Source organism: Paenibacillus sp. FSL R10-2736 (assembly GCF_038000245.1).
GTDB classification, from domain to species: domain Bacteria; phylum Bacillota; class Bacilli; order Paenibacillales; family Paenibacillaceae; genus Paenibacillus_AQ; species Paenibacillus_AQ phytohabitans.
This window is the reverse complement of record NZ_JBBOBN010000002.1, coordinates 343,259-400,929: the sequence shown is the minus strand read 5'-3', so window position 1 is coordinate 400,929 and position 57,671 is coordinate 343,259. Positions and strand designations below refer to the sequence as shown.

55 protein-coding genes (2 of these 55 running past the window's edge) are annotated in these 57,671 nt (G+C 48.7%); 42 read left to right on the top strand and 13 right to left on the bottom strand.

The window, feature by feature from the left end; all coding sequences use genetic code 11:
• The 9 genes from NSQ73_RS29830 to NSQ73_RS29790 form a co-directional block, all read left to right on the top strand.
• On the top strand, positions 1–383 hold the end of the coding sequence (locus tag NSQ73_RS29830; RefSeq protein ID WP_340989847.1) for an FtsX-like permease family protein. The gene continues 2,209 nt to the left of window position 1, outside the view; 383 of the gene's 2,592 nt are visible here — the last part of the coding sequence; its start codon lies off the left edge, out of view; its stop codon occupies positions 381–383.
• Positions 384–434: 51 nt separating this feature from the next.
• Positions 435–1,355, top strand: coding sequence for a helix-turn-helix transcriptional regulator (locus tag NSQ73_RS29825; protein ID WP_340989845.1), 921 nt, complete (start codon positions 435–437; stop codon positions 1,353–1,355).
• Between the two features lie 94 nt (positions 1,356–1,449).
• Entirely contained in the window at positions 1,450–2,304 is an 855-nt protein-coding gene (locus tag NSQ73_RS29820; protein ID WP_340989844.1) for a DUF2785 domain-containing protein, read from the top strand.
• A gap of 39 nt (positions 2,305–2,343) precedes the next feature.
• Complete coding sequence (locus NSQ73_RS29815) at positions 2,344–3,012, top strand: cyanophycinase (protein WP_340989843.1); 669 nt, start codon at positions 2,344–2,346, stop codon at positions 3,010–3,012.
• Positions 3,013–3,333: 321 nt separating this feature from the next.
• Entirely contained in the window at positions 3,334–8,883 is a 5,550-nt protein-coding gene (locus tag NSQ73_RS29810) for an InlB B-repeat-containing protein (protein ID WP_340989841.1), read from the top strand.
• A 407-nt stretch (positions 8,884–9,290) separates the two neighbouring features.
• On the top strand, positions 9,291–9,857 hold the full coding sequence (locus tag NSQ73_RS29805; protein ID WP_336103696.1) for a TetR/AcrR family transcriptional regulator: 567 nt from the start codon (positions 9,291–9,293) through the stop codon (positions 9,855–9,857).
• A gap of 119 nt (positions 9,858–9,976) precedes the next feature.
• Positions 9,977–11,098 carry an ABC transporter permease gene (locus NSQ73_RS29800; RefSeq protein WP_340989839.1) on the top strand — a complete coding sequence of 374 codons (1,122 nt, stop codon included), beginning with the start codon at positions 9,977–9,979 and terminating at the stop codon, positions 11,096–11,098.
• Entirely contained in the window at positions 11,098–11,775 is a 678-nt protein-coding gene (locus NSQ73_RS29795) for an ABC transporter ATP-binding protein (RefSeq protein ID WP_340989837.1), read from the top strand. Before NSQ73_RS29800 ends, NSQ73_RS29795 begins: the two co-directional genes overlap by 1 nt.
• Positions 11,776–11,888: 113 nt before the next feature.
• Positions 11,889–12,341 carry a VOC family protein gene (locus NSQ73_RS29790; protein ID WP_042140549.1) on the top strand — a complete coding sequence of 151 codons (453 nt, stop codon included), beginning with the start codon at positions 11,889–11,891 and terminating at the stop codon, positions 12,339–12,341.
• A 108-nt stretch (positions 12,342–12,449) separates the two neighbouring features.
• Here NSQ73_RS29790 and NSQ73_RS29785 read toward each other — a convergent pair whose 3' ends face one another.
• Positions 12,450–14,159: an ABC1 kinase family protein gene (locus tag NSQ73_RS29785; RefSeq protein WP_340989836.1), complete on the bottom strand. Its 1,710-nt coding sequence runs from the start codon at positions 14,157–14,159 to the stop codon at positions 12,450–12,452.
• Positions 14,156–14,506, bottom strand: a complete 351-nt coding sequence (locus tag NSQ73_RS29780; protein WP_076243708.1) for an AbrB/MazE/SpoVT family DNA-binding domain-containing protein — start codon at positions 14,504–14,506, stop codon at positions 14,156–14,158. Before NSQ73_RS29780 ends, NSQ73_RS29785 begins: the two co-directional genes overlap by 4 nt.
• A 292-nt stretch (positions 14,507–14,798) precedes the next feature.
• On the opposite strand from NSQ73_RS29780, the gene NSQ73_RS29775 reads away from it, so the two are divergent.
• Both NSQ73_RS29775 and NSQ73_RS29770 read left to right on the top strand, forming a co-directional pair.
• Entirely contained in the window at positions 14,799–15,968 is a 1,170-nt protein-coding gene (locus NSQ73_RS29775) for a discoidin domain-containing protein (protein WP_340989835.1), read from the top strand.
• A gap of 146 nt (positions 15,969–16,114) precedes the next feature.
• Entirely contained in the window at positions 16,115–19,018 is a 2,904-nt protein-coding gene (locus NSQ73_RS29770) for an S-layer homology domain-containing protein (RefSeq protein WP_340989834.1), read from the top strand.
• A 71-nt stretch (positions 19,019–19,089) separates the two neighbouring features.
• On the opposite strand, the gene NSQ73_RS29765 is transcribed toward NSQ73_RS29770, so the two are convergent.
• Positions 19,090–19,866: an isocitrate lyase/PEP mutase family protein gene (locus NSQ73_RS29765; protein ID WP_340989833.1), complete on the bottom strand. Its 777-nt coding sequence runs from the start codon at positions 19,864–19,866 to the stop codon at positions 19,090–19,092.
• On the bottom strand, positions 19,850–20,920 hold the full coding sequence (locus NSQ73_RS29760) for a bifunctional transcriptional activator/DNA repair enzyme AdaA (RefSeq protein ID WP_340989831.1): 1,071 nt from the start codon (positions 20,918–20,920) through the stop codon (positions 19,850–19,852). The genes NSQ73_RS29765 and NSQ73_RS29760 overlap by 17 nt, the downstream gene beginning before the upstream one ends.
• A gap of 210 nt (positions 20,921–21,130) precedes the next feature.
• Between NSQ73_RS29760 and NSQ73_RS29755 the strand changes: the two genes are divergently transcribed.
• From NSQ73_RS29755 to NSQ73_RS29725, 7 genes are all read left to right on the top strand, one after another.
• Entirely contained in the window at positions 21,131–21,415 is a 285-nt protein-coding gene (locus NSQ73_RS29755; protein ID WP_340989829.1) for a hypothetical protein, read from the top strand.
• 67 nt (positions 21,416–21,482) lie between these two features.
• On the top strand, positions 21,483–21,947 hold the full coding sequence (locus tag NSQ73_RS29750; RefSeq protein ID WP_340989827.1) for a hypothetical protein: 465 nt from the start codon (positions 21,483–21,485) through the stop codon (positions 21,945–21,947).
• A gap of 187 nt (positions 21,948–22,134) precedes the next feature.
• Positions 22,135–23,658: a malate dehydrogenase (quinone) gene (gene mqo, locus NSQ73_RS29745; protein ID WP_340989825.1), complete on the top strand. Its 1,524-nt coding sequence runs from the start codon at positions 22,135–22,137 to the stop codon at positions 23,656–23,658.
• Positions 23,659–23,804: 146 nt separating this feature from the next.
• Entirely contained in the window at positions 23,805–25,061 is a 1,257-nt protein-coding gene (locus NSQ73_RS29740; protein WP_340989824.1) for an acyltransferase family protein, read from the top strand.
• A 104-nt stretch (positions 25,062–25,165) separates the two neighbouring features.
• On the top strand, positions 25,166–26,020 hold the full coding sequence (locus tag NSQ73_RS29735; protein WP_340989822.1) for an ABC transporter ATP-binding protein: 855 nt from the start codon (positions 25,166–25,168) through the stop codon (positions 26,018–26,020).
• Positions 26,013–26,669, top strand: coding sequence for an ABC-2 transporter permease (locus NSQ73_RS29730; protein ID WP_042140540.1), 657 nt, complete (start codon positions 26,013–26,015; stop codon positions 26,667–26,669). Before NSQ73_RS29735 ends, NSQ73_RS29730 begins: the two co-directional genes overlap by 8 nt.
• Complete coding sequence (locus NSQ73_RS29725) at positions 26,666–27,031, top strand: GntR family transcriptional regulator (protein ID WP_042140539.1); 366 nt, start codon at positions 26,666–26,668, stop codon at positions 27,029–27,031. Before NSQ73_RS29730 ends, NSQ73_RS29725 begins: the two co-directional genes overlap by 4 nt.
• Before the next feature lie 124 nt (positions 27,032–27,155).
• Here NSQ73_RS29725 and NSQ73_RS29720 read toward each other — a convergent pair whose 3' ends face one another.
• Positions 27,156–27,785, bottom strand: a complete 630-nt coding sequence (locus NSQ73_RS29720) for a pentapeptide repeat-containing protein (protein WP_340989821.1) — start codon at positions 27,783–27,785, stop codon at positions 27,156–27,158.
• A gap of 152 nt (positions 27,786–27,937) precedes the next feature.
• Between NSQ73_RS29720 and NSQ73_RS29715 the strand changes: the two genes are divergently transcribed.
• The 13 genes from NSQ73_RS29715 to NSQ73_RS29655 all read left to right on the top strand — a co-directional run bounded on the left by NSQ73_RS29715 (position 27,938) and on the right by NSQ73_RS29655 (position 38,010).
• The gene (locus tag NSQ73_RS29715; RefSeq protein WP_042140537.1) at positions 27,938–28,381 is read left to right on the top strand and encodes an SMI1/KNR4 family protein; all 444 of its coding nucleotides are present in this window, start codon (positions 27,938–27,940) and stop codon (positions 28,379–28,381) included.
• Positions 28,371–29,579, top strand: coding sequence for a hypothetical protein (locus NSQ73_RS29710; protein WP_340989819.1), 1,209 nt, complete (start codon positions 28,371–28,373; stop codon positions 29,577–29,579). Before NSQ73_RS29715 ends, NSQ73_RS29710 begins: the two co-directional genes overlap by 11 nt.
• Positions 29,580–29,610: 31 nt before the next feature.
• Entirely contained in the window at positions 29,611–30,183 is a 573-nt protein-coding gene (locus NSQ73_RS29705) for a hypothetical protein (RefSeq protein WP_340989817.1), read from the top strand.
• 68 nt (positions 30,184–30,251) lie between these two features.
• Positions 30,252–31,262, top strand: coding sequence for a hypothetical protein (locus tag NSQ73_RS29700; RefSeq protein ID WP_340989816.1), 1,011 nt, complete (start codon positions 30,252–30,254; stop codon positions 31,260–31,262).
• 14 nt (positions 31,263–31,276) lie between these two features.
• Positions 31,277–32,023 carry a hypothetical protein gene (locus tag NSQ73_RS29695; RefSeq protein ID WP_340989814.1) on the top strand — a complete coding sequence of 249 codons (747 nt, stop codon included), beginning with the start codon at positions 31,277–31,279 and terminating at the stop codon, positions 32,021–32,023.
• Positions 32,024–32,065: 42 nt separating this feature from the next.
• The gene (locus NSQ73_RS29690; protein ID WP_340989811.1) at positions 32,066–32,626 is read left to right on the top strand and encodes a DUF4303 domain-containing protein; all 561 of its coding nucleotides are present in this window, start codon (positions 32,066–32,068) and stop codon (positions 32,624–32,626) included.
• A gap of 49 nt (positions 32,627–32,675) precedes the next feature.
• Entirely contained in the window at positions 32,676–33,653 is a 978-nt protein-coding gene (locus tag NSQ73_RS29685; RefSeq protein WP_340989810.1) for a sigma-70 family RNA polymerase sigma factor, read from the top strand.
• A 76-nt stretch (positions 33,654–33,729) separates the two neighbouring features.
• Entirely contained in the window at positions 33,730–34,152 is a 423-nt protein-coding gene (locus NSQ73_RS29680; protein ID WP_340989809.1) for a VOC family protein, read from the top strand.
• Positions 34,153–34,329: 177 nt separating this feature from the next.
• Positions 34,330–34,728: a collagen-like protein gene (locus tag NSQ73_RS29675; protein WP_340989807.1), complete on the top strand. Its 399-nt coding sequence runs from the start codon at positions 34,330–34,332 to the stop codon at positions 34,726–34,728.
• A gap of 103 nt (positions 34,729–34,831) precedes the next feature.
• Entirely contained in the window at positions 34,832–35,767 is a 936-nt protein-coding gene (locus tag NSQ73_RS29670) for a LytTR family transcriptional regulator DNA-binding domain-containing protein (protein WP_340989806.1), read from the top strand.
• Between the two features lie 104 nt (positions 35,768–35,871).
• The gene (locus tag NSQ73_RS29665; RefSeq protein ID WP_340990710.1) at positions 35,872–36,717 is read left to right on the top strand and encodes an ABC transporter ATP-binding protein; all 846 of its coding nucleotides are present in this window, start codon (positions 35,872–35,874) and stop codon (positions 36,715–36,717) included.
• The gene (locus tag NSQ73_RS29660) at positions 36,714–37,424 is read left to right on the top strand and encodes an ABC transporter permease (RefSeq protein WP_340989805.1); all 711 of its coding nucleotides are present in this window, start codon (positions 36,714–36,716) and stop codon (positions 37,422–37,424) included. Before NSQ73_RS29665 ends, NSQ73_RS29660 begins: the two co-directional genes overlap by 4 nt.
• A gap of 205 nt (positions 37,425–37,629) precedes the next feature.
• Positions 37,630–38,010 carry a hypothetical protein gene (locus NSQ73_RS29655; RefSeq protein ID WP_340989803.1) on the top strand — a complete coding sequence of 127 codons (381 nt, stop codon included), beginning with the start codon at positions 37,630–37,632 and terminating at the stop codon, positions 38,008–38,010.
• A 76-nt stretch (positions 38,011–38,086) separates the two neighbouring features.
• Here the strand turns inward: NSQ73_RS29655 and NSQ73_RS29650 are convergent, their stop codons facing one another.
• Complete coding sequence (locus NSQ73_RS29650; protein ID WP_340989801.1) at positions 38,087–38,632, bottom strand: MerR family transcriptional regulator; 546 nt, start codon at positions 38,630–38,632, stop codon at positions 38,087–38,089.
• Positions 38,633–38,960: 328 nt separating this feature from the next.
• Here NSQ73_RS29650 and NSQ73_RS29645 point away from each other — a divergent pair, with 328 nt between their 5' ends.
• The 3 genes from NSQ73_RS29645 to NSQ73_RS29635 all read left to right on the top strand — a co-directional run bounded on the left by NSQ73_RS29645 (position 38,961) and on the right by NSQ73_RS29635 (position 44,243).
• Positions 38,961–42,569 carry a family 16 glycoside hydrolase gene (locus NSQ73_RS29645; protein WP_340989800.1) on the top strand — a complete coding sequence of 1,203 codons (3,609 nt, stop codon included), beginning with the start codon at positions 38,961–38,963 and terminating at the stop codon, positions 42,567–42,569.
• A 175-nt stretch (positions 42,570–42,744) separates the two neighbouring features.
• Complete coding sequence (locus NSQ73_RS29640; protein WP_340989799.1) at positions 42,745–43,302, top strand: RNA polymerase sigma factor; 558 nt, start codon at positions 42,745–42,747, stop codon at positions 43,300–43,302.
• On the top strand, positions 43,299–44,243 hold the full coding sequence (locus tag NSQ73_RS29635; protein WP_340989798.1) for a hypothetical protein: 945 nt from the start codon (positions 43,299–43,301) through the stop codon (positions 44,241–44,243). The genes NSQ73_RS29640 and NSQ73_RS29635 overlap by 4 nt, the downstream gene beginning before the upstream one ends.
• Positions 44,244–44,306: 63 nt before the next feature.
• On the opposite strand, the gene NSQ73_RS29630 is transcribed toward NSQ73_RS29635, so the two are convergent.
• Positions 44,307–45,461 (bottom strand): MFS transporter, encoded by a 1,155-nt coding sequence (locus NSQ73_RS29630; RefSeq protein WP_340990709.1) that lies wholly within the window; start codon positions 45,459–45,461, stop codon positions 44,307–44,309.
• A 230-nt stretch (positions 45,462–45,691) separates the two neighbouring features.
• Here NSQ73_RS29630 and NSQ73_RS29625 point away from each other — a divergent pair, with 230 nt between their 5' ends.
• Both NSQ73_RS29625 and NSQ73_RS29620 read left to right on the top strand, forming a co-directional pair.
• Positions 45,692–46,273 carry a TetR/AcrR family transcriptional regulator gene (locus tag NSQ73_RS29625; RefSeq protein ID WP_340989796.1) on the top strand — a complete coding sequence of 194 codons (582 nt, stop codon included), beginning with the start codon at positions 45,692–45,694 and terminating at the stop codon, positions 46,271–46,273.
• 41 nt (positions 46,274–46,314) lie between these two features.
• A complete protein-coding gene (locus NSQ73_RS29620) occupies positions 46,315–47,322 on the top strand; it encodes a phosphotransferase (protein ID WP_340989795.1) in 1,008 nt (335 codons plus the stop codon).
• Positions 47,323–47,454: 132 nt separating this feature from the next.
• On the opposite strand, the gene NSQ73_RS29615 is transcribed toward NSQ73_RS29620, so the two are convergent.
• Entirely contained in the window at positions 47,455–48,102 is a 648-nt protein-coding gene (locus NSQ73_RS29615; RefSeq protein WP_340989794.1) for a glycosyltransferase, read from the bottom strand.
• A 154-nt stretch (positions 48,103–48,256) separates the two neighbouring features.
• Here NSQ73_RS29615 and NSQ73_RS29610 point away from each other — a divergent pair, with 154 nt between their 5' ends.
• Positions 48,257–48,763 carry a hypothetical protein gene (locus NSQ73_RS29610; RefSeq protein WP_340989792.1) on the top strand — a complete coding sequence of 169 codons (507 nt, stop codon included), beginning with the start codon at positions 48,257–48,259 and terminating at the stop codon, positions 48,761–48,763.
• Between the two features lie 55 nt (positions 48,764–48,818).
• Here the strand turns inward: NSQ73_RS29610 and NSQ73_RS29605 are convergent, their stop codons facing one another.
• Positions 48,819–49,283, bottom strand: a complete 465-nt coding sequence (locus NSQ73_RS29605; RefSeq protein ID WP_340989791.1) for a VOC family protein — start codon at positions 49,281–49,283, stop codon at positions 48,819–48,821.
• 163 nt (positions 49,284–49,446) lie between these two features.
• Here NSQ73_RS29605 and NSQ73_RS29600 point away from each other — a divergent pair, with 163 nt between their 5' ends.
• The 4 genes from NSQ73_RS29600 (at position 49,447) to NSQ73_RS29585 (ending at position 52,685) form a co-directional block, all read left to right on the top strand.
• Positions 49,447–49,869 carry an Lrp/AsnC family transcriptional regulator gene (locus NSQ73_RS29600; RefSeq protein WP_039296084.1) on the top strand — a complete coding sequence of 141 codons (423 nt, stop codon included), beginning with the start codon at positions 49,447–49,449 and terminating at the stop codon, positions 49,867–49,869.
• 210 nt (positions 49,870–50,079) lie between these two features.
• Positions 50,080–50,757, top strand: coding sequence for a nicotinamide riboside transporter PnuC (gene pnuC / locus NSQ73_RS29595; RefSeq protein ID WP_340989790.1), 678 nt, complete (start codon positions 50,080–50,082; stop codon positions 50,755–50,757).
• A complete protein-coding gene (locus tag NSQ73_RS29590; protein WP_340989788.1) occupies positions 50,754–51,767 on the top strand; it encodes an AAA family ATPase in 1,014 nt (337 codons plus the stop codon). The genes pnuC and NSQ73_RS29590 overlap by 4 nt, the downstream gene beginning before the upstream one ends.
• A gap of 27 nt (positions 51,768–51,794) precedes the next feature.
• Positions 51,795–52,685, top strand: a complete 891-nt coding sequence (locus NSQ73_RS29585) for an NUDIX hydrolase (protein ID WP_340989787.1) — start codon at positions 51,795–51,797, stop codon at positions 52,683–52,685.
• A 64-nt stretch (positions 52,686–52,749) separates the two neighbouring features.
• Here the strand turns inward: NSQ73_RS29585 and NSQ73_RS29580 are convergent, their stop codons facing one another.
• Entirely contained in the window at positions 52,750–54,225 is a 1,476-nt protein-coding gene (locus NSQ73_RS29580; protein WP_340989785.1) for a DHA2 family efflux MFS transporter permease subunit, read from the bottom strand.
• A 165-nt stretch (positions 54,226–54,390) separates the two neighbouring features.
• On the opposite strand from NSQ73_RS29580, the gene NSQ73_RS29575 reads away from it, so the two are divergent.
• A complete protein-coding gene (locus tag NSQ73_RS29575; RefSeq protein ID WP_340989783.1) occupies positions 54,391–54,945 on the top strand; it encodes a TetR/AcrR family transcriptional regulator in 555 nt (184 codons plus the stop codon).
• A 50-nt stretch (positions 54,946–54,995) separates the two neighbouring features.
• Here NSQ73_RS29575 and NSQ73_RS29570 read toward each other — a convergent pair whose 3' ends face one another.
• The 3 genes in view from NSQ73_RS29570 to NSQ73_RS29560 are tightly spaced (at most 29 nt apart) and all read right to left on the bottom strand, a layout consistent with a single transcriptional unit that may run on beyond the window.
• Entirely contained in the window at positions 54,996–56,393 is a 1,398-nt protein-coding gene (locus NSQ73_RS29570) for a HAMP domain-containing sensor histidine kinase (RefSeq protein ID WP_340989781.1), read from the bottom strand.
• Positions 56,381–57,043 carry a response regulator transcription factor gene (locus NSQ73_RS29565; protein ID WP_340989780.1) on the bottom strand — a complete coding sequence of 221 codons (663 nt, stop codon included), beginning with the start codon at positions 57,041–57,043 and terminating at the stop codon, positions 56,381–56,383. The genes NSQ73_RS29570 and NSQ73_RS29565 overlap by 13 nt, the downstream gene beginning before the upstream one ends.
• A 29-nt stretch (positions 57,044–57,072) precedes the next feature.
• On the bottom strand, positions 57,073–57,671 hold the 3' portion of the coding sequence (locus NSQ73_RS29560) for a lantibiotic immunity ABC transporter MutG family permease subunit (RefSeq protein ID WP_340989779.1). The gene runs 160 nt beyond the window's last position; only the last 599 of its 759 coding nucleotides appear in the window; its start codon lies off the right edge, out of view; it ends in the stop codon at positions 57,073–57,075.

Here is a 57,671-nt window from a genome sequence, read left to right as displayed (position 1 = left end):
GTTTCATCGTATTAATCTCTGCGATTTCCGTTGCGAACATCTTTAATACGATCTCAACAGGGCTGGCTCTTCGCAAACGGGAATTTGCAATGCTGAAATCCGTAGGCGCGACGCCAAAGGGATTTGCAAAAATGCTGAACTATGAGAGTGTTTTTTATGGGGTCAAGTCGCTCTTGTATGGGCTTCCTGTCAGTTTCGCCGTGATGGTTCTGATCTATAAAGCATTTGCGAACAAATTCAGCTATGGGTTCACCCTGCCCTGGATGAGCATTCTGTCTGTCATTGTGTGTGTATTTGTCATTGTCAGCTCTGCGGTTGTTTATTCCGGAGCTAAAGTAAAAAAGGAGAATATTATTGATGCATTAAAGCAAGAGAATATATGATTCACTTACTTCACCCAGAGGAGGAGACGTCACCCGACGTCACACACAATCATGCGAGTCGACCGATTGCTCTCCATGCTGCTGATCATCTCCGGTAAAGGCACAGTAACGGGCAAGGAGCTTGCCGAGCATTTCGAGGTATCCTTACGGACGATCTACCGGGATATCGAAAAAATAAGCGAAGCCGGCATACCGGTTGCCTCGTCCAGCGGTAAGGGCGGAGGATACTATATTATGGACAGCTATAATATAAGCGGCCTCTTTTTAAACCGGGATGAAGCTCATACGTTTGTAGCTGTAATGAAGAATTTACACAGCTTGTTTGGTAGGAACGAAGCTTTTAATGACATCATGCTAAAGGTTGAGCATACCTATAAGCGGGAGCCCGAGAAGCACAAGCTGACTCTGGATATGTCCCATTTCAGCATGGAGCAGGAAATTAAAGAATACATTGGGATCATAAGCAAGGCCATCACGGATAACAGACTGCTGGTGTTCGACTATATCAACAGGGATATGGAATATCTGGAGCGAACGGTAGAGCCAAGCTGGATTGACTTTCGCCACGGAGATTGGTATGTGATAGGTTTTTGCCGGGTCAGAGAGGACTACCGCAGATTCAAGCTCGTGCGGATTAAGCAACTCAGACAGGGGCCACCTTTTGCAAAAAGAGAGCTGCCGGAAGACCAAATCGCCGAGGTTATTAAGCAAAGCTATTCGCAGCGGGACATACAGGTTGTGCTCAGATTCACTCCGCGAATTGGCGCGCAGCTTCCCGAGTATTTTGAAAAAGAGAAGATTAGCCGGCGTGAAGACGGCTTCTATCTCGTGACGGATACTTATCCTTATGAGGAGGGTCTGCTGAAATTCATTCTAAGCTTCGGCAAGGAGTGCGAGCTGCTGGAGCCTCGTGAATTACGGGCGGAGCTGCAGCAATATATGCAGAATATGCTTCTATCCTACAATGACTGACGCCCTGGTGTCAGTCATTGTGTTCTATAGTAGGGATATCGGCGGAAAGAATACATAACGCCCGCTATAACTTCTCTAGGAGGCAAGCGACTAAATGCACGAGGACACACGAATAGAACTGATACGGAAGCTGCAAAGATTGGAGGAGGAACGCTATATCCTGCGTGAGGGAGAAAGGTTACAAGACTTTACCTGTCTGATGCTGCGGCATATTGGCGATCCGGAGTCTGAGCTGCGTGAGCATATCTATTCCACTTTTCATATATGGCTGAAGCGCGATAATAAGTTCTCATATGCGGAAATGCAGCATCTTTTGGCTGTCCTGATGGATGACCGGCATTTGTTCTATCGGATTGGAAGCGAGGATGACCATAGTGTACTCACCAGGGCGTTTGCGGTTCTGCCTATCGTTCTTATTGTACAGCGGCACAGGAATAATTCATTCTTGACTCCAAATGAGTTCCAGCATCTACAGCATTCGCTGCTTCGCTACTACCAGGAGGAGAAGGACCTGCGCGGTTATCTGGCAGTCGAAGGCTGGGCGCATGCCGCGGCTCACGGGGCAGATGCCCTCGAGGAACTGATCCGCTGTCCGGAAAGCGATAATGCAGTGCAGCGCGAGGTGCTGGAGGCGATTACAGGGATGCTGCATAACGGTGTCCGGATTTTTGACGAGGAGGAAGACGAGCGCATGGCCAGCATTGTGGACACGATGATTAGCGAAGCACTGCTTCCGCAGCAGGAGATTGCCGACTGGATTCATAGCTTGTCGCAATGTACGGAATGGCCGGATACGCGCGCACAGAGAGTCGCCAGAGTAAACGGGAAAAATTTTGTGCGCAGCCTGTATTTCAGAACAAGGGTCCGGAATGACGGAAATAATCTTATTCTTAACGGCGCCATGCTGACCGCTGAAGCTAAATTAAACTGCTTTAATGAGGCTAATTAAGAAGTGCGCTAGAAATAATACATATGGAGGTAATTAAGTTTGAGTACTCACTACTATTTCAGTTGGTTTAATCATTTTTTTCCAGAGAAGCTGGTCCATTGTTTGCAGGAGGATATACAAGACAGACAATCGCTTGTTATGATTAGCGCTGACCCGTCTGGTTACACAGATGAGCCAATTAACTTTGATGAACTCTCTGAATGGACATGGCTGAATCAGGCTAACATTATTTTTGATGAATATCATTTCATTGATTACCGCATGCAGAAGGAGGATGCCCAGAGGTTCATTCAGAACGCTTCCGTCATTTTTTTATGCGGCGGGTATCCTGTTTTGCAGAGCGATTTTTTGGCGGATTATGAATTATCGGATGTTATTAAGAACAGCAATGCCGTTATACTGGGTGCCAGCGCCGGTGCGCTGAACATGTCTGCTCAATGGTTAAGCTTGAATGACACTGGTCATGAAGTTGAACCGAGTACTATTTATGAGGGTATGGGCTTTGATCATTTTGCCTATGAATCCCATTCTAAGCGGGGCTACGCCACGTTTGTTCAAGGCTACCTGTTCCCCTTGTCTGAAGAGATTGATGTTTATGCGGCAGAACAGGAGAGCGCTATACGTGTAAAGGACGGCAAAATAGAAACAATGGGTCCTTTATATTTAATTTCCCGCTCAAAGATTCAGAAATTGGTTGAGACGCTCTAATTAGGGAGAGAGGCTACCGAAATGAAACGCTCAAATAATAATTAGTCACCTCTCAATATGGACCTGTATCCAGAGTATCCCGGTAAGCGGCGAAGAGATAAACTCTCTTCTGCCGCTATTTTTTTAGATGAACATCATTTTCGCTCTATTTCTACTTCCCATTATTTAAGCTAAAGTTAAAGTTTTCTTTAAGTTTCAGATGAGGGTTAAGTTGCTATGCTAACATAAATGAAGATAACAATTGGATGCACAAGAGGCTGGACACTGTTAGGGTGTCAGTCGTTTTTTTTCATGTAATTCATTTATTGGGGGGAATAGTCTTTGTACAAACGGATTATTAGTTTAATGTTTGCAGTGTTATTGTTGGTCTCCCTAGTATCGCCAGGCTTGACATTGGCGCAAACGGGCAGCTCTAGTGATCTGAATGGTTTCAGCGGGTCAAGTAGTTTTAGTGATTCCAGCAATCCTAGTAAATCTAGAACAGAATCGTTGGAATTACCTCCATCCAATGAGCTATCAAGTGGCTGGAGTAATATCGCGCAAAATATCAATCCGGTTGCCGATGCACCGAATTTGACGAATGGGAATACAGCAAGTTCTTTCAATGATGTGAAGCAAGGCAATTGGTTCTTCGAAGCAGCAAATTATGTGTATCAGAATGGCCTATTCCAAGGTACAGGGGAGCACACTTTCTCACCACAAGGCACGATGACACGTGCAATGTTCGTTACTGTTCTTGGACGTGCAGCAGGAATTGATTCTTCCAAATACACCTCAGCCTCTTCATTCACGGATGTGTCCGCGGGTTCTTATTATGCACCTTACGTAGAATGGGCAAATGAGAACGGTATTGTAACAGGGATGGGCAATCGAAAGTTTGCACCAAACAATACGGTGACCAAAGAGCAAATGGCTACTATTATGGTTAGATATTTCGAGGAATTTAACATCGACTATCAAACAGGAAATCCTATTATTACAGAGCCAAACGATATTGGTAATGTTTCAAGCTGGGCAAAGGATGCTGTATTAGCATTATGGAGAGCTGGTCTAATCAATGGCGACCGAAGCGGTAATTTCAATCCAGCCTCCAATGCAACTCGTGCTGAAGCGGCTTCGTTTGTCATGCGCAGTAATGAGGTGATTAAGAAAAACACTTCACCGGCATCCACAGCGATCCCAACATCCACATCGACACCAACACCGACATCAACACCGACATTAACATCAACATCTGCATCTACATCAACATCCACACCGGTATCTACGCCAACTCCAACTCCATCTCCATCTCCAACATCAACTAGCGGAACCTTCACCATTACATTTAATACAAATGGCGGAACCGCTATAGCGAATAGGTACGTTGTTGCAGGTCATTCACTAGGCGAATTACCAACTACGCAAAAAGAAAATTACACGTTCCTAGGCTGGTATACGGATAGTGAGTTTACTACGGAGGTTTCTTCAGATGCAATTGTAACCAGCGACATGACACTATATGCCAAATTCGAAAGATTATCGGATCAAGCACTCGAAGTTCAAAGTATACCTGTGATTAGTAAGCTGGATCAACCAAGCACATTTTCAATTAAAGTCGTTGATAGCTCTGGAGAATTAACAGAATCTATGATTAAGAATGCGATTAGGTTTAGTGCATCTACGCATCTTGATTTTGTAAAGTATTCAGGTATTTCCATAACTAAGGTGGATAATGAATACATTATTACTGCCAATAACAAGAGTAAGCAATTTCCTGAGGGAGGTACATTCAAGCTCGTATTGACTGAAGATGCTTTAGTATTCAAAGAAGGCGATACGGAATATGATTCATCCACAAGGGAAGTTGATTTTACGACAGCTAAGGCTGAAGTCAACAATCTTAAATTCAATCCAAACCTGAAGTTTATAAGTGCAGCTGAAGTGTCTTTGATGAGTCAAGATGGTCAGCAGGCTAAGTTTATTGCGAACCCGTTATATACGTATGAGATCAATAAGGGAACTACGGAAACAACCGTAAACGACTTTCGGGATGGCTACTTCATTCATGAGGGTGGCGGGATCGAAGTAGGAGATACCGTTGCCATTTATGACGGTGCTAATCCAAGTGAGCATAATGGAAGCGCGCCGTTAGAGGATGAAGGAAACATTTCTTACGTCCAAATTTTTTCAATCAAAAATGGCAATGAGTATCATTACGGCGCGCCAGATGTAGCGGATATTATTTTTGTACCGGATGTTTTACCCGTAAATGCTGCTGAGGATACGGATGGTGATCCGAACAATAATTCAATCACGATATCTGAATCAACGATGGATTTCTCGGATGCCAAGTATGCGGGCTTTAATTTCAAAGAAGATCTTACCGTCGAGCCAGGAGATTTCATTGCATTCTATACAGGGGAATTGAGTGAGGCCTCTCAGCTTCTCAACTATGCACAGATCAGAGCAGTTAATCTTGCTAATAATACGTATACGATTACTTATGAGGCTATTAGCGAAGAAGCAATGCGCAGCTCATTCGATTATTATAAAAAAGATCAAAAAGTAGAGAATGAAAAGCTGCTTAGTGATGATAGCATTGCCCAACTGGAAGCAGAGATGACTAGTGAAGCAATGGATAGCGGATTTGCACAGCGCGCTTCAGGCTATCTTGCGTCAATGGCACTGCAAACAGACAGCTTTAAGGAGCTTAATGTAGATAACCAGTTCAGTGACAGCGATATTCAGTATCTCAGTGAAAATGCAGCTGCAGGTACTAGCTTGATGAAGATAGCCGGCTCAAAGGTGGAAGTATCTGTTGAACAAGTAAAGGTAGATATTTCACCGAACCTAAACCACTTCGAAGGAAAAACAGGTATCCGCGCCGCTTTACAAATTGAAGCAGAGGTAACCATCGAGGTTAGTGCAAATCACGAAATTAAAATTAAATTAACAGGGACATTTGAGCAAGAATTTTCAGTTAACCTTAGTGCTGGTGGGAATATTTACTGGGAAGAATTCTGGTTTTTCTCAATACCCGTCGATTATTCAGTATATGCCAATCTTGATGTATATACGTATACGGCCGTAAGATTCGATGCCAATCTCGGTCTATTCGAGAAAGAGGAAGATATTGATTGGAATAGTGATGATGTTATTAACGTCGCCAGACAAATTAAGAAGGTTATGGAAGAGTCTGAAAAGTACACAGATAATGAAATTGATGAGATCTCAGACAGCTTGCCGGATCTATATGCAGATTTCCTGGACAATGAAGATATTGATTGGGTTGATATCGTTACACAAGAAATATTTAGGACCCAAGTGCGAGTCGTTAATGGTATTTTTGAGATTGTATTTAAGGCAGAGTTCGTAGTTAGTGCAAAGGTTAATATCTCGGTTGGAATTATATATACGTATGAAAATGGTCAACGCTATGGTTTCAATATGCGCATCATTGCAGCTGAGGTTAGTAACTCTCAAACTACGCTTGTACCTGAAAAGTATAAATTTACCTTCTATGCGATGGGTGAATTAGGGTTAAGAGCCGGGATTCGTCTTACGGTAGAGGTCGGTGCCTTATCCACGGAGCTTAATAGTATAGGGGTGCAAGCAGAGCTAGGAGGGTATATAAAATTATGGGGCTTCTTCTATTATCATTATGAGAGGACTGAAGGGAAACCTGCGATTTCTAGTATGAAAGGGGCTTATCATGCAGAGATCGGGCTGTATTTAGAAATAAAAATTATTGCGCAGGCGTTTAAGGGAACCTTCTCAGTCGTACCTTACTCGACGACCTATGAGAAGCCTCTATTTGAAATGGGTACACGTAGCGCGATCCTGGATTTCTCTTACGAACAGGATGATGTTGAACCGATAGAGATGCATGGTGAGTTTGGGAAGACGTCTTATCAATTACCACTTGAATACTTTATGATGGATAAGATGGATTTACACGATGGTGAACTGACTTCTTCTCCACAAGATGTTTCTTACTTTAGAATCAGTTTCTCGAATAGGGACAACTTCAGGTATGATCCTCGCAACCGTACTATCACACCTGATCGTGATGATGAAACCGGATATGATACAGAATTATATATCACTTATGACGGGCCAAGCGCATCATTAGGTTCTGATCCTCTGACTCGTACCTATACAGTCTCATATGATAATCTTAAAGACAGCTATACGATGACATTAAAGGAACTTGATGAAAAATTACCAATTTCTGATATGAGAATTATGCGGCAAATTAGTGGTAAATATTTGTCGGCGATTCCTCAGATCCCGGATCCTACCAAGCTAGGGTATACATTCATAGGCTGGTATAATGAGAGCCTGGGAACGATAGGTTGGAAGGTTCCGCTTCCAACTGTAATGGATGCCAAAGATCTTAATTTCTATGCTGCATTTCAACCTGCTACGGATACGCCGTATCTGGTAGAAACCTATACTGAAAATTCATATGATGATGGCTACACATTAGTTGATACAGAAAAATTAAGAGGAAAAACGAATGCTGTACCTTCAGTAGGTCCGAAAGACATCCCAGGATTCATTACGCCTCAAAAGACTCAAGTGGTTATTAAGGCAGACGGATCAACTGTAATCAAGTACTCATATAAACGCGAAATGATCGAGCTAACCTTCCAGCTTGACTATTCGAAGGCAACAGATGATGTACCAATTGCCGCAACGCAATATATTGAATATATGAAGTATGGGGCCAGTTTGGATGTTCCGAGCTATGTGACGAATATTAAAGGTCTTACTTTCCTTGGATGGGAATCAATGGATAATATTGTTCCGGCTACACCGAAAACCTACACGGCCTATTTCGATTTGAAGAAGGATATGAGGGTACTTGTAGAATATTATTCAAGAGACAGCTACGAAGGAGAATTCTCGAAAGTGGGCAGTGAAATTTATCTGGCAACTGCATACAAAGTGTTCAATGCACGTACCCAAGCGGCAGGCTATTATAACAGTCCCAATGAGTACGAGTTAGCAGATGATTGGGGTCTTCCAACAGATTATACAATTGTAGTAGATCCGGAACTTCCTAAAAATGAGCTTGTAGTGAGGCAATATCTACAGCGTAAATATGAGCTAACGTTTGATTCGAATGAAGGAACTTTTGCTGATGGTGTTTCTGGAAAAAGCTATTTAAGTGCAGGAATGCCTTATCAAATACCATCTGACCCAACGCGTGAAGGTTATACATTTACAGGCTGGTCACCAGCAATTCCGTCAGAGAATCGTGAAATGCCAGCGGAAAATCTGACCTACACTGCACAGTGGACGGAGGCTGCAGAACGTAAAAAGTATACGGTGGAGCATTATCAAAGAGGTACGGGTATTGATGCTCCATTTGAATTAGTGGATACAGAAGAGCTAGAAGGAATAGTAGGGGACACGGTAACTGCAACCCATAAAACCTACTCTGGGTTCTATGCTCTAGAAGGAACAGGTACCGATTATGCAACCATAAGCAGTGGAGTGGTTGATGAAGATGGCAGTACGACGCTCCAGCTATATTATGATAGAAATGTATATAAAGTGAAATTTATCTACATTGATCCATTTACACAAGAAGAAAAGCTAATCAATGAGGAAACCTATCGTTTCGGCGTACAATTCACGATTCCAAGTAAATCTGTCTGGGGATTAGGAGTGACTGGAATTGGATGGAAGGCGTTAGACGGGGCACCGGAAATTGATGAGTATGCTATGAACTTAGTACCGGCACAAAATGTGACTTATGAGCTTATCTTGCCTGACGAAGGAAGCGGAGAAGGTGGAGAGGGTGAAAATCCGGGATTTCCAGGTTTTCCGGGATTTCCGGGAAGTCAATTCCCAGGCCTTACGGGTTTTATAAAGTTCTAATGTAGTTGTTATCATTTAGTTGGTTCTTATGAAAAGGTTCATCGCGGCTGACTGCTGCGATGAACCTTTTTTGCTGACTGTTCTATCACATAGATCACTTAATTTGCCGTCTTATTGATGAAGTCAATCTCATTTCTGATCCCTTATGGGCGTATTGGTGCATGTGAAGAATAATACGATAAACAACCGTAGCTGCTCGCTTGGGAACGGGAAATAGGGGTTGTGTGGAAAACCAACGAATGCAATTGGAACCCCGCCTTCCACACTTGCCGTTTACACTCAAGTTCTATTTATAATCGGATCATCTCCACCTTGTGGAGAGCAGTGGTCTTGTTTTTGGGAAATGCTTATAAACATATGCTAAACTGATAATAAATAAAATCAGAGATAGGACAGGAAGAGATTCAATGGGAAGAAAACAGTCTTTCACGGAGACAGAGCTGCTGGATATGACAAAAAAATTAGTGCTTGAGCATGGGTATGACGGTTTTCACCTCAAGCTGCTCTCCCAGCATCTGTCAGGAGCCCGAAGCACGATTTATCAATATTACTCCAATAAGGAAGAGATTGTGGCTGCTTGTATGAAGCGCGTAATGGCAACGGTATTAGAGAATGCATTAGCCATTGATGAGGCTGATCCTATGGACGCCCTCGAACAGCTGCTTCTCGTTTATGTAGAAGAGTCTGCACTACATCAGCTTTTAGGAAATGCCAGTAAAATTAATACTGCTAATTCATCTGCAGCCGCCAGAGATCTTGAATTTATTGAGGAAGCACATATGACCCTGAAAGTTCAATTATCACGCTTATTTGAACGCGCACAACAGAATAATGACCTGAGGAAGGATATCCCACTTCCTGTACTTATTGGTGTATTCTTTAACTTAATTGATACACCTAATATGCTGGAAATCCCAGTACCCGCTTGGGGAAAGCTGTTGTTTCAGATGTGGACCGGAGGAGCCAAGAGCTAACCTCAGTCTTGGATTTAATTTGACACGGGTGTCATTTATGCTGTTTAATTAATGTTGTGGCGTGAGGGTAGGTCGAAATTGACACATGTGTCAAAAAAGGGCGAGGAGTTGGAAAAGGAATGTTTTTAGCTATGAAAGAATTGATGCACAGCAAAATGAGATTTTTGATGATCATCATTATTTTTGTACTGCTAGCCTGGCTGGTATTTATCTTATCCGGGTTAGGGAATGGCCTGTCTACGTTAGCTGCGTCAACCTTTAAGACGATGAAGGCGGATTATGTCATTTTTGAAGAAGGATCGCAGTCCTCCATGAGCAAGTCACTACTGTCTGATCAATTACTGGCGGAGGTGGAGCTACTACCCAATGTTAGTGCTGCCGCACCTATGGGAAGTACGATGGCAACGGCGTTGAAGGAACCAAGCATCAAGAGTGAAGATAAGCTGGATATCGCAATTATAGGAATCAACCCGGGAAGCTTCTTGGAACCGGCTGTCGTGGAAGGGGAAGGCCTATCTTCTGATAACCCTACCGGTGTTGTAGTGAACTCGACCATGAAGGATGAGGGCTATAACATTGGTGACACTTTTCAATTAGATGGCACGATGGAATCACTGACGATTATAGGCTTTGCCGAGAACCAGACCTATAACCACGTTGCATCCGTATTCACTCCGATGGCGGAATGGCGGAAGATTACCTTCGCGGCTCCGGGTTCGGATAAAGGAGTTGCAGGGCCCGTTAATGCGATTATGTTACAAGGCAAAGATATCGATCCTGATGTAATGAATAGCAAGCTGACCAATACGGACACGGTTACCCGGGCGGCCGCAGTTCAAGGAATGCCAGGGTACAAGGAAGAGAACGGTACTATCTTAATGATGCTGGCATTTCTGCTCGCAATCGCCGCATTCGTGCTTGGGGTATTCTTTTATGTAATGACGATGCAGAAAACTAACCAGTTCGGCATTATGAAGGCTATAGGTGCCAGTAACAGGTTCTTGAGCAAAGCCATTGTCTCGCAAGTGTTCGTGCTGTCGCTGACTAGTATTGTAGTCGGAGTCTTACTGACTTATGGAACAGCAGCCATTATGCCGAAGGGTATGCCATTTAAGCTGGAACCTGGTCTTGTCGTCTCGTATTCTGTTATCTTGCTTATTATCGCTATGTTAAGTTCGCTGGTATCAGTACGAAAGATTACAAAAATTGATCCGCTCAAGGCGCTCGGGAGGGTTGAATAATGAATAAGGGATTACAAATGAGTGATGTTACCAAGTATTATGCCGAAGGAAGCAATCGGATCGCGGCACTCGACCATGTGTCCATTTCAGTGGAGCCGGGGGAGTTTGTTGCTGTAGTTGGACCGTCGGGTTCAGGTAAAAGTACCTTTTTGTCTATTGCTGGAGCACTGCTCAAAGCTTCAGAAGGAGAAGCAAAGCTGAATGGACATCCTATTTCTAGGCTTACTGCACAAGAACTGGCGAATATAAGACTACAAGAAATCGGATTCATTATGCAATCATCGAATTTGGTTCCTTATCTAAATGTTCTTGATCAATTGCTGATCATAAAAAAGATGTCGGGAAAGGTTAAAAGAGAGGACAAGGAGTTCGCCACTAAACTGCTGGCAGAGCTGGGTCTGGGCTCGAAATTAAATAGCTTTCCGGAAGAGCTCTCAGGCGGGGAGAAGCAGCGGACAGCGATTGCCCGTGCCCTAATTAATAATCCCAGCATCATCTTGGCGGATGAGCCGACAGCAAGTCTGGATACCAGACGTGCACATGAAGTGGTCAGTCTAATCGCGCAAGAAGTGAATTCGGGACAGAAAGCGGCGATTATGGTTACTCATGATGAGCGTATGCTTGAATATTGCGACAAGGTCTACCGGATGGAGGATGGAAAATTGTCTTTGCAGTAATGCATATCCGGCAATCCTGCTACTACTATTTGTTGAGAAATCAGTAATTATTAAATAGAATAAATTATTAAGAGGATCGGCTAATAAATTTGTACACATAAGGAGATGAAACTATGGCAGAAAATAAATTACTAAGAATGGACAACGTCGGTATCGTTGTCGAGTCTTTGGACGACGCAATTTCTTTTTTCGAGGAGATTGGCCTGAAGCTCGAAGGGCGAGCCACCGTCGAAGGTGAATGGGCAGGCCGCGTAACCGGACTGGGTTCTCAATACGTAGAGATTGCTATGATGGTTACCCCGGATGGCCACAGCCGAATTGAACTTTCGCGATTTATCAACCCGCCTGCTATATCAGATCACCGGACTGCTCCTGTAAATGCTCTCGGTTATCTACGTGTCATGTTCACCGTTGAAGATATTGACGAAATGGTATCCAGACTCACTAAGTATGGTGCTCAGCTCGTTGGCGAGGTGGTTCAGTACGAGGACTCGTATAAGCTCTGCTACATTCGTGGAACCGAAGGAATTCTGGTCGGTTTGGCGGAACAACTAAGTAATAAATAAAGATAAGAGCGGAGCATAAGCTAACAGTTTTATGCCCCGCTCTTATTTACGTTCACTCGTTTTCATGCGCCAGATATTCTTCGCTCAAGAAAAATAACCCCCGTTTTGCTAGTGCTTAGACTTCGGCGTTTCCAATCTGCTACGCTCACGCATGGCGTTCATCTGCCTGGCGTGTCTTTCGGCACGGCGGCGTCCTCTTGTTTTGAGTTGGCTAAGCATAATGAGTAGCCCCAAAACCCCCAACCCATAAGAAACAAGATGACTCACTTCATTCCACAGGTTTGCAGCAGTCAGAAGGGATACCGCCCCGATGATTGTTGCAATAATCCGCTGTGTATTTTTATTTTGCGTATCGATCAATTTTTGCTCGAAGGAGCTCGACAGCTTTACCCGTAAATTTCCGCTATCCATTTTATCTACCGCAGATATGAACTTCTTGGTCGTAGGAAGGATTCCTTTGAGAATGCTCTTGCCTTCATCTACAACGTTAGAGAAGACATTTCCCCGCAGATCCCTGCGCACAACCTCTTCGACATAAGGCTTAACGGTCCCAATCAAATCAAGTCCGGGGTCCAGTCCGGTACAAAGTCCATACACCGTGCCTATGGCTTTTCCCAAAAATGTTGTGTTTGCCGGTAACTGAAAAGGCTGAGAATAGAGGAAATCACGTAACTCTTCAGCATTGTCGCCTGATGTCACGAAGCTAAGGTCAAACGTATCCCCGTTGATTTGTTCAAATAGTAACGTAAGGTTCCTTGCGAATACCTCTAAATCTACATTCCGTCTTAAAAATCTCAAACGGGTGAGGGCGTCGATTGCGCCGTGAGCATCTTTTAAATACACCGCCATCAGAAGTGCTACCATTTGCGTCTTCATATCCTCGGCAATTCGTCCGACCATTCCATAATCAATTAAGGCTATGGTGCCGTCAGGCTGGACGAGAACATTGCCCGGGTGCGGGTCTGCGTGAAAGAAGCCTTCTAATAGAATCTGCTCTACGAAAATTTCTATCAGCGATGTCGCTAATTGGGTCCGGTCCAAACCCCAGGCATCCAGCTGGGCAAAATCATTGATTTTTACACCCTCCAAAAACTCCATGGTTAGAACTTTCGAAGTGGTATAGGACCAATGAATGCCTGGAACCACGATATCATCCCGATGGATAAACTGCAGCTGGAATTCTTCTGCATTTCGCCCCTCTTGCTCATAATCGAGCTCGTCCATAACGGTGTCGTGAAACTCATCATACACCGCATCCAGGTCCATGAAGTCTGCAATCTTCGTCTGGCGTTTCAATAACGAAATAGCAACCTGTATGGATCTCCAATCAATGGCGATAATGTCCTCGACCCCGGGACGCATCACTTTCACTGCGACTTCTTCACCTGTTCGTAAGGTCGCCCGATGTACCTGTCCTAAGGAAGCCGCTGCGATAGGAATTGTATTAAACTCAGCAAAAATCTCACTAATAGATACTCCGAGTTCGGTCTCTACCTTGTGCTTAATCTCGGAATAATCTACGAATTCTACGGAATCCTGCAGCTTGGACAATTCATCAATAACTTCCTTCGGCAAAATATCCACCTGCGCACTAACATGCTGCCCAAGCTTGATGATTAAGCCACCCATGTCCATGGCGGTCTTCGTAAAATACGCTGCCTGTTTTCGATATAAGGCTTTTGTTTTCGCCTCTAAGCGCCGTCCCGGAATAAAATACTTTTGCTTGCCCAGCCACCAGAAATCCCAGGCGAACTTAAAAATCATCCGCATGGTTCTTCTGAACCGGAGATCCTTCATCAATTTAAAGAATTCGCTCATTCTTTTTCATCTACCTCAGGTTTTTTTTCAGCGGCTGCCGGCTCCTGATCATCATCTTCATCTTCTGGGATCGTAGTGCTTTTATCAAAAATCGCTTGGGCCATGCTTTCAAACTTTTTCGAAGCGCTCATGAAGAAATCGGCAAATTTGTTGAACATTTCGGCTTTGACCAGAATGACAGCGCCCTTGCGCTTATTTCCGAAAACGATGAATTTCTCACCTGGCTTGATATCAAGCTCTTCCCTTGCTTCTCTAGGAATAACAACTTGTCCCCGCTCGCCCATTGAGGTTGTTCCCAGCACTTTGCCATGCCCGAATCCGTGACTATTTTCTTTTTTTTGCTGCATCCTAATCTCTCCTTAGATGATGAATCTGCACCAGTATGATGTTTCATACTAATCATATCATCAATGAGTGGTGTTTGCTAAAGTCTACAATCCGCTATTTGTCTGAAATTTGTCTAAAAATACTGTTCTAGCTCGGCGATAAACAAGCATTCTTCCGCGTTACTGTGAATACCCTTATGAATGGTGCAAAAATCCGTAATCATTAAGGTAGGAGAAAGGGGCTCGAATGATGGATGGCTCAGGAATTAGTGAGAGAAAGAAAAGGATTACGGCGAAGATAAGAGGTTACTTGATGGTGATAGCTATCATCGTTTCGTTAATGACGTTAGGGGCGCCTGCAATTGCCGGAGGCGACCAAGGGGGCAACCCCACCCAGCTGGTCGTGACTTATGAGACGAACGGAGGCTCCACGATTGCCCCGCAACTTGTGTCGGCGTCCTTAGGTAAAGTGGTGTTTCAGTATACTCCGGTGAAGGAGTGCTACAGCTTCGCAGGCTGGTACTACGACAGTGCGCTGACGCAAGCCTATAGTGGATCAGATCTAATCACCAGAAATCTAACGCTGTATGCAAAATGGGCGGCTACGGGAGAAAATATGCTGTGCAGTGCGGCTACATTGACTCCGAATTTGGCATTGAACAGACCCGCGACGGTTGACAGTACGTGCAACGCCTCGCAGACTGCGGCCAAAGCCGTGGAAGGCAGCGTCATCAATGATAGCAAATGGTGCTCCAAGTCCGGCAACCGCTGGCTGCAGATCGATCTTGGCTCCGTGAAGCAAGTGAACCAATTCGTCATCAAGCATGCAGCAGAAGGCGGGGAGACCCCTTCCTATAACACGAAAGCTTACAATATTCAGGTCAGCACCGATGGTACGAACTGGAGTACAGTAGTCAAAGTGACCAATAATATGAAAAGCGTGACAGTAGATAATATCGCTTCAGTATCAGCAAGATATATCAAGTTAAACGTTACAACGCCTACGCAAACCACGAACCCTGCGGCAAGAATCTATGAGTTTGAGGTATACGGGCCTCCAAATATGGCATTAAATAAACCCGCGACGGTTGACAGTACGTGCAATGCCTCGCAAACTGCGGACAAAGCTGTGGAAGGCAGCGTCATCAATGACAGCAAATGGTGCTCCAAGTCCGGCAACCGCTGGCTGCAGATCGATCTCGGCTCCGTGAAGCAAGTCAATCAATTTGTCATCAAGCATGCATCGGAAGGCGGAGAGACCGCCTCCTATAATACGAAGGCCTACAATATTCAGGTCAGCACCGATGGTACGAACTGGAGCACGGTGGTCAACGTAACCAATAATACGCTAGGTATCACGGTAGACAATATAACCGTAGTATCGGCCCGGTATATTAAGCTGAACGTAACGGCGCCTACACAAACCACGAACCCTGCGGCCAGAATCTTTGAGGTTGAGGTATACGGACCGGGTTCTATTTGACTGTAGGAGGCGGAAAAATATTGTCAATTGCCCTGGACCTATTGTAGAATCAAGAAGTTGTCGAATTATGGTTTAAAATACCATCATTGGGACTCGGTAGAGCGACGACGCTTCTGATTTTTTAGAGAGAGAAGGGGGAAGAAACAATGTTATTCCAAGCAACACGCCGTAAACTCAGTCTGGTGATTGTGTTTGCCCTGTTACTAAGCACCCTTACGCCACATATGGTGTTTGGGCAGGCCGCTCAGTTCAAAGACATTGCAGGCTCTTATGCGCAAAAGGAAATTCAATCATTAACTGAAGCAGGAATCATCTCCGGGTATGAAGATAACTCTTTTAAACCAACAAAGGCGATGTCGCGCGCCGAACTGGCGAAGATCATAGTCCTATCTTTGGGTCTAGAAGTAAACGGCAATCAAGCCGCACCGTTTAAAGATGTTGCCGCGAACAGCTGGTATCGCGGTTATGTAGGGGCATTGGTAAAGGCGGGCATTACGGAGGGGACATCGGCGACCACCTTCAGTCCGAATTCTAATGTTACCCGTGAAGAGCTGGTCGTATTTTTCATCCGGGCTTTCGAATTGGATGAAACGGCGAAGAAGCTTCCGGTGGATAACAAGCTGTCAGATATCGCAGAAGTATCCGAATGGGCAAAAGCACAAGTATCCCTTGCCTTCAAAAATGGATTCATCAATGGTGTCCAAGGCAGTGACGGCACGCTGAAATTCAAACCGAAAGAGCGTGCGGAGCGCCAGGCTCTGGCTCGTCTGGCTTATGAGTTCACAACCAATAAGTCAGTATATGTCGACAAATCCAAACAGCTTCTTGCTGAAGAGACGAATAAGGGTAAGAATCCTGAGGTTACCCCTACTGTCACCCCGGTACCAACTGACCGTGGAACCTCTGTGTCAGCACCGGCGGGAGCTCCAGGACCCGGAACGCCAGCGTCAGCAACACCAGCACCGGGAACGCCTGAACCGGCAACACCAGCCCCGGTGAAACCGACACCAACGCCGACACCTACACCTCCTATACCGGCAACCCCGGCACCGGTATCAGCACCAGCTCTTCAGGTTGTGGTGAAGGGAGAGAATACAGATGCTATTTATGTGGAAGAGCAAACCGAAGTTATATTCCGCTCATCGATTAATGCAGCAGAAACGGTAAGTGCTAGTGTTTATCAAGTAGATGACAGCGGCAAAGTGATTTCACAAATCATCTCGCTGTACGATGACGGTTTGGAAGTCCATGGAGACAGTCTTGCGGCAGACGGGCTCTACAGTGGCAAAGCTGTATTGACTGAAAGTACAGAAGGTTACATAAATCTGCAGGCGTTTGCAGGAGATGTGCCAAGCAGCGCGGTCTTCAAATTATCTGTAATGAAGCATCTTACGGATGAACAGCTTGCACAAACAGAAATCATTGAAAATAATACACAGAGTAAGGTTGATCAACTCGCTGCTTCATATGGTGATTTGCAAAAAGCAAAAGAAGAAACGGTGGCTTGGCTTCAAACGCAAGACGAAGTAGAACATGCCGGGCTTTCGGGTGACGGAGGAAGCATCTGGTATTTGCTGGACAATGGGATTCTAGGGGGAATATCTGCAGCGCCCGAGAATACCAAAGGGCTAAGCAGCACCTTAGAAAAGGCTGCGTCCAGTACAGCATTGGCGGCTGAGGCGCTGACGCAAAACGTGGAACAAACCGTGAGTACCATTGGAAGCCAGCGGGTTGCAGTAGTTTCTCCGTTTTTCGGCACACTTCCGTCCTCGACCGTGTATGACGCTGTATATCATAGCTTCGACCAGTCCAGTTACCCTTTCCTGGTGGAAAGAGTAAAGGACACCGCAGCGGGTGTTAACTTCTTTAAAGGGCTGAATCAATATGGCGTTGTGGTCTTGGATACCCATGGAGATACTTACTATGATGAAATAGTGCTCCAAAAGCTCCATAATAAATACGGCATTGATTTCAAATATGCAGGACCGCAGGTCATGTTCCTGACAGGGGAAAAGGCAACGACAGAGAACAAAAAGACATATGAGCTGGACTTGAAAAAGGGAAGACTGGCTATTATATCCGGTTATTATGCTATTACGCCTTCTTTTATTACACGGTACAACGATATGCTTCCTGATACCATTGTATATAATGGCAGCTGCCGCAGTGCTTACAACGATTCAATGGCAGACGCCTTTATCAACAATGGTGCTGCAACTTATTATGGATATACCGATTATGTAAAGCTTGCTTATGATCAAGCTATTGCTCAATCTGTATTCACCGCTTTAATCGATGAGAACATGACCACCGCAAAAGCCTTTGAGGCAGCAGTGGATGCCCATGGAGCAAACGATGGACTGGCAGCATTCGCCATGAAAGGCAGCAGCATTGGCGCTAAGACCGAAGGGGTCATCAACGGAACCTTTGAGAACGGAAGCTGGACCGGCTGGAATGGAAACGGCGATGTCCGGGTAATCTCCAAGCTGGGGCCGCTTAAGCCGACAGAGGGGAACTACATGGCTATTATCAGCACAGGCCTTGGGTTTGAAAACAATGATCAAGGAGGATATGACTACAATTCGGATAGTTATATCGAGCAAAGTTTCATTGTTCCGGCGGGAGCAACAACCCTATCGTTCGATTACAACTTCATTTCTGAGGAGCCTAAGGAGTACGTTGGAAGCAAATACAATGACACTTTCAGAGCAACGGTAACTTCCAGTGTATACATCAACACGGCTTCCCTCATTACCTCTCACTTGAATGGCGGGAATACAGTAACCTCTAGTGTCTATGGCAGTGAGTCCGTTATTGTCGGCACTGAGTCCATTAATGAATCCACGGCCTATTGGATTGATGAGAACCAAGTAGCCATTGATTTCTACGGTGGGGATCATACAGCATACATGACGAATTGGAAGCATGTACAATTTGATGTAAGCCAATTTGCCGGCAAGGGCTCCATCGTCCTTCGGTTCCACGTTTGGGATCAAGGTGACAGTGTCTACGATACGGCAGTGCTAATCGATAATGTAATATTAAAATAATCAAAAAACGGCTGGCTCAGGGAAACCTGACCAGCCGTTTTTTTTTGGAATCTCCTAGGTTAGGATGATGACTATTCCTGTAAATCCAGGGCTCTCACAGTAGCTTGTTTTAAGGCATCCATCAAAATCAAATAGGGACGCGGACCGTAGCTGATGCGGGCAACGCCTAACGATGCCAGTTTCTGGAGAGGGGGTGAATCCGGGGAGATCATAACGTTAACAGGTAGTGAAGACTCCTGGCATAATTTCTCGATCAGCATTTCATTACACAAGCCCGGCACGAAGATTCCGTGAGCGCCGGCTTCGGCATAGGCGTGTGCCCTTTGAAGGGTAGCTTCCAGGTGAGTCTCATCATGCTCGTGGGCGGCGGTCTGTAAGAAGATATCGGTACGAGCATTAATAAAAAGAGGAATCGATGCCTCCTCAGCGGCTTCCCGCACAGCTGCGATACGCAAGACTTGCTCCTCTATGGAGTGTAGTCCCGGTTCATGGATCTTCTGATCTTCAAGATTGACGCCTACGGCTCCGCACCCGATGATTCTCAGCACATTGTTCTTGATAATCTCCGGAGAAGGTCCATAACCGCCTTCTATATCAATGGTAATGGGCAGATCTACACTATTGCTAATCCGCTGAAGATTGGATAGAACGAGCTCGAAAGGAAGCTTCTCCCCATCATCGTATCCATGCGCTGCAGCTACAGACCAACTGCCGGTAGCAATAACCTGGCCCCCCGCTCCTTGAATAATTTGTGCGCTTCCGGCATCCCAGGCATTGACGAGGACTAGCGGGCTGCCGCTTCTGTGCAATTCGTGAAGCTTCCGTGCCTGTTCAAGTTGACTTTTCATTGTATTGACCTCCGATTTTCTCATGATTTAGCAGCCATTCTTTGCGTGCGACTCCGCCGCCATACCCGCCGAGTTCACCGCTGGTGTTAATTACGCGATGACAGGGAATGACGATGGCTATTTGATTGGCTCCATTCGCTTGTGCTACCGCACGATAGGCGGCTGGCTTGCCAAGCGCCAGTGCGATATCTGCGTAAGAACGGGTTTCGCCCGGTGGAATTTTCTTTAGCTGTTCCCACACGCTCTTCTGAAAAGGCGATCCCACCAGATGAAGAGGCGTCTTAAATTCGGTTAACGTTCCCTCAAAAAATTGACTCAGCTCTCTCTCCATAGACTGAATGGGGGGTGTCTGTCCGGGTATAATCGCCGCCATTAATCTTGTCCTTAACCGTTCAACCTCGCGTTCCAGACCCCGGCGGTCTACGAACTCCAGGAGATACAGCCCACTGTCGTCCGCTACTGCCATCATGGGGCCGAGCGGCGTGTCCAGCCACGATGCTCTAAGAATAAGGCTATCCTCTAACCGCGTAGGCGCTGCACCCATAATGCGGGAGAAGGCGTCCCGGAATCCGCTGCTGGAATCATAGCCGGAGGCTAATTGTGTATCGATAATCTTCCCTCCCGACCGGATGCTCTTCAAAGCGAGTCCCATTCGACGGGACCTGGCGTACTCAACGAAGGTCATGCCAAAGCGCTTTTTAAATTGACGGCGGGCAGTGGATTCATCAATGGATAGCTCTTTGAAGTCTTGTCCCTTCCAGCGCTTCTCCGGACTCTGCTCAACGGCCTCGACAAGCAGCCGGACGATATCAGAGACATGATTGGGATGCGACAAGGGACGGCAGCGCTGACAGGGGCGGAAGGAAGCCAGCAGTGCCTGCTGCGCGGTCTCGTAGAACTCACAGTTATCGTACTTTGGTTTCCTGGCGGGACAAGTCGGACGGCAAAATACGCCGGTGGAGGTGACGCCGACATAGAAGACACCTTCGTAGTCAGATTTTTTCTCGAGCAGAGCTTGATAATATTCGGCTTTACGTTCCTCATTATGGATCATGATCACACCTACATATTTAAGGATGAGATTAGTATACCCCTTGCTAACGGTAGCCGTAGCCGAAAATCAGGCACTTATTTTGTATTCGAATGAGGACACTGGCTTGTGCGTTTTGCTGCAGCGTTAGTGTCTCTCTTATTTTATGATTAATGGTAATGATTTGAAATTGGTATTTATGAAAGTCATAACCATGAAAGGTTGATCCTACTTATGAATGACAACAACATCACCCGCTTAGCCCAAACGACAATAAGGCTTGCACGCCCTTTGCTACTTGGCCTAATCATTGCCATGGTGGCCAGCAGCCTTGCAGCCTGCAGCAGCAACTCCTCTGTAAGTGAGACAGCGAGCATGTCTGCGCAGCCAACCCAGGAAACGCCTGTGGTGACGCAAGCCTCCGGCAGCATCTATCTGTACGGTGAAGCACATGGAATGCCAAGATTATGGACAAGGAGTATGAATTGTGGTCTGAACATTATCATAACGAGGGCATGAGACACTTGTTTGTCGAGCAGTCCTATATTTTATCCGTGAATATGAAAAGCTGGGCAGTGAGAGCGTCATGGGCATTTACGGCTCAGCACATACCAATCTTGATGGAATGGACTATAGTACCCAATCCATCCCTTGTATGGCCAATCAGCTACAGAAGCACTATGGCGGCAACCTTCATTCCGAGGACCTCAGCTGGATTGCTAAAGATATTGAACCTACCAGAGTAGAATCCATCACCTTACAGGGCAAGAAGTATACGGCATCGTATTTTGGAAAGGAGGACTTGAGCGGGTTCAAGGATTACGCCTATCGGGAGTTTTGGCGGTTGGAGGATGCGTATGGAGATGTCAAAGACCTGCCACTGGAGGAAAATGTCCTTCCTTACGATCAATACCCGATGCTGATTGAGAAAGGCCAGGTCTTTGTAATCAGCTACACCAGAACAGACGGTTCAGTGGAGACTGAATACCATCTGTCTAACGGCAAGATTTGGGAAGGCATGCATTCAACACAACAATTCATTGCAGACTGAGCGGTTTTCATAGCTTTTCCATAAACATTGTTTTCATAAAATATTAGATAAATCTTAAAATTTATATTCAATAGTGATACACTAAGATCAGAATTGATCCCAAGCAGGTGTGTGGCCAAGTTATGCGTGCCAGAGCAGGAGTGCCTGCATCCTTCCTGCAAATCGTAGGGTAGAAGGACGGTAGAATATGAGCAACCAACAGACCAAAACAGACGTGATTTTAATTGGTGCCGGAATCATGAGTGCAACACTGGGTTCACTGCTTAAGGAATTAGTGCCTGATTGGAGAATCACTGTGTTTGAGCGGCGTGCAGGTGCCGGGGAGGAGAGCTCCAATGAATGGAACAATGCGGGAACGGGGCATTCTTCATTGTGCGAGCTTAACTACACCACGGAGCAGCCGGATGGATCTATCGACATTAGCAAGGCTATCAAGGTGAATGAGGAGTTTCAGTTCTCGAAGCAATTCTGGTCTTATCTGGTGAACAGCAGACGCATACAAGATCCGCAGGAATTTATCGTACCCGTACCACATATGAGCTTTGTCGAAGGACAGACAGACGTAACCTTTTTACAAAAAAGATTTGAAGCGCTTTCAGGACACCCGCTGTTTCAAGGCATGGAATTCTCCGCTGATCCGGCGCAGCTGATGAAATGGATTCCGCTTATGATGAAGAACCGGACACTCGGCCAGCCGGTGGCGGCAACCCGGATGGAGTCGGGAACGGATGTTAACTTCGGCGCGCTGACACGCATCCTGTTCGGCCACTTGCAGAGCAACAACGTCGATATCCGGTTCAACCATCAGGTTGAGGATCTTAAGCGCACGAAGGACGGCTCTTGGGAGCTTAAGGTGCGGAATGCCGGCAACGGCGCTGCTGAGCGGCATACGGCGAAATTCGTCTTCATCGGGGGCGGGGGAGGAAGCCTGCATCTGCTGCAGAAATCCGGTATCCCGGAAGGCAGAGGGATTGGCGGATTCCCGGTAAGCGGACTGTTTATGGTGTGCCGGAAGCCGGAGGTTGTGGCGCAGCATCATGCCAAGGTATATGGTAAAGCAGCGGTTGGTGCGCCCCCAATGTCTGTTCCGCATCTGGATACAAGGGTGATCGACAAGCAAGAATCGTTGTTCTTCGGACCGTTTGCCGGCTTCTCGCCCAAGTTTCTGAAGTACGGCTCGATGTTTGATCTGGTCACCTCCGTTAAGCCGGGCAATCTCGTCACAATGCTGGCGGCAGGCGCCAAGAATATGCAATTGACCAAATATTTGATCGGGCAAGTCATGCTGTCGAAAGAGCAGCGGATGGAAGCCTTGCGGGAATTTGTCCCGAACGCCAAAAGCGGGGATTGGGATCTGGTCGTGGCAGGCCAGCGTGTGCAGATTATTAAAGATACGGCTGCCGGCAAAGGTACGCTTCAATTCGGTACGGAAGTAATCAGCAGCGCCGATGGCTCGATAGCCGCTTTGCTGGGCGCTTCTCCTGGGGCCTCTACCGCCGTTTCTGTCATGCTGGAGGTCATCAGCAAATGCTTCCCGCAGCATATTGAGGCCTGGGAGCCGAAGATCAAACGAATGATCCCTTCCTACGGCCTGTCTCTGCAGGGCAACACAGAGCTCTTGAACAAAATCAATACTTTAGCAGCAGAGTCGCTAGGGCTGACGAATGGACCAGGGGAGCCTGTGCAGCAGATTAAGGTAAAGCATTCATAGGAGCAGGTGAGAACTTTCCCGGTGCGGAAGGTTCTTTTTTTGTGCGCGGAATTATTCCCTCGAAGCGTTGAAGGGTTTTTCTATTATTTATGGAAATATGTGAGTGCCTGGAATCAAGTTATTGAGGGAAAGAGGGAATGTAGCTGATGTCCAAGATTCAGTTAGGCCGTACCCGGTTAGCAGGAGCGGATGGCATTCGTGCGATCGCCTGCCTGTCCGTCATCCTGCATCATCTGTCACAAAAGCTGGCGATGCCCGCACAAAAGCCCTGGCTTCAAGAAGTGCAGTCGGTGCTCTTGCTTGGGAACAGCGGGGTCAGCTTATTTTTCCTGTTAAGCGGATTTTTGCTGTCGTTCCCCTTTTGGAGCGCTTACCTGGAAAATAAGCCGTATCCGTCCATCCGGACGTATGCCGTACGCCGCGCTGCAAGAATTATACCCGGCTTCTATGTATCATTCCTGGTTTGTCTGTTGCTCGTATGGAGGCTGGACATTCCTACGGAGTACCTGTGGCGGAGAGTCATAACGGGGTTCACATTTACGTCAGGCTTCCACTATACAACCTTTTTCCCGTCCGACTTGAATGGGCCGTTCTGGTCGATCAGCTTCGAGGTGTTTAGCTACTTGCTTATGCCTGTGTTTATGGCTGTATTGTTTGTGCTCGGCAAGCGGCGTTCGTTCGGAAAAGCGATCTTGTTCTGGGTAGCCGCGTTTGGGTTGGTGCTTGCCATAAACTCCCTCGTCCATCAGTGGTTTACGCCAAGCGGGCAGGGCCGGGGATGGGATTATGGCCAGATTGGCGGTGCGAAATACTGGATGCCGAATTACAATCCGGTTGGATTCTTCGGCCACTTCGCTATCGGCATCCTGGCTGCTGGTATAACGACCGCGTTCATGCAGCTTGGTGCTAAGGTGGAGCGGCTACGCAAGCTTGGGGTGTTCGATGCAGCCGGAGCCGCCGCTTTGGGTCTTGCCGGTCTGCTGATCTGGCGTATGCGCCACCAGGGCGAATTTGAATTCAGCCTCCAGCACCAGCCCTATTACTTCCCGGCTTATGCCATTTTGTTCGGAATCGTACTGCTGTCAGCACCGTTCAGCGTGATCGTAGGGCGTTTGCTGGATAACCGCTTTTTCCGGTTTACCGCGCAGATTTCGTTCGGCCTGTATATTTGGCATTACTTGTTCATCACGCTAATCGAGAAGTATGGCATAGCCGATTATCACTATTCCGGGATTAGGGATGTATGGCGCTGGCTCGGCATCAGTGTACCCGTCCTCGTCATCTCGTATGCGGCGGCGGCAGTCTCTTATTATGTCATAGAGCGGCCGTTCATCCATTGGTCGAAAGGCAAGCCGTTCTTCCGGCGCAAACGCAAGGATGCACCATCGGTTAGTGCCGCATAAGTCAGCGCTCATGCTGTACTGCTTGTGGTACCCGTTGACTTTTGCCAAGGACTCGTGATACATTGTGTATATACGGAATACACAATTTATTGAGGAGGTAGGGTATGCTGGCATTAGATATTCGCAATTTAAATAAAAAATATCCGCACTTTCAGATCAAGGATGTATCTTTTCAATTGGAGAAGGGCTACATTATGGGGTTCATCGGGGCCAATGGCGCCGGTAAAACGACCACGATCAAATCGATCTTGAACATGGTTCATGTCGATAGCGGCGAGATATACATTCTTGGCAAGAACATCGCTGATCACGAGATTGAATTGAAGCAGGAGATCGGATGCGCATTCGGTGATATCGATTTCTATACACGCAGCAAGATCAAGACGCTGACCGATATTACCAAGAAGTTCTATAAGAATTGGAATGATGAAACGTACTACAATTATCTCAAGCGGTTCAAGCTGGATGAGAACAAAAAAATAGCGGAGCTGTCCCGGGGAATGAAGGTAAAGTACAGCTTGGCCCTTGCTTTATCGCATGGCGCAAAGCTGCTCATCCTGGATGAGCCGACCAGCGGACTCGATCCGGTCTCCAGAGACGATCTGCTCGATATCTTTCAGGAGCTCATCATCGGCGGCGAGATCAGCATTCTTTTCTCTACTCATATAACCTCTGACTTAGAACGATGTGCGGATTATATAACCTTCATTGAACAAGGACAAATTATTGCCAGCTCCGAGAAAAATGAATTAAAGGAGTCTTACCGTTTGCTTAGCGGCAGCGAAGCCCAATTAAGCGAAGTGAAGGAGCAGTTGATTTCCTACAAAATCAACTCGTTCGGCTTTACCGGATTGATTCATACCAAAGACATTGATCCATCCTCCAGCCTGAGGGCAACCACGCCGAGTCTTGATGAAATCATGATCTACTTTGCGAAAAAGGAGAATGTATATGTATAATTTGGTGATGAAGGATTTGAAATTAGGCGTAAACCCGTGGTTCTTCGTATTACCCTTAATTATGGGGGGATTGATGCTTATTCCCGGTTGGGTCTACTTTATCGTCCCGCTGTATTTCTGCTTCATAACGATACCGAACATGTTTGGCGGATTCAAAAGCCAGAATGATCTGATGTTCAGCACGATGATGCCCGTGACCAAAACAGACATCGTGAGTTCCCGGATAATCGTTGTCGTCATTCTTGAACTCATGCATCTTCTCGCTGCCATGGTCTTCAGTATATTTACGTTTCGCTTGTACCCTCATCTGACTTATATTTTCTATCCGCCGCATATGGGTTTTTGGGGTTTGTGTTTCATCATGCTGGCAATCTTCAACATCCTATTTATATCCATGTATTACAAGACAGCGTATAAGTATGGCGCGGCAACGACCGCATCCACCACGGCTGCTATACTATTTGCCGGATTGGCCCAATGGGCCGGAATCCAAAGTCCCTGGGTAAATGACATTTTCTATGGCTCAGGGACGGATAACACGGCGCTGCAGCTTTCCATTCTGATCGCAGGTATTATCATTTTCATTGCATTCACGCTGATTGCCTATAAGATAGCGGTAAAGAGATTTCTGAAAGTGGAGATATTATGAATGTAACAATTTCGAACACATCGGAGAAACCGATTTATCAGCAGCTGTACGAACAGATTAGCGCACAAATTCTGAAGGGAGAGCTGGAAAGCGGCTATTGTCTGCCGCCCATCCGGCAGGCAGCCCTGGAGCTGCATGTTAGTGTGATCACCGTTAAGAAAGCCTGGGAAGAGCTTGAGCGAAGCAGTCTGATCAATACGGTAACAGGTAAAGGATGTTTTGTAGCCGAATTCTCGCAGGAGGAGATGCTGCGGATACGCAACGAAATGATCCTGAAGCAAATGGAGAGCGACACCTCCTACTACAAGTCCTTTGGCCTCACCCTGGATGAAGTGATGGGGCTGCTGAAGAAGATTTATTGACAGCTAAAGCCGGTATAAGCAAACGCACAAGCCATTCGCTTGTGCGTTTTGCTGTAGGCGGGCTTGGCTGTAGCGCTTAATCTATGATTAAGGGTAGCAGGCTGCTCATTGCTTCAAGCAGACATCATTCATGGATTTTGACATTTTCCAGTATCGTATTTCCCCAAACAGGGAGCAGGCCTGCCTCTCCCGTAAAGCGGCTTCCGGCTACCGAGCCGTCCTGAAAGAAAGCTCCATCAAAGCTGCATTCCTCGAACCGGCAATACAACAATAAGGCACCGCGAAAATTAGCGTTGGCAAAACGGCAGCGTGTAAAGGATACATCGTTCGCTATCACTTTACTTAAGTTGCAGCCTGTAAAATCGCAATTGTTAAACTCCTTGCTGATCCTGGCATTATTCAGCTTGGCTCCCCGGAAAGAACAGTGGCTGAAGGTATGAGTCACATATCTGCTATCCAGTTTAACCCCGTCAAAGCAACAATTTGTAAAGGTTGAGGTGTTCAAGCTTGCAGAATCATCGAAACGTGCATAAGACAGATCGGCATCCTGTACTGTAAGGTATTGTATGGTCTCAGTCAGGGTAACTCCCCGGTAATCCTCAAGCCCAGCCTCATTTTGTCCATAGGGGGAGGATGGAAAAGAGCGGTCTTTTTGATGCAGATTAGGTTTGCCTGTAACAGCGGAGAGCAACCGGTTCACTTCATTAAGCTGGTCATCGTTCCATCTTGCAATGAGTGATTTCTTGTTCAACATAGATCCTCCTCTGATGCATAGCTCTTATGACGATTATATGTAATAATGCCGCCTTTGCCAAAAAAAGGTGAAAAGAGCTCCATACAGTTTATATAATTAGTATGACTGTAGCCAGAGGCGCAGGATTACCTGTGGCTGGAAGGAGATTATCTATGAAGGATGCGTTAATGAAGCGATTGGAAGTTTTTCTCCACCGGGAGGATAACAGATCATTACTAGGTATTCCGGCGAGCCCAGAGGAAATCGTTAAAGCACAGCAGCAGCTGAATGTAAGCTTTCATGAGGACTACATAGACTTTATCAAAATGTTTGGGGGAGCATATGCAGGTCTTGCAATACATGCATTTTCGAATGGCTCTAGCCTCGGGAACGAAACAGTTGTTGATTTGACGCTGGGGTTCCGGGAGCAATTTAAGAACCATCCTTTTGCAGAGCTTCTAGCAACCTGTTATGTTATTTCCATGGATGGCTCCGGCGATCCGATACTCATTGACCCGGCAGGACAGGTTACTATCTGTTATCACGATAGCGGGGAGAGCAAGCTATTAGCAGACTCTTTCGAGGAATTGATCGAGGATAATTTCTATGAATGGTGATAACCAAGCTCGTCCTCCTGCCGGTTCGGTTAGAGAAGGTGGCAGTTATCCCATCGACCTGACAGGCCCGCGCAGTCACACTCTCGCTATTCAGCCTGGTGTGGGCAGTCTTTCCATCGGACCTGCGGAATTGGGGAAGAAGGCCGAACTTCATGTTGAGCCTGACGCGCAGATCGATTGGACCGTATTCGATGCCTTCGCCACGCCGGCCGGCTCGCCCTGGCCGCGATTTCTACACTATACAGGAGATAATACGGGCTTCTTTGACTGGGCGCAGGAACGTCCCGTTGAAGAGCTGACATGGACACCCATCCTGTCTGCAGACATGGCAGCAGACGCCAGCAAATCCTCTATTCACGGCTTGCATATCGTGCTGAAACCGTCCGGGGGGCACCTGACCCTGCGGCTTCCGGAGCGTGATTTCCGCCTGAGTGTGTCCGGTAATCTATCACACTTGTCGGCTACGGGCGTTGTGCCATCTTCTCTGACACTGGCGCCACGCACTAGCAGGCGCAAGAATGATGCTCCATTCTTGCTGCCCGGCCTGGGTGAATTGCACCAAGTGACAAGCCTGACGCTACAGAATGCGCCGCTGGGACAGCCCATCTCGCTGGAGTGTCTGGACCGGTTCCCCAATCTTGACTCACTGAGTTTGTGGGGGGACTTCTGCGGCCTGGACCTGTTGGCCCGTCATGTCCGGTTAAGAAATCTGGAGCTGCGTTTCATGCCGGATTTGGGGGATTTGCCGCCCTTGAGTGCCTGGCCGCAGCTTAGCAGGTTTATCGCCTACAATGTGGAAGAGATTACGGGTAAGCGCCTCAAGCAGCAAATGAAAGCACGCGCTAACACCCGCCCGTGGACCGAGCATGCTTCGGTGAGCCAATTGCGAAAGCCGGAGTGGTGGACGGCCGAGTATGGCCGCCCGTTCTCATCCTGGCCTAAACGTCTGGCCAAGCTGGCTAACGAAGCTTACAGCACTGCCCAGACAGCGTTGGCGAAGGCCCGCAGCTTCCACGATGCAGAGGCTGCCATTACTGCTTTTACCGTACGCTTCAATACCCTCAAGGGCATCGAAACCACAGAACGCGAAGACCTTAGCGAAGCGGTATGGCAACTCAGCCAGTCTGAACATCTAATTGGCCAGCCTGTAACAGAGGAGATGGCCCAGCGCTGGTTCGATGCAGCGCGCGATTACTGAAGAATGAGGAAATGAAGGAGGGGTTCACCCCGTGGGGAGATCATTTGCAAATTTGCATATCAAGTCGAACAATCTTGAGAAGACTGTCGAGGCTTTAAGGGAGCTAAGCGAAGGGCATGCTTCAGTGTTAGGCAAGTCAAAGGACGGGGCTCCAGAGAGCAAAGTTGTCATGTACGTAAGCAAAAGCAATGAGAACTGGATCAGCGTGCTCCATGACTATTTTGTATGGGGTACGGTCAAGGAGATCGGCAGAACGCTGTCCCTGCTTACCCAAGAGCCAGTGATGACTGCCGGATATATAAATGAGGAGATATTCGAGTTGTCGTTGTTCGAGAATGGAGACATTCAGGCTGAAAGAATCTTTTGTGAGCAGTGGACGAGGGATGAATATGAACAACTCCAGGAAGAGCGCATCGATGATGACTACTTGCAGCGGGCGCTGGATATCCGCCATGAGGATTTTGAAGGCTTTATTGGGATTACAAGCCCGGAACAAGCTGTAGATAAGCTGTCAGAGCTTGTAGGCATGTCTTTGTGGTGCGATTGGGAGTGGGTCCCGTACGAAGAAACGCTCGGAGAACGCTTTAAGAAATATGAATTTTGATGGAGTGACGGTGAATCAGAAATGGACAAATGAAGGCATAGCGGATTATATAAATAGGAGGATCATGTGTGCGGAAAATATGGAAAAAACGGATTCTGATCAATAATCCGGCTACGCTGGACCGGATACAGATGGAGCAGGATTTGCGCAGTGGCAACCAGGTCATTGTACAGTTCTCACACCCCGAGTTCTATGGCACTATATTGGAAGAAGTGGATGAGCTTTGTGCGCGCTGGGATGAGAATTTCGGAGTTCGCTTCTATGCCCACTATTCACTGTCTTTTGATTGTCATACGCTCTTGCGGGTCCCTAATGTCAAAATGCTGCACCTCGATAGCCTCACTCAGGCCCATCACACCGATGCCTTGGACCACTTGGAACACCTGCGCAGTCTAAGTATAGGCATATACGAGCTGGAGAACCCGGAAATTCTGGGGCTTGATACGTTGCGCACTCTGAATAAATTAACCATTATGTCAGATAAAAAAACGCTCAACCTCCAGCATTTCAAAGAGTACTCCGATCTGGAGGAGCTTCATGTAGGGGGCAAGGTTAAAAACCTTGAGGCTATAGGTGATCTGGAGGACTTGAATTATCTCGCGCTGCATTCAGTCAGCAAGCAGCCCTTGCATTTCGTTAACCGGCTGAGGAAGCTGGAGCATCTGCGCATTCTGCTTGGAGGCCGGGAGAATATTCAGGAAATCGAAGAGAATACCATCGGGAACCTGGAGATCACCCGGGTCCGGGGATTTCATGATCTGACTAATATTGCAGCCTTTCAAGGGCTGGAGAGACTTGTGATTGAGGATCAAATTCAGCTGCAGACAATCAGCTTTGACCGGCAAATGAATGAACTGGAGGAGCTGTCGATCAGGAATTGTAAAGGCTTAACCCGTCTGACGGGAATGGACCAGCTGCCTTCGCTGCACACCCTTCGCATTCTCGGAACAGCGATCGATTATGATTCCTTTATCCATCAGAAACTTCCGGGTTCATTATCCTCTGTAGAGTTTGCAACGTTCAAAAGTAAAGCAGACCGGGAAATACAGCAATCCTTAGCGGCACTGGGTTATCAATAAAGGGGGAAGTATTTATGTACATCGTATCCCGGCCTAAACCGCTGTCTGAGGGCCAGAACCAGGTGCTTGCGAAGGAAGCTGCTACTGTGTATCCACCAGCCTACCTTCGGTTCTTGCAGCGATTCGGTGAAGGGACTTATAGAGGGTGGATGAATGTCCAGTTTCCGGATGCGGAGGTGCTTAAGCCTTTTGCGGAGTACGGGTTATGGGAGCATGACGATGACAGTCCTATTACTGAAGAGCAGATTGGCGAGTGTATTGTTATAGGCACAACGGTGGATGGTGATTTTCTGGCCGTGCATCCCCGGATGGATGGTCTGCTCTGGCTGCCCCGGCATGCGGAGCGCGTAGAGGCGATTTCCCTGCAGGCACGGGGGCCGGAAGATGAAGCGATGTACGTCTTGGTGCTGGACGAAATATATCGTCAGGTGTATGGGAGGAGCCAGGAGGAGCCCGTCTATTATGAACCGTGGACGGGTACCCGGAGCCATCACTTTCTGCGTTTACCGCAAGGGCAGGGACTGCTTACGCTGCCCGGACTGGCCGAATTATGCCAAAAGGAATTTCCGCCGGATTTGTCCATTGAGAATGCCTATGCCTGCTTCCTGTTCTACCGGCAGCTGGGCGGCTATGTACGATTAAATTATGCCTATCAGCAAGAGGTGGCCGTCTTCTATGAACAGGATGCAGAGCAAACGTTTGCCGTTATGGAGCAGTGGCTCTTGTCGAATGGGTGCGAAGCGGTTTCAGATAATAACTGATCATCTGGGTGCTGCCCGGCTAACGGAAAGGAGAGTCATGTCATGAAGCCGATGCAAGAAATGGAGTCGCTGGCGTTAGCGATTACCGATGCTGCCAGAACGTCTTTTCGGACTCTTTTTGAAAATGGTGAACGTTACTATTACTGTACGCTATATACTACCGGCGAGGGACATGCGCCAAGCCTCTCCGCCTGGTCATGGGAGGCTTTGGAGCGGGAAGCAGCCAGACAAGGAGAAGAAAGCGGCGCGCCGGAAGCAACGATTGCGGAGCTCATCAAATGGTCCTACGCCGATTCACCCTATTGTAGCTACGGGGATGAGAACTTTGGCGGCGTCAAACAATTGTTTATGGAGCGCCCTTCCATCTGGGAGCTTGAAGAGGACGAAGGTAACCGCGAGTTTGATATGAGGCTGAAGGCGATGGAGCTGGCTATGAAAATGCTCGATGATCAAGGTGTGTTTATCTTGAATCAACCGCGGGAGTCCATATGCATCCTTGTCGAGGTCATGCCGCCGGATAAGATCAATACTGAAATCGCCCTGCGCTTGAACCATGCGGATTCTCCGGCTATACAAGCCTGGCTGGCGGAAGCCGCCGAGTAGCACCATCCGCTTCCGGCAACTCTAGCCGATCCCAAAGGAGGAACATGATATGAGCCAAAAGCATGGAATAGACATGCTTGAGGAGCTGCGCTCCGAACTAACCGGATATTGTTACCGGATGATGGGGTCCATCTTTGAAGCGGAGGATGCAGTGCAGGATACCTTGCTCCGCGCCTGGCAGAGCTGGGACCAGATCCGGCAGGATTCTTCGCGTAAGTCCTGGGTGTACCGGATTGCCACTAATGTTTGCTTGGACAGGCTGAGGAATGCCAAGCGGCGGGCACTTCCGATGGATCTCTCTGAACCCGCGGCTATTATTAGGGAGCCCAGTGACAGCTTGCCCCGGAATTCCTGGATATGGCCGGCCCCCGATAACGCTACCGACCCGGCCAACATCGTGGTCAGCAGGGAAACCGTCCGGTTATCCTTTATTGCGATCCTGCAAATACTGCCGCCCCGGCAACGCGCTGTACTGATTCTGCTTGATGTCTTCCGGTGGTCGGCTAACGAGGCAGCACATGCGATGGGAATGACCACAGTAGCCGTCAACAGTGCAGTGCAACGGGCCCGGTCGGGTATCGCCCGGTCCAATCTCCGGTCCGAGGAGTTACAAGGGGGAGATGCCCAGGCAGATCAACAAGTGCTTGCAAGTTATATGGAAGCCTTCGAACAGTATGATATTGATGCATTGTTGGCCTTATTCCACGAGAACGGCAGCTTGTCGATGCCGCCATTTACGATGTGGGTTCGCGGCACCTCTAATTTGTCGTCATTCTACACTATTACACGCAGCCATTGTTTGGGCTCCAGATTGCTGCCGGTCCGGGCTAACGGGGATTGCCCCGCTTTTGCCCAGTATGTACCCGCCGGACCGGATGGAAGGCTGGTTCCGTGGAGCATTCATATTCCGGAGCTGAAACAGGGGAAGATCGCTCATATCCATCATTTCATTGATCCTGAGTTATTTGTGCGATTTGGATTACCGGCAGATTTGGACGCGAGGCAGAATTTTTCAATCGGCCGATGAGTTTGCGGCGGCCGGATCGTCTATACTAATGAATCACAAATGCGGGTTCAATCCAAACTCAAGGAGGAATAATCTTATGACGGTAAAACTTACCCCTTACATTACTTTGGAGGGCCGGGTAAAGGAAGCCATTCAGTTCTATGAACAAGCCATCGGCGCACAAGTCCTCTCTATGATGACTTATGGTGACATGCCGGACATACCCGGCACGTTCACAGACGATCTGAGGAGTCTTGTAGCACACGCCAAGCTCAAGGTTGGAGGTACGGAGCTTATGTTATCTGATACTCCAGGCGGTTCACCTGTCGAAACCGGGAAACGGGTTACTATCTGCGTTACAACGAATGATGTAGAAGAATCCAAGCGGATCTATGAAGCCTTGCGGCAGGAGGGTCAGGTCAATATGCCGTTTAAAGAAGAACCCTTCAGCCCGGGATTTGGTGATGTAACGGACAAATTCGGCGTGACCTTTCAAATATATACGGAGCTTGAAGATTAAATTACGGATAATGAGCTGCACCCGATGAGGGTGCGGCTCTTTTTTGATAGTTGTGGGATTATTCTGTGTGAAGTCTGAATTTACGTCAGGCGCATGTACACTGGGCATCCGCCCAAGCGCCTTCTCCGCGAATGCATATGATGATTATGCCTACTCACTTGAAAGGAGCGATCACATATGGGATTTTTTCCAACACCGGGAACCGGCGGCGGATTTCCGGGGATTCCAGGAGGACCAGGAGGACCAGGAGGACCTGGGTTTCCAGGTGGAGGTCCCGGCGGATTTCCGGGGACTCCGGGACCTCCGGGAGGCGGACCGGGAGGCGTTCAGGCGCCGACGTCCCCTCCGCCGCAATTCGTGCCGCAAATGCCGGTTACCACATTCGCCATCGACCCCGGAGGAATTAGACGCTGCCTGTTCCGCAACACATACATTTGGCTGAACAATGGCGAGCAATTCTGGTTCTTCCCGATATTCGTCGGACGCAGTTCAATTGCAGGGTTCCGATGGACCGGTTTCTTCTGGACGTACTTCGGCATTGATCTGAACCGGGTCAGCTCGTTCACCTGCTTCTAATAAGGCAGACAGCGGAAGAGAACAGCATAAGGGCTGTTCTCTTTGTTGCGGTACTTATATAATTGGCATATATATCTATAGCAGCATTGACCAGGAGGACGGTATGCAATTTCAACCCATGTATGAAGGCGGGGAATTATTCCTGCCGGAGATCGAATTCAATATGACACCGGGCCAGCCGGTTGGCATTATAACGGACTTGAAGCGGAAGCAGCTTGTAATGAATCAATTAGCGGAGCATGCCGGGTTTTATTTATTTCGGGTGCAGCAAGGCGAGTACATGCGTTTAACGGTAGAGGAGCTAATCACATTTTTAATTCATGTGTCGGAGAGGCAGGAGCATGCCGCTTCGCTCATGGAGTATTTTGCATTAAAAGAAGAACGGAAGGTAAAGATCAAGGATCTAAGCTCATCCAAAAGGATGTATGTGACCTTGCTGCGTGTCTTTTTTGCACATCAGCCTGCACTTGTCTTGGAGGAACCGTACTTTTATCTGGAAGAGCAGGACCGCCGTCAATTCAAACGGGTTCTGGATGACCTATCGGCAGACAAGCAGATTATAATCCTAACTTCGAATTTAGAGGATGCTCTGATTTCCTGTGATGTCATTTACCGGTTGAATGAGTCCGGATTCCATCCGCTCGATATCCGGGACTCCGAAGAGGACAAGGAGGATGTACATAAACAGGACGAGCCTAATATCACCTTGCAGAAGATCTCTACCAAACGCAATGACAAGGTGATTTTATTTAATCCGCCTGAAATTGATTTTATAGAAAGTGTAGAGGGTTCGATTCTTGTTCATGTGGGCGGGGAGAATTACGATTGTGCGCTGACGCTGACCGAGCTGGAGCAGAGGTTATTGAATTTCGGGTTCTTCAGGTGTCACCGCTCCTACATCGTTAATCTGCAAAAGGTAAGAGAGATTATTACCTGGACGAAGAATAGCTACAGCCTGCGGTTAAACACAAGCCAGGATGCCGTAGTTCCGTTATCCCGCTCGAAATTGCAGGAATTAAAGGCACTGCTGAACATTTAAATGGTACCATTCAGCCGGTTACAGCTACATTTCGGCGGGTTTTGATGGCAGGAAGCGTGCATTCTTTATATATTTATGCCATCAACACTAAGGATGTGGAGTTCATGGAGGTTATCCAGGTAGAACGTGTCCGCAAGAGCTTTGGACCAAAGGATGCGTTAGCAGATGTATCTTTTTCTATTCCTAAGGGAGAAATTTTTGGGTTTCTCGGTCCGAGTGGCGCAGGCAAAACAACATTAATCAAGATTCTCACGGCACAGCTAAATCCGACAAGCGGACAGGCAAGTGTATTTAACCAGCCTGCGGAGAAGATGCGGCAGTCTGCCCAGAAGATGCGCTTCGGCATTCTGACGGATAACAGCGGCCTCTATGAGCGGTTGTCGGTTGAGGAGAATCTGGAGCTGTACCGTAAGTTATATGATCTTCCCAAAGCTGCAGTCGATAAGGTGCTGCAGTTTGTGAACTTAAGCGGGGAGCGCAAAAAGAAAGTCAATCTTTTATCGAAAGGGATGCGTCAGCGTGTTACGCTGGCCTGCGCGATTATCCATGAGCCGGAATTATTATTCTTAGATGAGCCTACTTCGGCGTTGGACCCGGTGAACTCCGCACATATTTATAAAGGCTTGCGCTACCTGAATGAGAAAGGGACAACGATTTTTCTGACTACGCATGATATGGCGGAAGCAGAATTGATGTGCAACCGTGTAGCCATTCTGTATCAGGGACAAATTCAGGTCATCGGCTCACCAAAGGAGCTTAAACGGCAGCACCGGAAGAATGCAGTTAGTGTTGACTTAACCAACGGGGAAGCCTATGAGCTTCCAATCGGTGAGGAGACGGCGGATCAAATCGCGGATTGGATGAAGCGGGGGCTCATTGACCGGATCGAGACGAAAGAGCCCAGTCTCGGTGATATTTTTATTAAAATGACAGGAAGTGAGCTGCTATGAGTATCTCATTGAAACGGGCCCGGGCGATATTTGTGAAGGATTACAAAGAGTTCTCGCGCAATTACGCGATCTCGATTATTCTGGTATTTCCTATACTCTTCGCATTTCTTTTTCGAAGTGCAGGCTCAGCCTTACCTGGAGCGATCGGTTTTCTTCTGAATACATCGTTAGTGATCCTGACGAGTATGGCACAAGCCTGCTTGATCGCAGAGGAGAAGGAGCGTAACACTTTAAGGTCATTAATGCTGACTCCGGCCACGGCCATGGATGTTCTGATCGGTAAAAGCAGCCTGGTCTTTGTCATGTCCGCTGTTGTTCTGACTATTTCAACGTATATATTGGGCTATGAGCCGGCTAATATAGGAACGTTTACGGCAGCAATCATTCTGTCAATTATTCTATACACGGCAGCCGGTACAATCTGCGGTTTATTCTCCAAGACGGTGCTTGAAGCCTCATTATCTATACTCCCGGTGGCGTTCATATTCACCGGTGCACCCTGGGGAGCAGTACTGGCCAAGGATTACCCGGTCTTCAAGGTGCTGGATTACATGCCAAGCAGCCAGCTTGTGCATTTGCTGGGTCTAAGCGATACAGGATATACAACGGGAGATGTCTTGAAACCCCTTCTCATTATTTTGGCATGGACGGTTGTATTAACGGTTGTGTCGGTTGTTCTGTATGTGCGGCGGTTGAAGGACGAATAAGGGACTGGACGGAAGGGACTTTAGCCAGCCTCCGGTGGGTCTTTGGTAGGTCCGAAACAAGCGGCCGGCTGAGACTATACGACGATTATTGTCCAGTTGCGGTTCTGATGTTGTCATAACGGGGCACGCGGGGTAATAAAGATGATTAGAACTTACGAATTTGGCTGAATTTGGAGTAGGGGCCAAGGAAACGGAGGGAAAGATCATGGCGGCACAGACAGTATCAGGCATCAGCTCCATACAGCCCATTGCGGCCTATGGCGGTACACAGAGTGATGTCAGTTCCCTGGAGAAGCAGCGCAACCAGCTGATGATGGAACTGGATAAAGTGAATGCGGCACAGGGAAGTCAGATGCAGACTCCGTACCGGCGGGAGCAGCTGCAGCGGCAAATCCGGCTGCTGGAGTCCCAGCTCGTACTGAAGAGCGGAAGCAGCACCCCTGCCAATTTCGTACCGGCATCTCCGCTTAAGGATCACCTCCCCCTCTGGCGCAATGAAGGAACGGGAGGCTTCAAGGGTATCGGTCTCACCGATCCCCGGACGGCGACGGTGGACGCGGAAGGCCATTTCAACGCCTTAATTTAAGCTGGAGAGTGAAGGTGCGGCGAGCGTCTGGTGATGAACCGGGCTTGTCGCACCTTTTTTGTGTGAAGAGGCGGGCCTATAGGAATGGGAAAAAAGAGCGCAATAGACCGCGCTTCCTTGGCGGAGATGTCAGCCTGCCGGCGGCAACCGGATGAAGCTCTTCATACGTGGAGAGGGAGTTACTGCCGGGCTTCTGCATCGTTTCCAGCGTTGCGGATAATTGCTTAATCATTACACGCATATCCTCAAGTTCAGCACGCTGCTGGAGCAACTGAATCGAAACTACCTCGTTTGCTTTCTGATCCAGCGCGTGTTCAATATACCCGATCCGGGACCATATTTTATTCATAGGGTCATCGTCTGTATCTGGGCTTAGATTCTCTTGCAGCGGGCCCCTTGGCAGGTTGTCATTCGTGAGATCCAGATGGATGCATTCCAGTGCTTCCCCCTGATTAATACGTTCTTTAATATGATTGAGCTGGCTGATTTGCCGCTCCGAGAAGGTATAATGTCCAAGACGGTCCTTTGGAAAGAAATCGGGGAACATGGCCGCCCAGCGTTTGATCGTAGTCTGGCTAACGGACAGCAGCTCCGCAGCTTCCTTTGTTTTCAGAATTTCCATTTCAATCCCTCCAGTTTAGTAGTCCTTCTATGAGTAATTCGTTGTTCTTTGGCGGCCCCCTGCACAGGTGACAAAGGAAGTGCTGATTCGCTAAGCAAAGTGTTATTACGACTTTTCCTGCTCTACAGAGAGCGGTGTAGTTCATACAGCACAGTATAATTGTATCCCTGGAGAGTGGGCCTGCCACGCTCCTTTCTTCATGGTCCAGGATTATAGTAAGGAATAACTCCGTATGTGAGGGCATGTTATGAAAGCGGTTACTTACTTGGAGTTGTCCTGCCCGTATCACCATGCATAAGGAGCCAATATGGATCTAGAGGAGGTATTTATGCTTACGAGAAAAGTAATGAGTCTTCTACTAGCGCTTGCAGTCACATTCACAGGTTTCATCCCGCAGACAGCCGGTGCGGCCGAAAGCCCTGCCAACTACGGGGTGTCTTCAGCGGATACCACAGAGGCGGCTGATCCTGCATCTGTGCCGCAGGCAGCAGCCGGACCCGCGGTCATCCAGAACTACCCGATGCCCTCCATCTATACTGCATCCAGTGCTTTTTCACTGAAAGTGAATAATGAAGCAGTTCCCGTCATTAACTATCAGTCTGAATATGACTACGCCGGGTTCTCCTTTGACGGAACGGTCAGTATTGAAGTTACGATGCTGGGCAATAAGCCGATTGAATCGTATTCGATCAGCCCGCTGGCCAAGAACATCCAGGGGACCGTCAACGGGAGCAAGAACAAGCTGACCTTTACCCTGTCTGCCTCGACCTATGTCATTGTAGATATCAATGAAGACCCTAATGAAAATTATGATGAAACCGACAGGACGAAGCACCGGAAAAGGCTCGTCATCGCTGCCGATCCGCTGGAGACGAATATTCCCGCGTCCTCCGGTCCGGGAATCTACAATGTAACTGCTGCACCGTACCATGCAGACAAAACGGGGGCAACGATAACCTCGGCTGCGATCCAGCGGGCGATTGACGACGCCAATCAAGCCGGGGGCGGTACGGTGTACATTCCGGCGGGCGTGTATAAGAGCAGCAATCTGACCCTGAAAAGCAATGTTACCTTCTACCTGGCTGGCGGAGCTGTCATTGTCGGCACGGGCAGGGGTGAGGATTACCGGAATGACTTCCGCAAGGATACGATCTCCGATGGAACGTATTTCATCACCACGGCGGTGAATTCCAGCAATATTACGATGCGCGGACGCGGCACCATTGACGGGAAAGGGATCGAGATGCGCAGCCGCAAGATGGTGAATCCGCCGCGGAAGGAAGGCTTGCCGGAGGAGCGGCAGCACAAGAACGGTGAGGGGTTCATCAATAATCTGCTGGTACCGATGCAGACCAGCAACTTCACCTTCGACGGATTAATCCTGCGCGATGGCGGCTTCTGGGCGTTCATGGTGGTCCGCTCGGACCATGTGAAGATCACCAACTACAAGGGATTCCAGAGCGTGTATGGCCCTATTGAGGAAGACGCTATGGATATCAATGAAAGTCAGGATGTGCTGGTGAAGCATGCCATTGCCATCTCCAACGATGATACGTATTCCACCAAAACCTGGCCGCAGAAAGGAATGTCCAAGGCTTGGCCGGGAGCAATTGAGCAGCTGGAAAGAGTGACCTTTGACGACAGTCTGGCCTGGACCCGCGCTGCGGCCTTCAAGATTGGCATGGGCGTATGTACACCGCAGATCGGTGTAACCTTCCGCAATTCGTACGTGTATAATAGCGCCCGGGCTTTCTTCGTAGATCATGGCTATTCCCTTAATACACTTCCGGTGGAGGGCTATGCTAAGGATATTACGTACGAGAATATTGATATCGAGCGGGTCCGCAGCATGCAATTCGGCAATTTCTGGCTCTATGTCTCCACTGTCACTGCCGGCGATGTGAGCAATGTCCTGTTCAAGAACATTAATGTCCGGGAAACAGGAACGCAGACGTCGTTCTTGCGGGGGCAACCGCTCAAGGGCGGAATGGTGAACGGGGTGACGTTTACGGATGTCGTGGTCAAAGGCAAGCTCGCGCAGAATATGAGCGACCTGAAGGCAACCATCCGCAATGATTATGTGAGCGGCGTAGTCTTCGCCAACTCTGAACAGCCGCTGTTCAGCGATAACTTTACAGATGGGGATATTGCGGATTGGACGATCCATTCAGGCACAACCAGCTGGGCGGTGACAGCGGACGGAGGGAATCAGGTTCTCTCCACCAGCAAGACGCAGACGGCGCTCATTACCGCGAATGCCGGTGCTCCCTGGACGGATTACACCTATGAAGCCAGAACGCGGTTACCCTTTAATAACACAAGTGAGAACGCAGGCATTGTCTTCCGGGTGAAGGATCAGGAGAATTTCTATATGTACCGGATCGATGCAAGCAAGAGCCAGCTGCAGCTGTACAAAGTTATAGCTGGAGCACTGACACTTGTATCCGAGACTTCTTTTACCCCTGTGAAGAATCAATGGTATACGCTAAAGGTAACGGTGCAGGGGAATACGGTCAAAGGGTATGTGGACGGACAATTAAAGACTACATGGAGTAATCCGAACACTGAACTCACCTCCGGGGGAGCCGGCTTCCGCACCACCTCGGCGGGTATCTGGTTTGACGATGCCAAGGTAACAGAGATTCATAATCCGCCAACCGATATTACGCTGAGCGCTACCCGTGTTGCGGAGCTTACCACTCCGGGAGGCGTAGTCGGAACCTTCACTACAACCGATCCGGATGCGGGAGATACCTTTACTTACGCGCTGACCCCGGGAGAAGGGGATGCCGATAACAGCAGCTTCTCCATCCCTCCGCTGGGGGACACGCTGATTCTCCGGACCACGCCGGATTATGAGGCCCAGAGCAGCTATAAGATCCGGGTAAAGAGCGTTGATGCGAGCGGACTGTCTGTGGCGAGGAGCTTCACGCTCCAGGTTACGGATGTGGATGAAACGCCTATCGATTCGAATCCGAATTCCGTCCGGCTCACCGACAACTTTGAAGATGGGGATACCGCAGGGTGGACGGCTGCCGTGGGTAACTGGAATGTGGCAACAGATGGTAACACGAAGGCGCTGATCCAGACGAAGGGGAATACTACGGCACTCATTACAGCCGGGGATTCGTGGAAGGATGTTGCGGTGGAAGCCAAAGTAAAGGTTCCCATCGCGAATGCCAATGCCGGTATCCTCTTCCGGGTGCAGGATGCTAATAACTATTATATGTACCGGATGAATGTGAACGACAAGAAGCTGGAGCTGTTCAAGGCGGTAGACGGAACGCTGACTTCTGTGTCCAGCACGATGTTCGCCGATGCGGCCGCGAATCAGTGGTATACCCTTAAAGCGGTCATCAAAGGAAACCGGATCATAGGTTATGTGGACGGCCAGTTAAAGCTCGAATGGACGAACCCGCTAACGGAATTAACCGCTGGGAGAATCGGCTTCAGAACAACCTCCCAGAATGCTGTGTTCGATAATGCCCGCGTTACAGGGATACAGAAGGTTCAATCCGCTGCGAACAAGACGGTGACCCAGGACGTATATACAGCGGTCAGCGCTGAAGGAAATAGTCTTAGTGTCAGTCCAGGCAGTGCAGTGGCGGGTCGGATGGTCATCCTGACAGCTGAGGGCTACAATCAGAGCAACACATCGCCAATCACCGGCGACGAGCGGTACCACCCGGTAGCGTGGAGCTCCACGGAGGCGGGCAAGCCCGGGGTATTTACGGTAACTGAAGAGGTATATGGGGCCGAGTACACTCCCTCTTTGGCAGGTGATTTCAAGATAACGGTGACCTATCTGAAGCAGGTATGGGACGGAACGTCCTGGACGGATACCGCTATAACGGATGCCCTGACTGTAGACATTACTGTAAGTCTGGCACCTGAAGCCAGTGAGGAGGATGACACGCTTACGCTGAACGCGGAATGATTATCTTTTAATTTGCTCTAAAGAGGCTGCAACCTATAGAACATATCTTAATCCTGGCTGATAAGAGGGATACTTCTTATGCGCTGGGATTTTTTCTGTGAAAATTATAATATAAGTGCAACCCGTTCCAACAATTCCCTACTGTATAGATAAGAGATTAAAAGGAGAATGACAGATGGAAGATCAGGGAATAGTCCGCCTATACTTACAGCGTTCACAGCAGGCCATTGTAGAGACCAAGAGTAAATACGGGGCTTACTGCAGAGTGATTGCCCGAAACATCCTTTCGAATCTCTCAGATATTGATGAATGTGAGAATGATACATATTTGGCTGCGTGGAATGCAATTCCGCCAACGATGCCCGGGAAGCTATCTATTTTTTTAGGAAGAATCACCCGTAATATAGCGCTCGATAGACATAGTTATAATACAGCCAAGAAACGCAACCGTCAGTTTGATGCCATTCTAACCGAACTGGAAGGATGCATAGCTTCCCCGGATACGGTAGAAGGAGAATATGAAGCGGGTGAAACCGCAAGCTTGATCAATGAATTTCTATATGGCATAGAGGAGCAAGCCAGAAATATATTTATTAGGCGGTACTGGTATTCAGATTCCATAGAGGAACTTGCTATGAGATTTCGGATGAGCAGCAGTAAGGTGAAGTCCATTCTTTTCAGAACAAGAAATAAGCTTAGAGTTCATTTATCTAAGGGGGGAGTTCACCTGTGAAAAGAGAAGAGTTATACCGCGAGATCGGACTCATTGATGAAGATTTAATCGAAGCAGCCGGATCGAGCGGAGCGGAGAAAAGGAAGAAAGGCTTTTCTAAAAAGTGGGTGGCTCTGGTTGCATGTCTTGTACTCTATAGTTCAACCGCTTCCGCTTTATTAGCAACCGAATATTATAAGAATCAGAACGCAGAGCCGTATATCCGTTATCTGAGAGCTGAAGACATGGAGTTACTGCCGGTTCCTAAATATGACGGGATGAAATTTCTGCAGGCCCTCACAAGTGATAATGAAGAACATGTATATATTGCTATTAACCGGCTGGTGGAAGGCTTCAATGATCCAAGCTTAAGAGCAAAGGCATTGAATAAACTTCAGCCGTTTGCAGGAAATGAGAATCCCAAAATCGCCGATGCGGCTGCTTTTGCCATAGATATTCTCTCACAAAGTTACCGGAGTCCGTATATTGTTAAACTGGCAGACGGCAGTATGTTATTTACGTTATTTAATCATTATTCGGATTATGGAAGCCAGAATGTCCTATGGAGGATCAAAGACAATAAGCTGGAGGAATATTCAAGCTTCTCTGCACCTTCTATGTATATAACAGATATAATTCCTTCCCCCGATAAGAAGTTAGTTGCGGTCGTCACCTGTTCTAATAAAAGTGAATTTGTGCAGATTATTAATGTGGAAGCAGGAAGAACCAGTCCGGAATTAATAGAATCCGCAAGAGTCAAATATGGGGCGGAGCAAGAAATAGACACATGGATCCGCCCGGATTATGAAAATTATAGTGATGCCAGTAACATCGTCTGGAAGGACAATGATACCTTGGAGTTCGAGGGTTCCCTGGCCTATCAGGATACGGAGATTATAGAGAATGTCAGTGTAACGTACCAGTTTAGCAGCAAGGTGATCGGGGTGAAGAAGCTTAATTAGTCTGCGCAAAGCACGGAATATAAGAGAGCCGTGAGCCGCCTGTAAGGGCGGCCTTATGTTTATCTATTTAAGGCGGCGGGTTAATGCCCAGAATAGCAGCGCCAGGGCACTGACGATTGCGCCTAACAAGCATACTCCGTTCCAGCCTGAGTAAGCATAGATGCTGGTGGATGCGATGGACCCGGTGGCGCTGCCTATGGAATAGAAAATCATATAACCGGCGGTAAGCCTGCTGCGTGCCTCCGGGTGCAAATTAAGAATCATGCTCTGGTTGGTGACATGTACAGCTTGTACTGCCAGATCAAGAAGGATAATGCCGGCGATTAATGCGGGAAGTGAATGCTGAGTATAACTTATGGGCAGCCATGACAGAAGCAACAGAGTCAATGCCGCGCCAGTAGTCTTCTGCCCTAAACCCCGGTCGGCAAGACGGCCTGCCCGCGCTGCTGCCAATGCTCCAGCCACTCCGGCGAGTCCAAACGCGCCAATTGCAGAATGTGAAAGAGATAGCGGCGGGGCGCTGAGTGGCAGCACCAGGGAAGTCCATAATATACTGAACGCGGTAAAAATCAGCAGAGCCAGTACAGCGCGGATGCGCAGAATTCGCTCCTGTGCGAATAACGTGAACAGCGAACGCAGCAGCTGCAGGTAGGATAAGGCTTCTCTTGAGGGCTCATCCTTGGGCAGCACCCGAAACAATACGCCAGCCATGATTAGCGTTAATCCCGCAGAGACCAGGTAGACAGAGCGCCAACCGGCTATATCCGTTAATACTCCGGCAAAAGTCCGTGCGAGCAGAATACCTATAACGATTCCGCTGGTTACCACGCCCAAAGTACGCCCCCGCTCAGCCGGGTCTGCCAAAGTTGCCGCGAAGGCAACCAGTGTCTGTGTGACTACGGCAAGCAATCCAACCGCAGCTATAGCTATGAATAATATTCGGCTGGTGGAGGCGGTGCCAACCACAATCAGAGCCAGGACGGATATTAGCATCTGTCCGGCGATCAGCCAGCGCCGGTTCAACAAATCACCGAGGGGCACCAGCAATAGCAGTCCAAGCGCGTAACAGACTTGAGTGATGGTAATAACAAGGCCAACGGAGGAATGAGTAATCCCGAATTCTTGTGAGATAGCGTCCAGCAGGGGCTGCGCGTAATAAATATTGGCGACTGCCAGTCCGCAGGCGATGGCAAATAAGAGCGCAACACTCCGGGACATTGGAGATACTGGAGCAGATTCGGATGCTGCATGTGGTTGTTCAACTACCTTTTCCAAAGAGACTCCTCCTTAAATGAATGTATAACGGATCGCAAAATAATATACTGAACGGTATGAAATGTGACCTGATAAATATAACTATAAACAAAGATAACTGTCAATACATTGACATGACAGCCTGTTGAACATAAAATTATAATATACTGAACGATATGAAAAGAGGGGTTATATTGGCCCGGCAACGTGAATTTGATGAAGACAAGGTATTGGATGCAGCGATGCAGCTATTCTGGGAGAAAGGATTCGAAGCCACCTCTTTGAGCGATTTGACTTCAAGAATGGGCATTCAGCGCCCCAGCCTATACTCCGCCTTTGGAGATAAGAAAGGACTATTCGAAGCTGCGCTGCGCAAATATACGAGTGCTCACGCTGCCTCTATCCGGGGCAAACTCCAGACTAATTCTTCTGTTAAAGAAGCATTCCGCAGTTTTTTTGAGAATCTAGTGGCAAAGGAATATGGGAAAGGCCCGAACTGGGGATGCTTTTGCCTCAACTCGATGGTGGAGCTTGCGCCTCATGATGAGAAATTTGCAATCCTGACCAGAGAACATCAGATGTATCTCTCGGTAATCTTCCAGGAAACGGTTGAACGGGGGTTGCGTTCAGGTGAGCTTGATCCCGGCATCAACGCAAAGAGTCTGGCGCAGGCACTGGTCATATCATTAATCGGACTGACTGTGTTCATGAAATCCCGGCCTGAGCGGGCCTTTGTTGATAATTCTGTCAGAGAAATATTGACATTGTTGAGATAGAATCATGAATAGGGGAATCTGATTAGAGGGGTTGGCTTAGAATGCTGCTGACGACTGAGGACCAATTAATTGGCGAGATCGCAGGCTGGCTGAAGAAGCATTTTGAGGCGGAGCTGCTGTCTGCCGGGCGTGTGAATCGCGGACTATTGAACGAGAAGTGGATTATCGGGACGAATAAGGGGCGGCTGTTCGCCAAAAGCTATCACCCCGGGCGGTTCAAGATGGATGATCCGGAGTTTCGCGGCAAGATTGAGAATGCGCTGCAGCTGCAGCTCCTGTGGTACCAGTCGGGAGGACCGTGTCCTGAGCCGTTAACGCTGGAAGGGCGCTGCATGCACATCCTGCCCTGCGGAAGATACATGACAGCCATGACATGCTGTCCGGGTGCTATGGTGCCTGCCGGCAGGATCGGTAAGCAGGGAATGCATTCACTCGGACGGGCTGCTGCGGATATGCATACTGTCTGGAATTCCGCAGCGGCATCAGGATTGCGAGCAGCAGTGCCGGCGGGTGAACCGGCCTGGCAGTTGTCGCGCGAGGAGATGGAGCGCGCCTGGGAGGTAAGCTGGGAGGCAGCCCGCAGCTCGTCCGGGCGTGTCCGGGACGCGCTGCAATTACAGAAGGCGGTTACTGATTCACTTGGAGATCATGACTTTATGCCTCTGACAGCGGGCTGGGCCCACCTTGATCTGTGGGCGGACAACCTGCTGTTCGAAGGGGATGCGCTGACAGCCATCGTTGACTTCGACCGGGCACGCTACTCGTTTCCGGCGCTGGACCTCGGGCGGGCGGTCCTCTCCGGCACACTCGGCGGGAGCGGATTCCGCAGGGATGCGGTTGCTGCTTTCGCTGAAGGCTACCGTAGTGTACACCCGCTGCCGCCGGGCGCTCTTTTGCGGGCAGTCAAGTATGTCTGGTGCATCGAGTCGCTCTGGTGGATCAAGCCGCCGCTCGATTCGTCGAGCAGGGTCCCTGCCCGCTTTGCCGAAGAAATGATTCATACTGCGGAGCATTGGGATCAGCTTGATACACTTCTTGGGGATATTTAGCCTGCTGCATTCGTCTGATATGGGGAGGACATATTTGACGCCAGACCTTCATTCCCATTAAAAAAGCTTTCCACAACCCCCTCCCGGGCGATTATGAAAAGCTGTCTTACATACGGTGTTTGTTACACTCCACTAGAATTTCTCCGGGAACTGCTTGATAATGCCTGATGACAGAACATCCGCTAAATGAATCATATGGACCTCATTCTTGTCGGTCGCGGCAATATCTGCTTGCCAGTCTCCCTTGAGGCAGCTCAGCACAATGTCTGTAACTAACTGAAGGTGTGTATACAGCATCTCTTGCACCGCTTTAAACGGCCAGTTTGAATTCAATGCGCTTAAAAAAGTTGCAATCTCATCGGCATTCTTATGCCAATCGTCCTGCAGCTTCTTCACATCAGCCTGATTGCCTGCTTTGGCGGCTGCTACAATCTTGCCTGCAATCCCAATATGCTCTTTCAGCAGCTCCGCAAGCTTGTTGCCGGCAGCCTCCCCGTAATACGGTTTGAATACATCGCCTATGTCCTGCTGGTTTCTCAGCAGGCGGTTCAGTACATCCTTCTGGTCCGGGTTATTGGAGATGGCACTGACAATATAGCTTCGCGTCCATATGGTATGGTCAATCCATACCTTCTGCATATCGCTTTTCAGCTGAACCATCTTGGGGCTGAAGCAAACCGCTTCTTTCTTGTCGCCAGCCTGTGCCTGTAGGGGTCCTGCTGCTTGCGTCAAGGTGAGCATGAGCACCAATGTTAACGCCAGCAGCCATTTGTTTTTCAAATTCATCTGCTCCTTTATGTGTGCGAATGAAATGGCTTGTATTATTATGGCTGAAGCGTGGGGTTATATGCAGAGAAGACTTGTCCACTCCTCTTTTTGCAAATAGTATAGATTCATAAGCGTCTCATTCTGAAAGGGTCAGGCAGGTGGAGCTATGGGCCGCACTAAAAACGTCTTTGTTGGCATTGCAGTTATACTGATGCTTGTGGCGGCAGGGTTGATCATCAGCTACAATAACCCCAAGGCAAAGTATGAGATTTACCAGGATCATCGCGAGCTGTTTGCGGCTGTAAAAGATGAGACTGAGCTTCTTATGACCAGCCTGGATAACCGGAGTGATATAGGAAATACCTTTATCTATTCGAATAACGGAAATGCTGTGGGCCATCAGTTCCTGGATGGTGCGAATGCGGATCTGCAGGACAAGGTAGGACAGATTATTGCGGTATCAGAGGACAAGCTGAACTTTCTTAGATACAGCAGACAGAACGGGAAGAGCCTTATAAGGTTCGTGTTTGACTGGGAAGGTGAGAACGGCAACACCTATCATATTGTGTATTGCGACAGTCAGCATCTGGCCGAGAAGGCTTATAGTGAGGAGCCTGTTAACTACAAGCTGGATATACTGGCGGATGGCTGGTACGGGATAGAGATCAAGTGATCTGAGCGATGGCTGCATAACGGAACAGGCCCCGTCCCTTCAGGGACGGGGCTTTTTATGGGGTAGGGTTAAATCCGGACATGTCAAAATCAACCTCTTCAATAAATTCGATAATTTCCCCGTTAGGGCTGTGAACGAGCGCGTTCTTCACCAGCAACGGCGGTTCGCCAAGTGACAGGGTATCCGGTTCTACGAAAGTCCTTGCTCCGTGAGCAAGGGCTTTTTGATATATTTCCTCCACATTATCTACATAAAAGGCAAAATGCAATAACGCTCCGTGGGCTATCTCTTCTTCGGATGAAGCTTTCTTTCCCTGAGCAGGAATCACGGCATCGTTATCAAAAATTTCAAGGCAGGTTCTGCCGTCCGGTGAAATCAGCATCGAAGCTTCCTGGATGTGAAATGAGGGCAGACTCCAGTGATGACCCCGCTTAAACCCCAGAACTCCGGTATAAAATGCAATAGTCGCTGTATAATCTCTAGCTTGGATCGCTACATGTGCCAGACCTTTTACGCCCATCTAATTGCCGCCCCCCCGTATCTGATATAGGTTAATTATAGGTAAAACAAAGCTTGAAATACATGTAAATAACAAGGGATTTATAGTAATATAGGATTATATTATGAGGTATTTCAGATAATTTGGTTTATTAACTAAGGGGGCGTTCAGGATAGATAATCTTATGGATGACATTGATACAAAAATCATGACCTTACTGCAGTACAACGCACGAATGTCAGTAGCTCAAATCAGTAAAGAGGTGGCCATGTCGCAACCTTCGGTGAAAGAAAGAATGATGAAGCTGGAGGAAAAGAATATCATTTCCGGCTATGTCACTACGTTTAGTCTGCGGGAGCTGAACCGGGGGACGACCACTTTTATCCTATTAAAGACGGAGCATTGCCACGAGCTCACTGACTTTTGCCGGGAGGCTATTGAAGTAACGGACTTATTCCGTATCAGCGGAGAATATAATTATCTCATGAAGGTGCAGACTGCATCAATTGAAGAGCTTGCTGAATTTCAGGATTCGCTGATTAAGTTCGGTCCTTCCAAGTCGCATATCAGCCTGAAAAATATACTGGAGAACAGGGTTTTGCTGTAAGGAATACCTGAGGGACCCGGCTTGGAGAACCATAGCACAGCAGACCGCTATCCAAACAGGAGGGCGGTCTATTTCTTTTTTTTGACGAGAGGAGAATCGGGCTTGCATCCTGCCGCAGCTTCTGTTATCTTGATATTAACAAGATGTAATTATCAAAACGTTAATAAGTTATTTCTACAGGAATATGTGCAGAAAGCGGAGGGATGCAGCGTGAAAAAGATTGCGGGGAACTGGAATGGGTTCGAAATCGTCTGGCTGGTTATATTTACTTTGATCGCAATTAGTTTTACAATTATTTCCAAGGATTCGTTTCTTGGGTTCACGGTCTTTATTACCGGGGTGCTGTGCGTGGTGCTTACGGCGAAGGGAAAGCTGATGAGTTATGCCTTTGGGATGTATAACACCTTCGGCTACGCCTACCTGGCTTATATTAACGGATTATTCGGAGAGGTTATGCTGAATCTGCTATTCTTCGTGCCGATGAATGTCGTAGGCTTCTATATGTGGAAGAAGAATATGCAGAGCGGCAAGCTGTCCATGCGTCAGATGGAGGCCAAAGGCATGCTCCTCACAATGGCAGTCTGTATTTCCGGGGCGCTGCTGCTGGGGTATAGCCTGTCGTTGATCCCTGCGCAGAACTCACCTTATATTGATGCCATCACGACCGTGTTATCCGTAGTGGCCACGATTCTGATGGTGCGGAGATTCAAGGAGCAGTGGCTGGTTTACATTGTGCTGAATCTGTTCACGGTGCTGCTCTGGGTGATCCGGACGGTGGAGGGCAGTGGTGAAGGTCTGCTGATGATTGTCATGTGGAGCGCCTATCTGGTTAACGCGGTATACGGCTACTATAACTGGAACAAAGGGGTTAAGGAGGCGCTGGCATGAAGACACTCGGATTAACCCTCGGAAAATTTGCTCCGCTGCATAAAGGGCACCAGCTCATGATCGAAACGGCGCTGCAGGAGGTCGATGAATTGATCGTGGTGATCTATGAAACGTCCGTCTCTCCGGTCCCGCTGCATATCCGGGCGAACTGGATACGCAGGCTGTATCCCTCATCGGTGCGGGTAATTGAAGCGTGGGATGGTCCGGACGGGTACTCCGATGACCGTGAGCATGAGATCCGGGAAGAGCGGTATATTCTGGGGCTGCTGAAGGGCGAGCAGGTAACCCACTTTTATTCCAGTGAGTTCTACGGCAGGCATATGAGCATTGCCCTGGGGGCAATAGACCGGCGGGTGGATGAAGCACGTCAGCAGGTGCCGGTATCGGCCACCATGATCCGCTCTGATCCTTTTAAATACCGGCAATATGTAAGCGGCATTGTATACCGGGATCTAATTACGAAGGTTGTGTTTGTAGGAGCGATGTCTACCGGCAAATCGACGATTACTGAAGCGCTGGCGGAACAGTATAGGACGGCTTTTGCCAGCGAGTACGGGCGGGATTATTGGACGGAGCATCAGGTGGACCGCCGGATCGGCATAGAGGCTTTTGACGACATTGCCGTGGGCCATATCAAGCGGGAGGAACAGGCGCTTCTTACAGCAGACCGGTATCTGTTTGCCGATACGAATGCGATTACCACTTACATGTACGCCCTGGATTACCACGGCCGGGCTCCGGAGCTGCTAACCCGGCTGGCGCTGGAGAATGCGCAGCGGTACGATCTGTTTTTCCTGTGTGACGACGATATTCCTTATGACGATACTTGGGATCGCAGCGGGGACCAGAAACGGCATGTTTTTCACAAGCAGATCATAGCAGATTTGAAGGAGCGGCGGATTCCCTACATTACGCTTAGGGGGACGCTGGAAGAACGCATGCGTAAGGTAGACGATGTACTTGCGAAGTTCAAGCCTTATGGGAACTATTTCGGAGAGCTGCAGCACTAGAACAAAGAATCCGGGAGGCGGAGACGCTTGGAATTATTAGATCGTAACGGATTTACAGAACGTGAATTTCTGGAGCAATACCGGGCAGGTGATTATGAGCGGCCTTCGGTGGCGGCGGATATGGTTGTTTTTACGGTTACGGACAAGGAGGCAGACGACTCTCTCAAGCTCCCGGACAAAGAGCTGCGCATCCTGCTCATCCGCCGGGGAGGGCATCCCTGCCTGGGGCGGTGGGCGCTGCCGGGCGGCTTCATCCAGCCGGATGAGACCGGGGAGCAGGCGGCTGCACGTGAACTGTATGAGGAGACCGGCGTTGCTGATGTATACCTGGAGCAGCTCTATACCGTTACCGATCCCGGCCGCGACCCCCGTACCTGGGTGATGAGCAGCAGCTATATGGCCTTGATTGACAGCAGCCGGTTCCAGCTGCAGGCGGGCGATGATGCCGAAGACGCGGCCTGGTTCACGGTAAGCTACCGGCTTCTAGGGGAGCACAAAGAGCTGCTGGAAGAAGGATACGTAAGAACCTTTACTTATGAGCTTAAGCTGGGTGCCGGAGAAGGAGAACTGACGGCGGTTATAGACCGGACGGTGACAGCCAAGCCGGCCTCCAGGTCAGTTACTTACTCCATCCAGTCCAGTGACGGACTTGCTTTTGATCACGGGAAAATCATTGCCCGCGCCATCGAACGGCTGCGCCAAGAAACAGAGCAGACCGGCATCGCGCTGCACTTAATGCCTAAGCTGTTCACTTTATCGGAATTGCAGCAGGTTTATGAGGTGATTCTGGACAAAGAACTGCCGGAGGCTGCCTTCCGGGACAAGGTGGCGGGTCTGGTGGCTGAGACTGAACTCTATACGAAGAATACGCTGCAGCATGCTTCCCGCCTGTACCGCAGGAATTGGGAAGAGGACTGATAGAGAAGCACCACTTCAACGTATTGAAGAGGTGCTTCTCTATTTGTTGTGATCACAAGCCCGGTTACAGCAGAGGATCTTCCTTGCTGGCTATATTCGCTTTTTTATCCGGCAGCAGCTTGCTCTTCACCGGCATGAATAAGGTGATTACAAACGCGGCGGCAGCTAGAATCATCATGAAGTAATAGGCGTCACTTGCCCCCAGCATCGAGGCCAGGGATTTAAGGTGCTCAGCTGTAGTAGAAGGGTTGCTGCGCATGACTGTTGCTGCATGACTTGTTGCCTGCGCGGTATAGATCGTAATGACGACAGCCGTACCAATGGCCCCGGCGATCTGGCGCACGGTATTATTCACGGCGGTGCCATGCGTACCCAGCTGCCTCGGCAGTGCGTTGAGTCCGGCCGTATTGAGCGGCATGGTAATGAAGCTTAGGCCAATCCGCAGGCCAATGGTACGAATCATCAGATACGTATATGTTGTAGATTCCGATAAATCGGTTACCGCCCACATTGCCGGAATGATAAACAGTAAGCCAATGATGAACAGCGGCTTCGCGCCGAACCGGTCATATAATTTGCCGGTAACGGGGGACATGAACGCATTGACAAGCGCGCCCGGCAATAATAGCAGTCCTGCATCAAAGGGGGTGAAGCCGCGTCCCTTCTGCAGATAAATAGGCAGCAGGATCATATCCGCGTACATCATCATGGTGATTAATATGTTAATGAGGGAGGTTAAGGTGAAGACTTTATTGTTGAAGACGGCCAGGTTCAGCAGCGGATCATCGGATTTAATTTGCCGGAGACAGAATAGGGCCGTTACAGCGACTCCAACCGCCAAAGTCAGGATCACCACCGCATCACCCCAGCCTTTACTGCCTGCACTGCTGAAGCCGTATAGAATAAGACCGAAGCCGATCGTCGATAAAAGAACACTTACTACGTCAAGCTTCGACTTGGCCGTATCGGATACATTCACCAGATACTTGAAGGCCAGTACGATAACAATGAGGACAAGCGGGATGAGACCGATAAATAACCAGCGCCAGGAGTGATATTCTACAACAAATCCCGAGAGCGTCGGACCAATCGCAGGAGCGAAGATCATCGCCAGCCCGAGCAGTCCCATCGCACTGCCGCGCTTCTCAACCGGGAAGATGGCGAGCACAACACTCATCAGGAGCGGCATGATAATCCCTGCACCGGCTGCCTGAATCATCCGCCCGATCAGGAGAACACTGAAGCTTGGTGCTGCTGCACAAATTATAGAGCCCATCAGCAGAAACAACATGGCACTCAGAAATAATTGCCGTGTTGTGAATCGTTTCATTAAATAGGCTGTGGCCGGAATCAATATCCCGTTAACCAGCATAAAGCCTGTTGAAATCCATTGTACGGTGGTTGCCGTGACAGCGAATACATCCATCAGACTGCTTAAAGCGACATTCAATAACGTCTGATTAAGGGTAGATAAGAAACAGCCAAAGATTAAGATGGTCAGTAAAATCCCTTTATTTATGGTCTTGGATTCTTCTTGCATAGCACAGGCCTCTCTTCATTGCTTTTTCAACACAGTGTCAATAAAATGAATCATATCAGGATTTAGGCGTTAATCCTATTTGCAGTTTCCGCAGAAATGTCGACTAATCGACAGTCTGGGCGAATGCGTTGATGAAGTGCCAAATAAACAAGTTAGAGGGATGAAATGCCAGAAGACAAAAGGGTTGATCCAAGAACCATCCGTTCGAAAAAGATGCTGAAGGATGCTGTATTTTCATTGTTGGCCGATAATGTGGAGATTTCTCAATTAACTGTCAAAAGAATCGCCAGCCGCGCCGAATTGAACCGGGCAACGTTTTATTTGCATTATGAGGATATTAACGATCTGCTGCGCCAGCTGGTTCATGAGATCTTTGATGAACTGTCCAAGAAGGTGGAGCCGTTATTACAGGTGAAAGGCAGCAACGAACAGCAGCAGCTGGTTATCTTTTTGAATTATTTCTATGAGTACCGGAAGGTTCTTGCTGTATTGGTGGAGCATAAGGGCTTCGCGAACCACTTGAGCAGCCTGCTCAAGAATACGATCGAGAAACGGCGGAACGCCAGAAATATAAGCACCGCCAGGGAAGTGGCTTCGGTTGATATTATTACAGCTTCCTTGCTGGGGATTATAATGTGGTGGATTAAGGAGGGTACAGAGTATAGCGCGGAGTACATAGCGGGGCAGATTACTCTGGTGTATAAGAGAAGGTACATTTGACGGGCGGCTGGCGACTAAAAAGGGGATTAAATCAGGCAACCCCAATCCTCTTAAAGAGAATCAGGGTCGCCTGGTTGCTTGATTTGTGAAATGCTCATGGTCACCTTCCCTCCGCCGGAGGGGGATACATTATCCAGACTAAGGCTGCCCCCGTGCTGCTCGGCCACAGACCGGGCAATGTAGAGCCCCATCCCGTGATGGTTGCCGGAGCTTCGGCTCTGGTCGCCCCTGTAGAACTGATGGGTTGCTTCTTTCAGATCGGCCTGTGAGAAGCCGCGGCCGGTATCAGTAATCATGAAATGAACAGCATCAGCACCACCCTGCACGAGCAGACCGATACTTCCCTGCGGAGGTGTATGCTCTGCCGCATTCGCAAGCACGTTAACAATCCCCCGCAGCAGCAGCTCTTTATTAATGAAGAGGAACTCGGGCAGGTTCTTCTTCTGGACAGAGGTATGCAGGTTCTTCCCGGAGGAGAGGGCCTTCAGCTGCAGCTCCAACTCTTCAATAATTTCCCCTGTTGGCACAAGAGATTCCCGGCGGGCCGATCCAGCCTGCAGGCTGGACAGATCAATAACCTCCTGTACGAAGGCTTCGATGTCCCCGGCGCTGCGGAGAATATAGCTGTTATACTCCCGCTGGGCATCATCCTGCGAGGTCTCCTGCAGCAGCTCTGCGTTTCCCCGGATGATGGTGAGCGGTGTCTTAATGTCGTGGGCCAGCGCGGAAATCTGTTCTCTGCGGGAACGTTCCAGCTCCCACTGCCGCTTAAGTGAGGCATTCAGGGCTTCCTTCATCCGGTCCAGGGAGGCCAGCACCTCATCGATCTCGCGGATTCCGCAGGGCTTAATGGTGAACTCCAGATTCTCACGCTGGATGTGCCCGGTCGCTTCCTGCAGCCCGGCCATTTTCTTCGACAGTCTGCTGCCGAACAGAGCGGCGAGCAGGGCGGCCTGGAGCAAAACACCGAAGATGAAGAGCAGGATGGCCAGCAGCTGAGGATTCGGCAGATAGCTGCGAAGCAGGGAAGAGGCGTACTGCGGCGTTAAGCTATACCGGAATATCCAGATTTCCTGCCCGTGCCGGGCGGTTGTATAGAAATGAGAGCCCTGACTATCCCCGTGCTGCACGATCTCCCAGGCATGTATTGCTTCCTGGCGCTTCAGATTACCGGCGAGCAGCTCTCCATCTCCGGTGAACACGGTATAATCCACCCTGTCCGGAACCATTTGCGGCGTTACTGCTTCGCTTGAGGCAAGCCGTTCCTTGAACGCTGCAATCTCCTTCTCGGCATAGTTTGCAGGCAGCACGGCATCCCAGGCAAAAGCGAGCGTGAACAGGCCGAGCAGCACGCCCAGCAGCAGGATCGTTCCCAGACTTAAGAACAGGAGGTATTGCAGGAAAAAGGTGCGAAGGCGTACGCTTTTGGTTAATTTTACAGCTTCCACTTATATCCGATCCCCCAGATGGTCTCAATGACATCCATTCCATATTTGCTCAGCTTGGCCCGGATATTCTTAATATGCTCCGTAATAGCGCTGCTGTCGCTTTCCCCGTCATACCCGAAGACCGCTTCATAGATATGTTCCTTGGAGAAGACCTGTCCGCGGCTGCGGGCCAGGAATTCGCAGATTTCATATTCGCTTTTGGTCAGAGTCACCTTGTCCGCCTGGACAAACAGCTCTTTACCGGAGAGATTGAAATGTACGTTCTCCAGATACAGCACCTTCCGCTTCTCCCTGCCCTCCCGCCTGAGGTGGGCATCAATCCGTGCCCGCAGCGCCCCTATACCAAAGGGCTTCACAATATAATCATCTGCCCCCAGACCCAGGCCGTACATCAGATCGCTTTCCTGTGTTTTGGCCGTTAAAAAAAGAATGGGGCAGTCCACTGCCGCGCGGATCTCCCGGCAAAGGGTAAAGCCGTCTACCCCCGGCATCATGACATCCAGCATAATAAGATCATATGCGCCAAGATCGGACTGGCGCACCTGGGTGGAATCAGAGATCACCGTCACCAGGTGCTGATCCGTACGAAGTGCATTGCGAATCAGCGACAGGATGGCGGGCTCATCGTCTACTACGAGTATTTTGGCCATATTCATTCCCTCAATTATTAGTTGTAGGTCTAATTCTCCGTTGATCGTCCTTCCCAGCGCCTGAACCATAAGAGGCATAGCAGGGAAGCGGTGATTGTTCCCAATATGCAGACCGCAATTCCGGTATTCAGGCCGGATACGGCAGGGGATAACGTGATACCGGAAGCGTGGATTGTCCATAAAGAGATGAAGCGGACACCCCAGGCGAAGGGGATATAGGGCCAGATCGAATCGCCCAGTCCGGTGAGCATTAAGGCGGACACCAGACTTCCCGCAAGCCCCGTTCCAATAGAAGCCCCCCGGCCAAATTGCAGGCTGGCTGTCAGGTGAAGCAGGTATAGAAATATATTGCTCCCGAACAGAATAACTGCCCCGGTGAGGTAAAAGGGTAATCCCAGCCTGTCCTGCTGCAGAATCCTGCTAAAGCCGAGGCCAAAGAGGCTGTAAGCGAACAGGACGGCTCCAAGGCCAAAACACAACAGGAGCAGCAGCTTACTTATATAGGTTGTGATTCTGGCCGCAGGCATAGCAAGCATTCCTTGATACTGTCCTGCATTCGCTTCCTGTTCCGCCGCCATGGAGCAGACGAGCCCGATCAGGGCAGGAAGGGCACAGCCCAGAGACTGCA

Bases quoted from the DNA above. Each gene is read 5' to 3' on its own strand.
- NSQ73_RS29825 (WP_340989845.1), top strand. From the start codon at position 435: ATGCGAGTCGACCGATTGCTCTCCATGCTGCTGATCATCTCCGGTAAA.
- NSQ73_RS29820 (WP_340989844.1), top strand. From the start codon at position 1,450: ATGCACGAGGACACACGAATAGAACTGATACGGAAGCTGCAAAGATTG.
- NSQ73_RS29805 (WP_336103696.1), top strand. From the start codon at position 9,291: ATGGGAAGAAAACAGTCTTTCACGGAGACAGAGCTGCTGGATATGACA.
- NSQ73_RS29800 (WP_340989839.1), top strand. From the start codon at position 9,977: ATGTTTTTAGCTATGAAAGAATTGATGCACAGCAAAATGAGATTTTTG.
- NSQ73_RS29795 (WP_340989837.1), top strand. From the start codon at position 11,098: ATGAATAAGGGATTACAAATGAGTGATGTTACCAAGTATTATGCCGAA.
- NSQ73_RS29790 (WP_042140549.1), top strand. From the start codon at position 11,889: ATGGCAGAAAATAAATTACTAAGAATGGACAACGTCGGTATCGTTGTC.
- NSQ73_RS29785 (WP_340989836.1), bottom strand. From the start codon at position 14,159: ATGAGCGAATTCTTTAAATTGATGAAGGATCTCCGGTTCAGAAGAACC.
- NSQ73_RS29780 (WP_076243708.1), bottom strand. From the start codon at position 14,506: ATGCAGCAAAAAAAAGAAAATAGTCACGGATTCGGGCATGGCAAAGTG.
- NSQ73_RS29775 (WP_340989835.1), top strand. From the start codon at position 14,799: ATGGTGATAGCTATCATCGTTTCGTTAATGACGTTAGGGGCGCCTGCA.
- NSQ73_RS29770 (WP_340989834.1), top strand. From the start codon at position 16,115: ATGTTATTCCAAGCAACACGCCGTAAACTCAGTCTGGTGATTGTGTTT.
- NSQ73_RS29765 (WP_340989833.1), bottom strand. From the start codon at position 19,866: ATGAAAAGTCAACTTGAACAGGCACGGAAGCTTCACGAATTGCACAGA.
- NSQ73_RS29760 (WP_340989831.1), bottom strand. From the start codon at position 20,920: ATGATCCATAATGAGGAACGTAAAGCCGAATATTATCAAGCTCTGCTC.
- NSQ73_RS29755 (WP_340989829.1), top strand. From the start codon at position 21,131: ATGAATGACAACAACATCACCCGCTTAGCCCAAACGACAATAAGGCTT.
- NSQ73_RS29750 (WP_340989827.1), top strand. From the start codon at position 21,483: ATGGGCATTTACGGCTCAGCACATACCAATCTTGATGGAATGGACTAT.
- mqo (WP_340989825.1), top strand. From the start codon at position 22,135: ATGAGCAACCAACAGACCAAAACAGACGTGATTTTAATTGGTGCCGGA.
- NSQ73_RS29740 (WP_340989824.1), top strand. From the start codon at position 23,805: ATGTCCAAGATTCAGTTAGGCCGTACCCGGTTAGCAGGAGCGGATGGC.
- NSQ73_RS29735 (WP_340989822.1), top strand. From the start codon at position 25,166: ATGCTGGCATTAGATATTCGCAATTTAAATAAAAAATATCCGCACTTT.
- NSQ73_RS29730 (WP_042140540.1), top strand. From the start codon at position 26,013: ATGTATAATTTGGTGATGAAGGATTTGAAATTAGGCGTAAACCCGTGG.
- NSQ73_RS29725 (WP_042140539.1), top strand. From the start codon at position 26,666: ATGAATGTAACAATTTCGAACACATCGGAGAAACCGATTTATCAGCAG.
- NSQ73_RS29720 (WP_340989821.1), bottom strand. From the start codon at position 27,785: ATGTTGAACAAGAAATCACTCATTGCAAGATGGAACGATGACCAGCTT.
- NSQ73_RS29715 (WP_042140537.1), top strand. From the start codon at position 27,938: ATGAAGGATGCGTTAATGAAGCGATTGGAAGTTTTTCTCCACCGGGAG.
- NSQ73_RS29710 (WP_340989819.1), top strand. From the start codon at position 28,371: ATGAATGGTGATAACCAAGCTCGTCCTCCTGCCGGTTCGGTTAGAGAA.
- NSQ73_RS29695 (WP_340989814.1), top strand. From the start codon at position 31,277: ATGTACATCGTATCCCGGCCTAAACCGCTGTCTGAGGGCCAGAACCAG.
- NSQ73_RS29690 (WP_340989811.1), top strand. From the start codon at position 32,066: ATGAAGCCGATGCAAGAAATGGAGTCGCTGGCGTTAGCGATTACCGAT.
- NSQ73_RS29685 (WP_340989810.1), top strand. From the start codon at position 32,676: ATGAGCCAAAAGCATGGAATAGACATGCTTGAGGAGCTGCGCTCCGAA.
- NSQ73_RS29680 (WP_340989809.1), top strand. From the start codon at position 33,730: ATGACGGTAAAACTTACCCCTTACATTACTTTGGAGGGCCGGGTAAAG.
- NSQ73_RS29675 (WP_340989807.1), top strand. From the start codon at position 34,330: ATGGGATTTTTTCCAACACCGGGAACCGGCGGCGGATTTCCGGGGATT.
- NSQ73_RS29670 (WP_340989806.1), top strand. From the start codon at position 34,832: ATGCAATTTCAACCCATGTATGAAGGCGGGGAATTATTCCTGCCGGAG.
- NSQ73_RS29665 (WP_340990710.1), top strand. From the start codon at position 35,872: ATGGAGGTTATCCAGGTAGAACGTGTCCGCAAGAGCTTTGGACCAAAG.
- NSQ73_RS29660 (WP_340989805.1), top strand. From the start codon at position 36,714: ATGAGTATCTCATTGAAACGGGCCCGGGCGATATTTGTGAAGGATTAC.
- NSQ73_RS29655 (WP_340989803.1), top strand. From the start codon at position 37,630: ATGGCGGCACAGACAGTATCAGGCATCAGCTCCATACAGCCCATTGCG.
- NSQ73_RS29650 (WP_340989801.1), bottom strand. From the start codon at position 38,632: ATGGAAATTCTGAAAACAAAGGAAGCTGCGGAGCTGCTGTCCGTTAGC.
- NSQ73_RS29645 (WP_340989800.1), top strand. From the start codon at position 38,961: ATGCTTACGAGAAAAGTAATGAGTCTTCTACTAGCGCTTGCAGTCACA.
- NSQ73_RS29640 (WP_340989799.1), top strand. From the start codon at position 42,745: ATGGAAGATCAGGGAATAGTCCGCCTATACTTACAGCGTTCACAGCAG.
- NSQ73_RS29630 (WP_340990709.1), bottom strand. From the start codon at position 45,461: ATGTCCCGGAGTGTTGCGCTCTTATTTGCCATCGCCTGCGGACTGGCA.
- NSQ73_RS29620 (WP_340989795.1), top strand. From the start codon at position 46,315: ATGCTGCTGACGACTGAGGACCAATTAATTGGCGAGATCGCAGGCTGG.
- NSQ73_RS29610 (WP_340989792.1), top strand. From the start codon at position 48,257: ATGGGCCGCACTAAAAACGTCTTTGTTGGCATTGCAGTTATACTGATG.
- NSQ73_RS29605 (WP_340989791.1), bottom strand. From the start codon at position 49,283: ATGGGCGTAAAAGGTCTGGCACATGTAGCGATCCAAGCTAGAGATTAT.
- NSQ73_RS29600 (WP_039296084.1), top strand. From the start codon at position 49,447: ATGGATGACATTGATACAAAAATCATGACCTTACTGCAGTACAACGCA.
- NSQ73_RS29590 (WP_340989788.1), top strand. From the start codon at position 50,754: ATGAAGACACTCGGATTAACCCTCGGAAAATTTGCTCCGCTGCATAAA.
- NSQ73_RS29580 (WP_340989785.1), bottom strand. From the start codon at position 54,225: ATGCAAGAAGAATCCAAGACCATAAATAAAGGGATTTTACTGACCATC.
- NSQ73_RS29575 (WP_340989783.1), top strand. From the start codon at position 54,391: ATGCCAGAAGACAAAAGGGTTGATCCAAGAACCATCCGTTCGAAAAAG.
- NSQ73_RS29565 (WP_340989780.1), bottom strand. From the start codon at position 57,043: ATGGCCAAAATACTCGTAGTAGACGATGAGCCCGCCATCCTGTCGCTG.